This window comes from Symmachiella dynata, assembly GCF_007747995.1.
GTDB lineage: Bacteria > Planctomycetota > Planctomycetia > Planctomycetales > Planctomycetaceae > Symmachiella > Symmachiella dynata.
On record NZ_CP036276.1, the window covers coordinates 2,947,351 to 3,005,021 of the forward strand.

54 protein-coding genes (1 of these 54 running past the window's edge) are annotated in these 57,671 nt (G+C 55.5%); 16 read left to right on the forward strand and 38 right to left on the reverse strand.

Annotated elements, in window-relative coordinates:
• The 10 genes from Mal52_RS11375 to Mal52_RS11420 form a co-directional block, all read right to left on the reverse strand.
• Positions 1-314 carry the start of an aldehyde dehydrogenase family protein gene (locus tag Mal52_RS11375; RefSeq protein WP_145376195.1) on the reverse strand. It extends 1,108 nt beyond the left edge of the window, so only the first 314 of its 1,422 coding nucleotides appear in the window; its start codon is at positions 312-314; the stop codon falls past the left edge of the window.
• A gap of 80 nt (positions 315-394) precedes the next feature.
• On the reverse strand, positions 395-937 hold the full coding sequence (locus Mal52_RS11380) for a hypothetical protein (RefSeq protein ID WP_145376196.1): 543 nt from the start codon (positions 935-937) through the stop codon (positions 395-397).
• Between the two features lie 13 nt (positions 938-950).
• The gene (locus Mal52_RS11385) at positions 951-1,262 is read right to left on the reverse strand and encodes a EutN/CcmL family microcompartment protein (RefSeq protein ID WP_145376197.1); all 312 of its coding nucleotides are present in this window, start codon (positions 1,260-1,262) and stop codon (positions 951-953) included.
• 77 nt (positions 1,263-1,339) lie between these two features.
• Positions 1,340-2,521 (reverse strand): acetate/propionate family kinase, encoded by a 1,182-nt coding sequence (locus Mal52_RS11390; protein ID WP_145376198.1) that lies wholly within the window; start codon positions 2,519-2,521, stop codon positions 1,340-1,342.
• Positions 2,522-2,685: 164 nt separating this feature from the next.
• Positions 2,686-2,955: a BMC domain-containing protein gene (locus Mal52_RS11395; RefSeq protein WP_145376199.1), complete on the reverse strand. Its 270-nt coding sequence runs from the start codon at positions 2,953-2,955 to the stop codon at positions 2,686-2,688.
• Positions 2,956-3,025: 70 nt separating this feature from the next.
• Entirely contained in the window at positions 3,026-3,319 is a 294-nt protein-coding gene (locus Mal52_RS11400) for a BMC domain-containing protein (protein WP_145376200.1), read from the reverse strand.
• Between the two features lie 125 nt (positions 3,320-3,444).
• Positions 3,445-4,149, reverse strand: coding sequence for a phosphate propanoyltransferase (gene pduL, locus Mal52_RS11405; protein ID WP_145376201.1), 705 nt, complete (start codon positions 4,147-4,149; stop codon positions 3,445-3,447).
• A gap of 39 nt (positions 4,150-4,188) precedes the next feature.
• On the reverse strand, positions 4,189-4,944 hold the full coding sequence (locus tag Mal52_RS11410; RefSeq protein ID WP_145380615.1) for a DeoR/GlpR family DNA-binding transcription regulator: 756 nt from the start codon (positions 4,942-4,944) through the stop codon (positions 4,189-4,191).
• A 258-nt stretch (positions 4,945-5,202) separates the two neighbouring features.
• Positions 5,203-5,883, reverse strand: coding sequence for a phosphoribosylglycinamide formyltransferase (gene purN / locus Mal52_RS11415; protein ID WP_145376202.1), 681 nt, complete (start codon positions 5,881-5,883; stop codon positions 5,203-5,205).
• Between the two features lie 7 nt (positions 5,884-5,890).
• Positions 5,891-6,766: a hypothetical protein gene (locus tag Mal52_RS11420; RefSeq protein ID WP_145376203.1), complete on the reverse strand. Its 876-nt coding sequence runs from the start codon at positions 6,764-6,766 to the stop codon at positions 5,891-5,893.
• 402 nt (positions 6,767-7,168) lie between these two features.
• Here Mal52_RS11420 and trxA point away from each other — a divergent pair, with 402 nt between their 5' ends.
• The 3 genes from trxA to Mal52_RS11435 all read left to right on the forward strand — a co-directional run bounded on the left by trxA (position 7,169) and on the right by Mal52_RS11435 (position 10,353).
• Positions 7,169-7,498, forward strand: coding sequence for a thioredoxin (gene trxA, locus Mal52_RS11425; RefSeq protein ID WP_145376204.1), 330 nt, complete (start codon positions 7,169-7,171; stop codon positions 7,496-7,498).
• Between the two features lie 74 nt (positions 7,499-7,572).
• The gene (locus tag Mal52_RS11430) at positions 7,573-9,102 is read left to right on the forward strand and encodes a coiled-coil domain-containing protein (protein WP_145376205.1); all 1,530 of its coding nucleotides are present in this window, start codon (positions 7,573-7,575) and stop codon (positions 9,100-9,102) included.
• Positions 9,103-9,417: 315 nt separating this feature from the next.
• Positions 9,418-10,353: an efflux RND transporter periplasmic adaptor subunit gene (locus Mal52_RS11435; protein WP_145376206.1), complete on the forward strand. Its 936-nt coding sequence runs from the start codon at positions 9,418-9,420 to the stop codon at positions 10,351-10,353.
• A 636-nt stretch (positions 10,354-10,989) separates the two neighbouring features.
• On the opposite strand, the gene Mal52_RS11440 is transcribed toward Mal52_RS11435, so the two are convergent.
• The 3 genes from Mal52_RS11440 to Mal52_RS11450 all read right to left on the reverse strand — a co-directional run bounded on the left by Mal52_RS11440 (position 10,990) and on the right by Mal52_RS11450 (position 15,155).
• Entirely contained in the window at positions 10,990-12,255 is a 1,266-nt protein-coding gene (locus Mal52_RS11440) for a hypothetical protein (protein ID WP_197534836.1), read from the reverse strand.
• A 183-nt stretch (positions 12,256-12,438) separates the two neighbouring features.
• Positions 12,439-12,969 (reverse strand): type 1 glutamine amidotransferase domain-containing protein, encoded by a 531-nt coding sequence (locus Mal52_RS11445; protein WP_145376207.1) that lies wholly within the window; start codon positions 12,967-12,969, stop codon positions 12,439-12,441.
• Positions 12,970-13,079: 110 nt separating this feature from the next.
• The gene (locus Mal52_RS11450; RefSeq protein WP_145376208.1) at positions 13,080-15,155 is read right to left on the reverse strand and encodes an ATP-dependent helicase; all 2,076 of its coding nucleotides are present in this window, start codon (positions 15,153-15,155) and stop codon (positions 13,080-13,082) included.
• Positions 15,156-15,527: 372 nt separating this feature from the next.
• Between Mal52_RS11450 and Mal52_RS11455 the strand changes: the two genes are divergently transcribed.
• The 4 genes from Mal52_RS11455 to Mal52_RS11470 all read left to right on the forward strand — a co-directional run bounded on the left by Mal52_RS11455 (position 15,528) and on the right by Mal52_RS11470 (position 21,003).
• A complete protein-coding gene (locus tag Mal52_RS11455) occupies positions 15,528-16,697 on the forward strand; it encodes an IS4 family transposase (RefSeq protein ID WP_145376209.1) in 1,170 nt (389 codons plus the stop codon).
• 183 nt (positions 16,698-16,880) lie between these two features.
• On the forward strand, positions 16,881-17,564 hold the full coding sequence (locus Mal52_RS11460) for a phosphopantothenoylcysteine decarboxylase domain-containing protein (protein WP_231962618.1): 684 nt from the start codon (positions 16,881-16,883) through the stop codon (positions 17,562-17,564).
• A gap of 257 nt (positions 17,565-17,821) precedes the next feature.
• On the forward strand, positions 17,822-20,170 hold the full coding sequence (locus Mal52_RS11465) for a DNA translocase FtsK (RefSeq protein WP_145376210.1): 2,349 nt from the start codon (positions 17,822-17,824) through the stop codon (positions 20,168-20,170).
• A 554-nt stretch (positions 20,171-20,724) separates the two neighbouring features.
• Positions 20,725-21,003, forward strand: coding sequence for a hypothetical protein (locus Mal52_RS11470; protein WP_145376211.1), 279 nt, complete (start codon positions 20,725-20,727; stop codon positions 21,001-21,003).
• Positions 21,004-21,559: 556 nt separating this feature from the next.
• Here the strand turns inward: Mal52_RS11470 and Mal52_RS11475 are convergent.
• Positions 21,560-21,790: a hypothetical protein gene (locus Mal52_RS11475; protein ID WP_145376212.1), complete on the reverse strand. Its 231-nt coding sequence runs from the start codon at positions 21,788-21,790 to the stop codon at positions 21,560-21,562.
• Positions 21,791-21,942: 152 nt separating this feature from the next.
• On the opposite strand from Mal52_RS11475, the gene Mal52_RS11480 reads away from it, so the two are divergent.
• The 3 genes from Mal52_RS11480 to Mal52_RS11490 are packed head-to-tail and all read left to right on the forward strand — an operon-like array spanning position 21,943 to position 24,665.
• Positions 21,943-22,719 (forward strand): hypothetical protein, encoded by a 777-nt coding sequence (locus Mal52_RS11480; RefSeq protein WP_145376213.1) that lies wholly within the window; start codon positions 21,943-21,945, stop codon positions 22,717-22,719.
• Between the two features lie 31 nt (positions 22,720-22,750).
• Positions 22,751-23,968 (forward strand): ABC transporter permease, encoded by a 1,218-nt coding sequence (locus Mal52_RS11485; protein ID WP_145376214.1) that lies wholly within the window; start codon positions 22,751-22,753, stop codon positions 23,966-23,968.
• Between the two features lie 4 nt (positions 23,969-23,972).
• Positions 23,973-24,665, forward strand: a complete 693-nt coding sequence (locus Mal52_RS11490) for an ABC transporter ATP-binding protein (RefSeq protein ID WP_145376215.1) — start codon at positions 23,973-23,975, stop codon at positions 24,663-24,665.
• Between the two features lie 163 nt (positions 24,666-24,828).
• Here the strand turns inward: Mal52_RS11490 and Mal52_RS11495 are convergent, their stop codons facing one another.
• The 13 genes from Mal52_RS11495 to surE form a co-directional block, all read right to left on the reverse strand.
• A complete protein-coding gene (locus Mal52_RS11495; protein WP_145376216.1) occupies positions 24,829-26,100 on the reverse strand; it encodes a BatD family protein in 1,272 nt (423 codons plus the stop codon).
• Complete coding sequence (locus Mal52_RS11500; protein ID WP_197534837.1) at positions 26,097-26,681, reverse strand: tetratricopeptide repeat protein; 585 nt, start codon at positions 26,679-26,681, stop codon at positions 26,097-26,099. The genes Mal52_RS11495 and Mal52_RS11500 overlap by 4 nt, the downstream gene beginning before the upstream one ends.
• Positions 26,678-27,493 (reverse strand): vWA domain-containing protein, encoded by an 816-nt coding sequence (locus tag Mal52_RS11505; protein WP_197534838.1) that lies wholly within the window; start codon positions 27,491-27,493, stop codon positions 26,678-26,680. The genes Mal52_RS11500 and Mal52_RS11505 overlap by 4 nt, the downstream gene beginning before the upstream one ends.
• A gap of 122 nt (positions 27,494-27,615) precedes the next feature.
• Positions 27,616-28,653 carry a VWA domain-containing protein gene (locus Mal52_RS11510; protein ID WP_145376218.1) on the reverse strand — a complete coding sequence of 346 codons (1,038 nt, stop codon included), beginning with the start codon at positions 28,651-28,653 and terminating at the stop codon, positions 27,616-27,618.
• A gap of 21 nt (positions 28,654-28,674) precedes the next feature.
• Positions 28,675-29,139: a DUF4381 domain-containing protein gene (locus Mal52_RS11515; protein ID WP_145376219.1), complete on the reverse strand. Its 465-nt coding sequence runs from the start codon at positions 29,137-29,139 to the stop codon at positions 28,675-28,677.
• Positions 29,136-30,056 carry a DUF58 domain-containing protein gene (locus Mal52_RS11520; protein WP_145376220.1) on the reverse strand — a complete coding sequence of 307 codons (921 nt, stop codon included), beginning with the start codon at positions 30,054-30,056 and terminating at the stop codon, positions 29,136-29,138. Before Mal52_RS11520 ends, Mal52_RS11515 begins: the two co-directional genes overlap by 4 nt.
• A 10-nt stretch (positions 30,057-30,066) precedes the next feature.
• Positions 30,067-31,026 (reverse strand): AAA family ATPase, encoded by a 960-nt coding sequence (locus Mal52_RS11525; protein WP_145376221.1) that lies wholly within the window; start codon positions 31,024-31,026, stop codon positions 30,067-30,069.
• Positions 31,027-31,259: 233 nt separating this feature from the next.
• Positions 31,260-32,816, reverse strand: coding sequence for an arylsulfatase (locus Mal52_RS11530; RefSeq protein WP_145376222.1), 1,557 nt, complete (start codon positions 32,814-32,816; stop codon positions 31,260-31,262).
• A 628-nt stretch (positions 32,817-33,444) separates the two neighbouring features.
• Entirely contained in the window at positions 33,445-34,065 is a 621-nt protein-coding gene (pgsA, locus tag Mal52_RS11535) for a CDP-diacylglycerol--glycerol-3-phosphate 3-phosphatidyltransferase (protein WP_145376223.1), read from the reverse strand.
• A 15-nt stretch (positions 34,066-34,080) separates the two neighbouring features.
• Complete coding sequence (gene rimO / locus Mal52_RS11540) at positions 34,081-35,502, reverse strand: 30S ribosomal protein S12 methylthiotransferase RimO (protein WP_145376224.1); 1,422 nt, start codon at positions 35,500-35,502, stop codon at positions 34,081-34,083.
• 192 nt (positions 35,503-35,694) lie between these two features.
• Positions 35,695-36,333, reverse strand: a complete 639-nt coding sequence (locus tag Mal52_RS11545) for a hypothetical protein (protein WP_145376225.1) — start codon at positions 36,331-36,333, stop codon at positions 35,695-35,697.
• Positions 36,334-36,337: 4 nt separating this feature from the next.
• Positions 36,338-36,805 carry a hypothetical protein gene (locus Mal52_RS11550; RefSeq protein WP_145376226.1) on the reverse strand — a complete coding sequence of 156 codons (468 nt, stop codon included), beginning with the start codon at positions 36,803-36,805 and terminating at the stop codon, positions 36,338-36,340.
• A 180-nt stretch (positions 36,806-36,985) separates the two neighbouring features.
• Positions 36,986-37,768, reverse strand: coding sequence for a 5'/3'-nucleotidase SurE (surE, locus tag Mal52_RS11555; protein WP_145376227.1), 783 nt, complete (start codon positions 37,766-37,768; stop codon positions 36,986-36,988).
• 805 nt (positions 37,769-38,573) lie between these two features.
• Here surE and Mal52_RS11560 point away from each other — a divergent pair.
• Positions 38,574-39,854, forward strand: a complete 1,281-nt coding sequence (locus Mal52_RS11560; RefSeq protein WP_145376228.1) for a Gfo/Idh/MocA family protein — start codon at positions 38,574-38,576, stop codon at positions 39,852-39,854.
• Between the two features lie 42 nt (positions 39,855-39,896).
• Here Mal52_RS11560 and Mal52_RS11565 read toward each other — a convergent pair whose 3' ends face one another.
• From Mal52_RS11565 to Mal52_RS11610, 10 genes are all read right to left on the reverse strand, one after another.
• Positions 39,897-40,937, reverse strand: coding sequence for a glycosyltransferase (locus tag Mal52_RS11565; RefSeq protein WP_145376229.1), 1,041 nt, complete (start codon positions 40,935-40,937; stop codon positions 39,897-39,899).
• A 7-nt stretch (positions 40,938-40,944) separates the two neighbouring features.
• Positions 40,945-41,979 (reverse strand): class I SAM-dependent methyltransferase, encoded by a 1,035-nt coding sequence (locus Mal52_RS11570; protein ID WP_197534839.1) that lies wholly within the window; start codon positions 41,977-41,979, stop codon positions 40,945-40,947.
• Positions 41,966-43,471: a lipid II flippase MurJ gene (locus Mal52_RS11575; protein ID WP_231962696.1), complete on the reverse strand. Its 1,506-nt coding sequence runs from the start codon at positions 43,469-43,471 to the stop codon at positions 41,966-41,968. The genes Mal52_RS11570 and Mal52_RS11575 overlap by 14 nt, the downstream gene beginning before the upstream one ends.
• A gap of 115 nt (positions 43,472-43,586) precedes the next feature.
• Positions 43,587-43,787 (reverse strand): hypothetical protein, encoded by a 201-nt coding sequence (locus tag Mal52_RS11580; RefSeq protein WP_145376232.1) that lies wholly within the window; start codon positions 43,785-43,787, stop codon positions 43,587-43,589.
• Between the two features lie 151 nt (positions 43,788-43,938).
• A complete protein-coding gene (locus tag Mal52_RS11585) occupies positions 43,939-44,562 on the reverse strand; it encodes a hypothetical protein (protein ID WP_145376233.1) in 624 nt (207 codons plus the stop codon).
• Positions 44,563-44,612: 50 nt separating this feature from the next.
• On the reverse strand, positions 44,613-45,158 hold the full coding sequence (locus Mal52_RS11590; protein ID WP_145376234.1) for a DUF6817 domain-containing protein: 546 nt from the start codon (positions 45,156-45,158) through the stop codon (positions 44,613-44,615).
• Between the two features lie 93 nt (positions 45,159-45,251).
• Positions 45,252-46,445 (reverse strand): prolyl oligopeptidase family serine peptidase, encoded by a 1,194-nt coding sequence (locus tag Mal52_RS11595; protein WP_145376235.1) that lies wholly within the window; start codon positions 46,443-46,445, stop codon positions 45,252-45,254.
• A gap of 188 nt (positions 46,446-46,633) precedes the next feature.
• The gene (locus tag Mal52_RS11600; RefSeq protein ID WP_145376236.1) at positions 46,634-47,644 is read right to left on the reverse strand and encodes a TIGR00341 family protein; all 1,011 of its coding nucleotides are present in this window, start codon (positions 47,642-47,644) and stop codon (positions 46,634-46,636) included.
• Positions 47,645-47,736: 92 nt separating this feature from the next.
• The gene (locus Mal52_RS11605) at positions 47,737-49,086 is read right to left on the reverse strand and encodes a Gfo/Idh/MocA family protein (protein ID WP_197534841.1); all 1,350 of its coding nucleotides are present in this window, start codon (positions 49,084-49,086) and stop codon (positions 47,737-47,739) included.
• A gap of 242 nt (positions 49,087-49,328) precedes the next feature.
• Positions 49,329-50,723, reverse strand: coding sequence for a sodium-dependent transporter (locus Mal52_RS11610; RefSeq protein ID WP_145376238.1), 1,395 nt, complete (start codon positions 50,721-50,723; stop codon positions 49,329-49,331).
• Positions 50,724-51,054: 331 nt separating this feature from the next.
• Here Mal52_RS11610 and Mal52_RS11615 point away from each other — a divergent pair, with 331 nt between their 5' ends.
• Positions 51,055-53,310, forward strand: a complete 2,256-nt coding sequence (locus tag Mal52_RS11615; protein WP_231962622.1) for an ATP-dependent helicase — start codon at positions 51,055-51,057, stop codon at positions 53,308-53,310.
• Between the two features lie 202 nt (positions 53,311-53,512).
• Here Mal52_RS11615 and Mal52_RS11620 read toward each other — a convergent pair whose 3' ends face one another.
• The gene (locus Mal52_RS11620) at positions 53,513-54,004 is read right to left on the reverse strand and encodes a GNAT family N-acetyltransferase (protein ID WP_145376240.1); all 492 of its coding nucleotides are present in this window, start codon (positions 54,002-54,004) and stop codon (positions 53,513-53,515) included.
• Positions 54,005-54,175: 171 nt separating this feature from the next.
• On the opposite strand from Mal52_RS11620, the gene Mal52_RS11625 reads away from it, so the two are divergent.
• The 4 genes from Mal52_RS11625 to dtd are packed head-to-tail and all read left to right on the forward strand — an operon-like array spanning position 54,176 to position 57,660.
• A complete protein-coding gene (locus Mal52_RS11625) occupies positions 54,176-55,459 on the forward strand; it encodes a monooxygenase (RefSeq protein ID WP_145376241.1) in 1,284 nt (427 codons plus the stop codon).
• Positions 55,456-56,373, forward strand: a complete 918-nt coding sequence (locus Mal52_RS11630) for a radical SAM protein (RefSeq protein ID WP_145376242.1) — start codon at positions 55,456-55,458, stop codon at positions 56,371-56,373. Before Mal52_RS11625 ends, Mal52_RS11630 begins: the two co-directional genes overlap by 4 nt.
• Complete coding sequence (locus Mal52_RS11635; RefSeq protein WP_145376243.1) at positions 56,360-57,190, forward strand: metallophosphoesterase family protein; 831 nt, start codon at positions 56,360-56,362, stop codon at positions 57,188-57,190. The genes Mal52_RS11630 and Mal52_RS11635 overlap by 14 nt, the downstream gene beginning before the upstream one ends.
• A 20-nt stretch (positions 57,191-57,210) precedes the next feature.
• Complete coding sequence (gene dtd / locus Mal52_RS11640; RefSeq protein ID WP_145376244.1) at positions 57,211-57,660, forward strand: D-aminoacyl-tRNA deacylase; 450 nt, start codon at positions 57,211-57,213, stop codon at positions 57,658-57,660.
• The last annotated feature ends 11 nt before the right edge of the window (positions 57,661-57,671 follow it).

The window sequence follows — 57,671 nt, forward strand, 5'->3', positions numbered from 1 at the left end:
TCGATAATTTGTAGCTTTTGAATCTTGTGATCCAACCGGCCGATCCCGGTTTCTTCAAGTTCCAATCGCCCCAATTCTTCCGCTTGGGCCGTGCAAAGTTGCTTGATGCACTGCACGATTTTAACACGATCGGACACCGGTCGCTGGCTGAGCGCTTTGAAACCATCGCCCGCAGCGGCGACGGCATCGTCGACGGTTTGGAAGACGCCCCAATCGCCATTGCGATGCGTTCCGTTCGTAGTCCGCCCGCCGTTTCCGAGTTGGGCCAGGACTTCTTGCACGACTTGCCGGATTGCTTGTTCGGTGGCTTGCATGATTGGAATTCTCTTTAGAAGTTAGCTTTATGATTCAGTGACTTATCAGCCAGGCGGCTGCCTAGCCGATCTTTGGGCTCTTAAAATCTCCGCATTTGTTCGATGGCGACGATTTCGCCTTCAACCCAGTTTTGAATGCGTGATGCGGTTGGAATTGATGTCAATAACAGCAGGATAAAGGCGCCACCAATCACCAAATTGACAGGATGGCCTTCTGTGAAGTAGGCAAATAAATTCAGGAATATCGCGCCTTCCAAAATGGCGGCTGCGATAATCGAACTGTATTGGTAAACGCCATACAACTGTTGAAACACGACAGAGTCGGATTCGGATTGGTCGTCAGCGAATGGCTCCAGTGGTCCCTCAGGAAATAAATCGGCGATCCGCGTCCTTTGTTTCGAAGCCAGAAAGTTTGGGGCAAAAATCCAAGCGACAAACATCGCTGCTGCATCCACGACAGCAATTATCGAAAGAACACCCAACTCCTGTTGTTGGTTCACACCGGCCACCAGCAAATACGCCAGAAACCCGCTTGGAACAATCGCGAGATTGACGTAAATGATCTGCAACGTGCGAGCGGCCTGCGCTGCTGACCGAACGAGTTGTGGTGATTGCGATGCCATTCGTTCGCTTCTGCTAGTTTCCTGCCTTGAACACCGACTTGGATTTCACATGCACCTGATCCACGATGCCGATGATTGCCGCGTCGATGGGGAGTGTTTTGGTTTGCGGGGTGAAACGGGCGCTGGAACCTTGTACGCAGAGCACCACTTCGCCTTCGCCGGCTCCCACTGTGTCGACCACGACAAACGTGCGGCCGGTTGGTTTGAGGGAGCTTTGATCCTTTTCGTCGACACGCAACGGCTCGACGATCAGCAGCTTTTGGCCGACCATTTCAGCGACCTTCTGCGTCGAAACCACGCTGCCGGTAATGCGTGCCAAAAACATGGCGTGTCCTTGTTGTGTTTGTTTACCGTTTTGTCAGTTACCCCCCGGCGAAGCCGAGGGCTGAGAGAAAATGTTAATTAGGAAATCGCTTTGGCCGCTTGGCGGGCGACGATGATTTCTTCGTTGGTCTGCAGTACCCAAACCTCCGTCGCACTGCCGGCTGTTGAGATCTTTGTTTCTCCGTCCACCTGTTGATTCAATTCCGTATCCAACTCAATTCCGGCCCAGGCCATGTTGTCGCAGACCTGTTGGCGAATCAGTTGGCTGTTTTCACCGATGCCGCCGGTAAAGACGATCGCATCGGCTCCGCCGAGTACCGCCAAATAGGCACCGACGTATTGGCGAATCGCAGCGACGAAGACGTCGAGCGCCAATTGCGCTCCTGCATGCCCTTCGGCAGCTGCTTCCTCCAAGTCCCGCACATCTCCGCTCAAGCCACTCACGCCCAACAAGCCGCTCTTGTTGGCCAAATCCTCTAACAACTCTGCTAAACTTTTTCCCGTCGCTCGCATCAACACCGGCAAAGCAAAGGGATCGAAATCGCCAACCCGATTGTTGTGTGGCAAGCCCGATTGCGGACTCATGCCCAAACTGTTGGCCAACGAGACGCCGTCCTTGGCTGCACAGAGCGAATTGCTGCCGCCCAAGTGGCAGGAGATGACCCGCAGGTCGTCCCGGCCCAGGATTTCAGCAATCCGCGTGGTGATGTAACGATGGCTGGCACCGTGAAATCCCCATCGTTGAACTTGGTAATCTGTTCGCCAAGCCGCTGGAACCGCATAGCTGCGATTGGCCAGCGGAATCGTATCGTGGAAGCCTGTTTCCAATGCCGCCACGAGCGGAATTTCCGGACATGCCTCGCGCAATTGCCGCATGGCTTTGACATACGGGGGATTGTGCGCGGGTGCGATATCCGACAACTCCTCCATTGCCGCTAACAACTCCTCATTCACAACACGGACACCGCTTAGCCGGCCAGCGAAAACCGTCTTAAACCCAATGACCGCCACTTCACTCACCGCGCCTAAGCAACCATGCTCCGCGTCGGTCAACTGCTCTAAGCAGATTTTGACCGCTGCGGCGTGATCCGGAATGTGCCGCGTGGCGGTGTCGGAGTAATCTCCGATTTCCACTTGGCACGAACTCTCCGCCGAACCGATCCGATCAATCCCGCCCCGCGCAAGTTGCACATCGGACGACAAGTCAAACAACCGGTACTTAAAACTCGTAGAGCCGAGATTGGCGACGAGGACTTTCATGGACTCGAATCCGTTCGTTTTGGTTAGTGGCTAGTGGTCAGAGGTTATGATCGGCAGCGACGGATGGCTTGAACCATCGCGACGCAAGTCACGTCAAATGGTAAACAAGGTATCGCTAGCGAAACTGGCCACTGGCCACCGGCCACTGACCACTCGCGCCAGCCTTAGACGAACATTTTCATGACGGCTGCTTCGGGGCGGGCGATGACGTGGGCGCTGACGAGTTCTCCCGAGCGTCCTGCGACATCGGCACCGGCGTCCACAGCGGCCCGCACGGAACCCACGTCACCTTGGACGACGGTCGTAATGTAGGCACCACCGATTTGAATTTGCTTGACCAACGTCACGTTGGCCGCCTTGAGCATGGCATCCGTTGCCTCAATTTGGGCCACCAGTCCCTTGGTTTCGATCAACCCGATTGCTTCTCCACTCATGGTCTTCACTTGTCCTAACAAAATTTTGTGATTGAATCCGCCGCATCATGCATAGATGCCGAGGCGGAGATTATTTGGTTGCTTTAGCTGAAGGGAGAATTCCCGTCAGTTCTTCGTGCGGTCGCGGAATGACTTGCACGCTGACGACTTCACCGATTTTGCTGGCAGCACTGGCACCGGCATCGACGGCGGCTTTGACCGCGGCCACATCGCCAACGGCGAACACCGTCACCAAACCACTCCCGACTTTTTCCCAGCCCGCCAACTCAACGTTGGCCGCTTTGAGCATCGCATCCGATGCCTCGATCAGGGCGATCAACCCCCGCGTTTCGATCATGCCTAAGGCTTCCATCGCTTTCGCCATCTCTTTCATCTCCTCGTGTTGTGAGACTAAGTGCTGCGGATCCAATGATCCGCGGTTTGAAAAACAATTAAAAACATCCGCTTCAGTGTCTGTATTGGGGAGCGAATTTCATCGCCATGTTCTCATCAATGCTTGCAGGCGCAGTCGCTCGATTTTGCATGCGGGACGATTAATTCGACTTTGGTGGCCCGATCGAGCGAGACGGCGTTGCCTTCGTCGGTGTCGAGGTGGACCTCCAACTTCACATCGTCGCTGGCACGCACCAACAAATCTTCCAAGGTCGTCGTGCAGCCTTCGGACTCGATCCGCAAATGCAACCGGTCGCCATCGGCGACGCCGTAGTAGGCCAAATCGGCTGGACCCATGTGGACGTGCCGTTCTGCACGAATCACACCCGCGGTCAATTCAACAACCCCTTTGGGGCCAACGAGCACGCAGCCGGTCGTATCGTGGTGATCGCCGCTGCAGCGGACGGGCAGGTCGATGCCCAATGAAATGCCATCGGTAAACGCCAATTCGACTTGCGACGCATTGCGGGTCGGTCCCAAGACCCGCACGTCCGGCAGCATCCGTCGGCGAGGGCCGACAACCGCCACGGTTTGTGTCGCGGCGTAATAACCGTCCTGATACAAATCGCGCATCGGTTCCAATTTGGCGCCTGGGCCGAACAACACCTCCACGTGCTCGTCGGTCAAATGCACGTGCCGGGCGGAGATATTCACCACCAGCGGATTGGGCTGCGCGGATTTGTCACCCAGTCGCGCGAGCAGGATATCTCGCACGACGTGTTCGATTTGTGTTCTGCTAAATCCGTTGCTCAGTTGCGTCATAGAAGAATCAACCTGTTGTAATATGATTTCGCCGGTCCATTACGACTCGGCAATCGTGACTTCGACACCGGCGTCGGCAAAAATTGTCCGCCATTGATCCGTAATTCCCGCATCGACCACAACGCGGTCGACTTGCTCCAGAGGAGCCAAGTGGGCCAATGCACGATGGCCCAGTTTTCCGCTATCCGTGACGACCACGACTTCTTCGGCCACTTCCATCATGCGTCGTTCGGTTTCGACCAGCAGGGTGTTGCTGTTGAACAACCCGATTTCAGTCACGCCTCCCACGCTGATAATCAACCGCCGCACATGAATCTGCGCCAACGACGCCATCGCCACCGGCCCGAGCGCCACACCTGTTTTCGGGTACAAATACCCGCCGATTGCCACCAGTTCGATATCTGGCTCGTTGGCCAACAAATTGAGAATAGGCAGTGAGTTTGTGACCACTTGCAGCGATTTGCCAATCAAGTGCCGGGCGACTTCATAGGTCGTCGTCCCGCCGTCGAGCAAAATCGCCTCCCCTTCTTCAATCATGGCCGCCACGGTTTTGGCGACCGCCTGTTTTTCTGAGAGGGCCCGAGTGCCTCTTTCAGCTAAATCCGCTAATGAATCACCGACATATGCCGCTCCGCCACGCGTGCGGCGGATATGACCGGATCGGTCAAGATGCTCCAGATCCCGTCGAATCGTGGATTCACTGACACCGGTCTGCTCGACAAGGTCTTGTAGAGACGCAAATCCAATATTTTCAACAGTTTGCAGTATTCTGTGCCGTCGTTCGTCCAATAACATATTCTCGAAATCCATTCAGAGTAACGCGTTCCCCACACCATTATTGCGTCACGATCTTTCATTATCAACCATAAACTGTCATGAAGGACGCGCAATTGTGAACTATTGTGACAGGTAGTCCTCCAAAACCAGTCATGCCATATGTGCAGAGACGTGGTATTCACGCAACATGGGGCATGACGGTGAATTGCTGGCGCAAGGTGAGCGCAAGCTTGAAGGGGCAGGGGAGGCTCGGAAATTTAGCGTTTCAACCCGCGTCTAGGCGGGTGAATCGAGTGCGTCCGCCGCAGGCAGAATGCGGACGCGGCGGCCGTCGACTTCCAGTCGACCGGCGGCAAAAAGGCGAATCGCTTCGGGATACGCTTCGCTTTCGGCCTCAAAGACCCGGGCAGCTAGGGTCTGCGGAGTGTCATCGTCTAGCACCGGTACGGGGCGCTGCAAGATAATTGGTCCGTTGTCATAGATGTTGTCAGAGAAATGGACCGTGCAGCCACTCACCTTGGCTCCGCGGGCCAATACGGCTTCGTGAACGTTGCCGCCATAAAAGCCGGTGCCGCAAAACGCCGGAATCAGCGCCGGGTGGATATTCATCACCCGTAGCGCAAAGTCCTCGGGGATTTCGAGCAGCGAAAGATAGCCCGCCAAAACCACCAAGTCGACTTCAGCATCGCGACAGGCGTCAAAAACAGCAGTGCTGAATGCTGAGGTCTCCTCGAAATCCTTCCGCGAGATCACACGGCAGTCCAATCCAGCTGCTTGCGCCTTGGTGACCCCGCCGCAATTGGCGCGACTGGCAATCACCAGTGGAACTTCGGCGTCGAGTTGACCGGCAACCTTGTGTTCCAGCAGATTGGTGAGAGTCGTCCCGCCACCGGAGAGTAAGACAGCCAACCGAATAGGGCGGTTCAGTGGCAGTGCAACGGGGCGAACGACAGGCATGATTCCATTAGCTTTCGGGTGGGGAAAACGGGGTGGCATCGTCAGTCATTTTCCGCAGACGTTCCTGCCGGATGCGACGATCCTTTGCGGAGATTCTCCAAAGGAACGCGATCAGAATCAAGAGTGCGACTGTGGCGACGACACTTCCCCAGAAAGGTGAGATGACCGGAGCGGGTTCTTGGCGGGGAAACCATTCGATCCGCTGCGCGATGAGCAACGGCGCAATCCGGACCGCGTCTTGCGCGTCGTAGGCATAGAGTTTGAAGAAATAGCCGGTGACAGCGACTTCCTCCAGCACGTCTCCACCCCGGGGCATTCCGGGGGGCACCTCGCGGCAGACAATGATATAAGGGTGCGTACGCGAGTCCTCGGTGAACAGATAAGCTTGAAACGCGACCCCCAAATCGACGTCACCATCGATGATCGGCATCTCTTCCACTCGGCGAACATGCCCCTGCAGCGGGACGAGTTGGCCGCGATAAGCTTGCGGGTTCTTGAGCATGTCCGCGTACAAAGAAAACCGATAACGCGGACCGTTCGGGTCTTTGTCGAGTGCGAGTTTCTGATTGTCGTAAAACTGCTGTTCAAAATTTGCCAAGTTTTTTTCGGCGACGGCCTGCTGCTGTTTGTAATCCCCGGCAGCGACGTAATCCAAAAGTTGAAAGTAGGCGTCACGTTCATCATCGCCGATTCCGCGCGTCTTGTCCTGCACGCTGCTAAGTTCCGGGAGACCCTCGGGAGCATCTTCAGCTCCGGCCAAATGCACCGAAGTGAGGCCAGGGGCGAGCGAAATCAGCATGGCCAGCAGCGCGACGATCCCTGTGGCAGGGTAGGGCGGCCAATGGCGGGGAATTTCAAGGAGTTTTGAGACAGGGTTCGCCATATTGAAATTTGAGAGGTTTTGCAAAGATTTCGCTGAGATGAGAAGCGATTATTCGTCGAGGCATCCTCGATGCTACAGGGCCAGTTTCGCAGTTTCGGGGACGGATGTCGATGCGAGCCGCTGTTTGCTGGAGCAATTGGTTCTCAGAAACGGCTTGTTTCTCAGGGGGCGTCAGGAGGGGCTATTTGAGAGGCCGTTGACACGTTCTGTGGTTTACCTATAATTCCCGCAACTTTTGAAACAGATTTTCGAACGTCAATGCCCGTGGGCGCGAACCGGGTTGCGACAGACTTACCGATGCCCGTACAGGCAGATGGTTTTGCATGTTGTGGCGGCGTTTGCCGTGTGCGACTGACGGACCACATCTCATTATCGATCAGACGGACTTTGAGGACGCCCCCCATGGCTGAAAATGTTGTTGAGTTTACTGATGGAAATTTCCAATCGGAAGTTCTCGAATCGGACGTGCCGGTACTGGTGGACTTTTGGGCCCCTTGGTGTGGGCCTTGCAAAATGATTGCCCCCACGATCGACGAGTTGGCGAATGACTATGCCGGCCGCGTGAAGATCGGGAAAGTCAACACCGACGAAAACCAAGCGACTCCCACGAATTATCAGATTCAAGGAATCCCCACGATTCTGTTGTTCAAAGGGGGCGAAGTCGTTGACAAGTTTGTCGGCGTGGCCAACAAAGCCAAGTTCTCCGCCGCTTTGGATACGCACCTGAGCTGACCCCCGCGGCGATGGGACCGCTGCAGGTCGTGTCGCCTGGGTTTTTCAATGCTTCCAGGGAAAGGATTCCCGGAATGAGCGAAGACGTCACAAGCAGTTCGCCGCCAGCACAAACACCGAGCGATGGCGATCCGCAACGCCTCGGTGAACATCGTGTGGACGGTCCGCATGCGCTCCGTTCCTCCGCGTCTCCCAGCACCATAGCTGCAATGGCTCCGGCAGCCGCGTCACAGGCTCCGGCAGCCGTGTCAGAGGCCTCGGTTGCTTCTTCAGAGGCACCAGCTGCTGAGTCGCAGTCGGCCACTGTTGATGTTGATCAATACGCCGGCCAGCAGGTTGAGGCGAATTCGGCGGCGGAAGCGGCCAGCGGTGTGGGACTGTTGCGCGAAGAGCGGACGCTGTTGCAGGCCAGCCAAATCGCTGAGCGTCTGAGGACGCAATTCTCCGAAATGGACCGCCGCGAACAACGGCTGAATGGTCAATTGGCCTTGTTGGACCAAGAGCGCCGCAGTGTGCGGTTGTGGGTCAGCCAATTCGAGGAAGAGGCCGAAGAACGTGACGCTCGACTGCATCAACAGGAAGCGGACTGCACCGAACGGCTGCAGCAATGCGCCAAGCTCGAGCACGAATTGGAGCAGCAACGGCAAGAACTGGTTCGATCTCAAGGCGAATTAGCGGCGCAACGCACCGAACAGACAGCTGAACTCGAACGGGAACAAACGCTGCTGCAAAACCGAGTTCGCTTTCAAGAAGAGCATCTCAAGAAGGCGCGGCACGAGCTGGAGAGTCATCAAGAGGAATTTCGTCGCGAACAGCAACAGGCTGTTCAGGACCGGCAGCGGACGGCGGAAAGCCTGCGGATTCAACGGGTCCAAGCCGTCCGGTTTCGCGAATTGTTGGACCAGCGAGAGAAATCACTGGTCCGTGAACGTGAGCTGATCCAAAAACATCGACTGGCCAGTCAAGACAAGAATGACGCGGACCGTGAGCGGTTGCTCAACGAACGTCAAGCTTGGGACCGGGACCAAGAAACGCAGCAATCGGAGCTGCGCCGCCAGCAAAACATGCTCAAGTTGCACGCCGAAAACCTCGAAGCCCGGCGGCTACGACTCGACCGGTTGCGGGCCGAGTTAGAAGACACGCATCGCAAGACGTTGGAAATGCGGCTGTCGGTCGAAGAGGCTTGGGCGCAACTCGCTCAATCCACCGGGCCGGATGTCGCCAAGCAGCGAGTCGACGAAGCGCAAGCCGCATTGGCTGAGCATTACAAACAATCCCGTGAGGACCTCATCCAACACCGCCAAGAGTTGGAGCGGGCGCAAACGCAGTACCAGAAACAACGGGATGAATTCCGTGAAGAGCGACAGGCTCTCGCCGAATGGGTCACCGAACGGACGGCGCAATTGCAGCAGCGCGAGCAACGGGCTGCGGAGGCGGAACAGACGCTCGAAAGCCGTGAGCAATCCTGGCACCTAAAGCAGCAGCAATGGAACCAGGAAAAGGCACAGGCCGAGGCGGTCATACGGGATTTGCTCAAACAAATCTCCGACCAGGAATGCGCGGAAACTGCGCCCACGGTTCGCGCAGCTGACCCCGAAGGTTAAGCGGTTCGGCGGGATCGTGCACAGAACGAATTCCCGGTGCGTTCGCTTTTATCTGCGGATTCGGTGAAACCGGCATGCTCAACCATCGCTACTCAGGGTGGTCCCGTTTGATGGGAAACTGCCCGCGAAGCGGCGGAAAATGTTGCCAGGTGACGAATCCCCCGCTACGCTAGCGTTAGAGTCTGGGGACTTACCGGCTGAGGGGACCCTTCCAACCGGTCCTCCCAACTCCCCACAGCGCACGGATCGTTTCACGATCAGCGTCCCACAATGCGGTCATGAACCGCGATCAGGACTGGACGGAGAACCAAGTTAATGTCACGCGGATGCATTCGATTGACGATTCTGTCGACGTTCCTGCTCAGCTCAGGACTCCTCGCCGTTCTGGCCATTCCCGCTGCAGGCCAAGATGGCGACCAGCCGGCCCAAAAAACGCCGCAGTCCGCGCCTGGTGTGGTCACAATCAAACGCGCGCAGGTCAAACTAATTGACCAAGTGGAGTTAGCCTCAGCCCGCGAAGGGATTCTAAAATTTGTCGAGCCGCGTGAAGGGGACATAGTACACGCGGACCAAGTCGTAGCCGGACTGAAGGACGAAGTGGCGCGGGCGGAGTACGACACGGCCAAGGCACAGGCTGAAAACGATATCGAAGTCCGTTACGCCACCAAAGCGTATGAGTTTGCTAAAAAGGATCTCGAAAAAAGCGAAGAAGCCAATAAACAAACTCGGAGGGCATTCGCAGACATCGATATTCAAGAGAAAAAACTGGCTGCCGACAAAGCCGAATTGCAAATCGAACAGGCGAAATGGCAGTTTGACGTCAACAAGAGAAAAGCGGATGCTGCCAAGGCTGTGCTTGAAGAATTCTCCGTCGTGGCTCCCTTTGACGGCATGGTGACGGATGTTAAAAAGTCCAAAGGCGAAGCGGTCCGCGCGGGTGATGTTATCCTGGAAATCACCAGCACGCGACGCCTGAAAGTTGAAGGCATGCTGCACTACAAGGATGCTTGGCAAATCAAACAGGGCATGCCGGTCACTGTCACGCTTGATGTCGACGAGGATATTCTGCCAGCCAAACAGAATGTGTTTAAGGGACGCATCAAATTCGTAGCCCTAGAAGTCGACAGTGTCGCCAAAGATGTGCTGATCACCGCTGAAGTGGAGAATGCTGATGGCATCATGCGCGCCGGTTTGGAAGCGACCATGACAATCGACATACGTAGCGCCGATAAACGCGAAGCGGCTCGTTGATCTGACGGCCCCATTCGGGGTGGACGACTTCACTTGAACGGCTATCGATTTCTGAATCGCTTTGATGGGGAGAATGGCGCGGAATTTGATCCGCCGTCTACGTCGCTCGGGACATAGAAGAAAGTGTCGAGTGGCCGAGTCCGCAAAAGGGCTTTGCCCATCAGCAGTTATTGCACAAGTGGCAAACAAACTTGTGGGAAATCGAGACTGATTTTGCGCGAACCCGTCTTGACCCTGTGTGTCCCATCTGCAACGATACTTCTATCGGGTCGTGGAAACGCACACGACGGACTATCCACCCGTGACGTGGTCGGGGCTGGCGCACCGGTCGAAGCGGGAAGTTCTGTTGGGGAAAGGAGGTGGTCTAGTGGAATATGTTTGTTGTAATAGCCAGCGAGGTGGTTCCGCCTAGACGACAGCCGGCGGGCTGTCGAAGTTGATGGCAGCCACCGACTCGTAAGGATCAACATTGATCCGTATTTACGAGAAACAACAGAGGCCCGGTTCTCGATGTGAGAGCCGGGCCTTTTTTTTATTAGTAGGCAGTAGGCAGTGGGCAGTGGGCAGTGGGCAGTGGGCAGTGGGCAGTGGGCAGTGGGCAGTAGGCAGTGGGCAGTGGGCAGTGACGGGGCTGTTTTAGTTGAACCAGATGGCGAAGCCGAAGAATTCTCCGCGGAAGACGCGCATGAGTCTTTGCCAGACGCGGGGGTCGGTGAGGGGGCCGTCTTCTAGGTACGGGTCGGCTGCGGTTCCCGATATCCAGAGGACAAGATCGAACTGTCGTGGCTCGGTGAAGACGGGCCGTAGGTTGATTCCGCGGGCTTGCGATGCCTGGTCGCCTCGCCAAAAGGGAATCAACCGCTTGCCTTGGAGGAGCAACTCCATTTCGTCTAAGAACTCGTGCCAGGCGTCGATCATCTCTTGCCGCACACGGACGTTGGGCAACACGCCGGTCTGATTCGGATTGGGCAACCATTCATGATCGTCGTCGTTTTCGGCCAGAATGCGTTTCCACGACTGGCGACTTTGTTCGATCATTGCTTCGAGATGCTCGAGCGCATTCGTCATGCGTTCCGGGGCGACAACCTGAAAATTGATCAGGTGAATAAATGCAACGATGTCGAAAAGACCGTTATTGATCCACCCGGTTTGCGGCTTACTTTCTTCGGTCAAATACACATAGGGCGTTTTGTTGTTGGAGATCAACAGGTGTCCCGCTCGTTCAAAAAGCTCGTGACCATCGTACGCCAATGCGATGTCGCAAAATGCCGACAACAAATGGCAATACCCCCGCAGCCAATGCACATCCCCGCCGTCGAAGGCAATCAGGAATTTTTCGCCAGCGGCTTGGTCTCCGCCGCGAGTGACGGTTGCTAGCAGTTTCCAAAGAGCTTCGTTTTGGTCGGCGTTTCCGTCGGAATTCAAGTCCAAACGAATGCGGCCGAAATGTAGCGGCAGTTTGACATCGGTGGTGTCGACTTTCGCCAGCGTCGCCTCGGCGACTGTTAGCTTGGCCAGAAAGGTCTCCAGGATCTTGCCCCCCGCCTCGTAGGTCATTTCCTCGGGATGGGGATTCTTGGGAATTGGTAAACGCAGCAGCGGGATCTGTCCCGCAACGAACCGCGACGTCCGCAATCCGTAGCGATGGTACGATTGTCCCAGATGTTCGATCGCCTGCAGAAACTGCACGACTCCCAGGCTGAAGCGTGCCTGTTGGTCGTCTGGTTGTTGGGCGATCAATTTTTCCAAGGCCGCCGCTGCTTCGGCCAACTCCCCTTTCTCTAGGTAGCTCTCCACCACCGGTGGCTGCGGGGCCTCGTTCGCGGCCACGGCGTAATTGGCCGCTGGATGTAACAACAAGAACGCGGGCATGATCAATAAACAACAGTGGCGGACTTTCATCGGTCGGTTCCCCATTCATTGCGGCGGCGGAAGTGCGCGCAGCAGCGAGCAGCGTAAATCCTCGGGTGCTTCGGATTCCGCTATTCGGTTGCCGCAGGCGAAGTTTCTCACTCAGACGCGACCGTTTGTCGTATATCACGCCGGTTCACAAGAATTTTCTGAAAAACCTATGGAACTCCGAATTCACGCCATAACCTGCAAAATTCCACGACAGAAATCGGGCAAGTCGTCCGGTTTACGACTGCAGACGAAATGCCGATCGACGACGACGGGTGAGTCTTCCCAAAGGGCACCGGCGTTGATGAGGTCGTCTTTAATACCGGGCGAGCCGGTGACGTGGACTCCCTTGTAGACACCAGCTGAGATGGGAATCCAACCGCCATGACAAACAGCGGCGACCAGTTTGCCAGCGCTATCGAAATCACGGACCAGCTGGAGCACCTTAGGATCGCGGCGAAGCTTATCCGGCATGAAGCCACCCGGGACGACCAACCCATCAAAGTCGGCCGCGTCCATGTCGTCGATTTTCGCATCGGAGACGCACGGGTAGCCGTTCTTTCCCGCATACGTTGCACCAGCCTTCGGCCCGGCGACGGTGACGGTAGCCCCGGCTTCGATGAGTCGCAATTTGGGGTACCACAATTCGAGGTCTTCATAAATATCGCCAACGAAGATGAGAATCCGTTTGTTGGCGAGCGGTTGTGTGTTGGGCATTTAGGGGCTCCTATTGGATTAAATCTGTGTTTTCTCTGTGTTCAATCTGTGGCTAGTTGGAGCCATGATCTACGGGACAGTCGACAATTCGCCATTCCAATTAAAAAAGATCAACTCCACATCGAACGGCTTTGCCGGCGGATCATTTCCGACGTAATGTGCGGCTGCATTTCGACCTGCTCATCCGCTGCCGGGGCGGCGATGCCGGTCCGTTCGTGGAAGCGTTTGCGGATGCCCTTGGGCAAAAATCGCGTGAGCTGCGACATAGAATGTCTGCCGAAGCCGCGTCCGGGCATATAGTCGTTCAGCGGGAAGCAAACATACAACGAGTTTTTAGCCCGGGTGAGTGCGACGTAAAACAACCGCAGTTCCTCTTCGATCTCCGCCTCGTTCTTGGTCGCCATGTCGGAAGGGATTTTTCCGTCAGCCGCATGCAGGACATACACAGCGTCCCATTCCAGGCCTTTGGCGGAATGGATCGTACTGAGCACCAGATAGTCGTCGTCCAGCGTGGGCGGTCCGGCGAGGTCCTGCGTCGAAGCCGGGGGATCGAGCGTGATTTCTGTCAGAAACGTTGCCCGGTCGGGAAATCGATTGGCGAGTTGTTCGAGTTGCTCCAGGTCCCGTAGCCGCGCATCGGCGTGATCGTATTTACGCTGCAACAGGTCTCCATAGAATTCAAAAACACAGTGCACTTGATGCGGCAGGTCCTGCAGCTTCGGCCCGTTGAGGTTGCGCATCAGTTCCACGAACTTAGCCCAGTAATCCTTGGCGGCCGCCGGTGGATCGAACTCTTCCCAGACGCGAAAATCGCCGCCTGCGTCGTTGAGCAGCAACATCAAATCCCGCGTCCGTTTGGGGCCGATGCCGGGTAGCAACAATAAGACGCGAACTCCCGACACAAAATCGCGGGGGTTTTCCGCCAGCCGCATATAAGCCATCAAGTCTTTGACATGCGCCGTTTCCACAAATTTCAAGCCGCCGTATTTATGAAACGGTATATTGCGGCGGGCCAGTTCGAGTTCCAGAGTCATGCTGTGCTGCGATGCGCGGAATAACACCGCTTGTTTGCGCAGGTCGACACCCTTTTCGCGATGCGCCAAGATTTCGGAGATCACAAATTCGGTCTGCTCATCCTCATCCTGGCAATGCACCAAGACCGGGGGTTCGCCTTGCGTTTGTTCCGACCACAGCTTCTTTTCATGCCGCTGTTGGGCTTGGCCGATCACTTCGTTGGTGACATCCAGAATCGGTTGTGTACTGCGGTAGTTTTGCTCCAGCGGAATGACACGGGTGTTGGCGTATGTTTCGGGAAAGTCCAGGATATTGCGGACCGTGGCTGCCCGGAATGAATAGATCGATTGCGCGTCATCACCGACGACCGTCACACCTTGCCCGTCGGGCCGTAGCAATTGCAGGATTTCCGCCTGCAGCAGATTGGTGTCTTGATATTCATCGACGAGCACGCAATCAAAGCGGCTGCGGATCGCCGTGCCGGCTGCCGGGTCGCTGAGTAATCCGTGCCAGAACAACAGCAGATCGTCGTAGTCGAGCACGGCGTTGTGTTCTTTGCGATCAACAAATGCGGCGAATAACCGGCGAAGGTCGTCTGCGTATTGCACACACCAGGGGAACGAGTTCGTCAGCACATCTTGCAAGCTGCGACGTGAATTAACGCAGCGGCTATAAATGTCGATGCAAGTGCTTTTGCGGGGGAACCGGGTCTCGGCCGATGCGAGATCCAATTCCGTACGGAGGACGTTGATCAAATCCTCGGAGTCACTGCGGTCGTGGACGGTGAATTCCGGTTCTAAACCGATCGAGCGACCATGCATCCGTAGCAGTCGTGCTGCGACCGCGTGAAAAGTGCCGCCCCAGAGTTGTTTTCCGCTGTACTTGCCAACCCGCGCGCCGCGTTTTTCGGAGAGATGATTCAATTGCCGCAAAATGCCGTCCACGCGGCGGACCATTTCGCCGGCGGCGCGGCGGGTGAAAGTCAGCAGCAAAATCCGCGCCGGATTCACGCCATCGGCGATCAGATGCGCCACCCGGTGGGCCAGGGTGGTGGTCTTGCCCGTTCCGGCACCGGCGACAATCAACAACGGATCACGGCCATGCACGGCGGCGCTGCGTTGTTGCTCGTTGAGTGTACTTAAGATTTCGTCGATGACCGGCGTCGGTTCCATCGTGCTGCTGTGCTCCCTTCCCTGCGAGACGGTTCATCCGCCGCGGCTTGTAGGGCTATGATGACCGATGCGGTGGATGATGGGAAGCGCAGCACGGTGGAATTCCACCTCGTTCCCAAGCTCCCGCTTGGGAACGCACCTAACAGCTTGTTAAAAAAAGGGTGCCACGGGCGGCTTGTCCGCCAGTGTAGAACGTGTGACCTGTGAAACACTGCTGGACAAGCCCACAACTGTCCGGTTTAATTCTTCGGTTCTTGTCGTAACTCTCTATGAAATTCAACACTTTCGGCAATTTTCAGGCGCGCACGACTTCAACTCACGGGGGTGATGTCGCCATCCTTTTTGTTCTCTCTGGCAAAAAGGAGCCGCGTAATGTTCGAAGGTCAGATGGTGTTTCCACAACTGTTGGCGTTTCTCCCGCGACGGATATTGGACAATTGCGTGCGACGCTATCACGGCAACAAACGTGTTCGTGCGTTGTCGTGTCGCGATCAGTTTTTGGCCATGATGTTTGCGCAATTGACCGCGCGGGAAAGTTTGCGCGATATCGAAATCTGCCTCACCGCCGTACAGTCGAAACTGTTTCATGCCGGGTTTCGCGGGCCCATCAAACGCAGCACGTTGGCCGATGCCAATCGCCTCAGAGATTGGCGGATCTGGCAGGACTTGGGATTGGCTTTGATCGACCGGGCGCGACAACTGTACGCCGCCGACCCGTTGCCCAGCGAGTTGCAAACCGCTGCCTACGCGTTGGACGCCACGGTTCTCAATCTTTCGCTGACGTTGTTTCCTTGGGCTCCTTCGCAGCGCGACAAAGCGGCGATCAAACTGCACACGCTGCTCGACCTGCGAGGCAATATCCCCTGTTTTTTGCGGATTTCGGGCACAAGAACTCGCGACTGCGCGATGCTCGACGAAGTGCCCGTCGAAGCCGGATCGCTGTACGTGATGGATCGCGACTACAACGATTACGGCCGTTTGCACCGGCTTCATCAAGCGGGAGCGTTCTTCCTGGTGCGGGCCAAAAGCAATCTCACCTACCGCCGCCAGAGATCGCAAACCGTGGATCGCACGACGGGATTGCGGAGCGATCAAATCATTCTGCTCAAAGACCGCCGAACGTTTCGGAAGTATCCCGACCGCCTGCGTCGCATCACATTTTTCAATGCCGAGACGCGCCGCCGTTTTGTTTTCATTGGCAATCATTTTTTGCTTTCGGCAGCCGACCTGGTGGAGTTGTATTGGCGGCGTTGGGACATCGAACTGTTTTTCAAATGGGTCAAACAACATCTGCGAATCAAACACTTTGTGGGCAATACTCCCAACGCAGTGCGGACACAAATCTGGATTGCAGTGAGCACTTATGTGCTCGTCGCCATCCTCCGCCGAGAATTGCGGATCGAACGGACGATGTCCGAAATCTTACAGATTCTGAGCGTCACAATTTTCGAGAAAACCCCTATAAAAACAGTGTTAAACGAGATTCAGTTTCAATCCCAGGTACGGCAAAACCATAAACAGTTATCATTGTTCGACTTATAACCGGACAGTTGTGGGACAAGCCAGCAGTGGCACCCAACATCTTGGATGCTATTGGTTTTTCAACGGGCACCTAAGCGAAACTCTGTTTCGCTCGTCCACGTAACAACAGACCATCTCATGGTAGCGTCTCGAAGCGGAGCTTCGAGAAATTGGGTTCCCAAACTGGAGTTTGGGAACCAGGGTATGGAAAGATTACCGCTGTGGGCGTACTATGGCCGTGTCGACTTGAAAACCTCAATTGCTATGAAAATCCTCATCACTGCCGGCCCCACGCGGGAATACCTGGATGACGTCCGCTTTCTGTCGAATGCCAGCAGCGGGCGGATGGGGTATGCCATTGCGCAAGCGGCAATTGACGCCGGACATGAGGTGGTGCTGGTCAGCGGACCAGTGGCCTTGCCGGTTCCGGCGGGGTGTGAGTTAGTTTCGGTCGAAGGAACGCGAGACATGTACGACGCTTGTCTCGCTCGATTTGCCGAATGCGACGGGGTGATCGCTGCCGCGGCGGTTTGTGATTATGGGCCGCGGGAACGGACCTCAGGAAAACGGATCAAAACCGGCCAATCGATTACGATCGAGTTGGTGGAAATGCCCGACATCATTGCCGAACTGGGACGGCAAAAGGGGCCTCGCTGGTCGGTCGGGTTTGCGCTCGAAGCTCAAGATCCTCACCGGCGGGCTGTCGAGAAACTGCACAAGAAAAATTGCGACGCGATCGTGCTCAACCGCACGACGGCCATCGGAGCGGACGACAATTCCATCGAATTGATCGATTCCACTGATACAACCGTCGCAAAATGGACGGGCAGAAAAATCGACATCGCTCACCGCCTGATCGCATGGATCGCCGCCACTCTTGCTGACTGAGCGGACGGCTCAGTGCCGGAGCCTCTTACCCAATCGCTGCTGTCGGTCAGGACGTTGCTCGAATACCACACCGTATGTTGCGTTTTGGCAACATGCGGCAGTTGGTGTGATAGGCTTTCCATGAGTGGACATGCGCCTCCATTTTCAGGGGGACGCGAATTGTCCATGGCTCGTGATGTTGGCGAATTCACAATGTCCCGGCGGAATTGCCGCAGGTGACGTTTACTTTCGATCCTACAGAACAAACGAAGCGTCCGATGAATTTTTCACGATTGAGAACCGACCTGACGGCCCTGGTGATGCTAGCGGCCACTGTCTTTGCGGCACTCAGCCTCGTCAGCTATGACCCGGCCGATGCCCCGGGGCAGAACGTCTATCCGCCCCACGAACATGCCAGCAATATCTGTGGCATCGCGGGAGCCCATTTGGCCCATATGCTCTTTAGCGTCATGGGGCTGTCTGCTTATGTGCTGGTGGTCGGGTTGGTGGTGCTGGATGTGCGTTTGCTTGCGCGACGTCCTTTTTCGGATCCGTACGTCCGTGCGACAGGTTTTGGATTGATCCTGCTGTCTCTGTCGGTCACTTTTCGCACGATCAGCATTGGCTTGGGGAATGTTCCGGCCGTCGGGAGCGGTGGTTATTTGGGGGCATGGGGATACACGTTGTTGGACCGGCGGTTTTCCACGGGCGGGACAATGATCTTTGTGGCCACCGGGATGGCAGCCGGTTTAATCTTGGTCTGTGACGGGTTGATCCTGCGACTGGTGTCGCTGCTGAAATCGGGACCGGGCAAAGTTTGGGGCCGATTGAATCTCGTTTCCCGCTTCTCCAGCAGCAAGAAATTCGCAAATCGAATTGCCGAACCGTTTCGGCGTCGTGGAATGGAGACGGACGAGGATTGGGAAGAGCAGTTGGAAAACCATGCGGCGGCCACCGCCGTAGAGGACGAAGCGAGCGTCGAAGATCCCTTTACGGACGAAGCCGATGAAGATGAGGAAAAGCCGCGTAAACCGATTCGCATCAACCCGCCCGTTTCAGCGGTCGGTGATCGCGATCGGCTGATGGTCAAGCTCGATGCCAATGCGGACTCGGTCGAAGAGGTCGCGTTGCCCGAGACGAGCCTGTTGGAGAACGCGGACGAATTTCCGTTTGAATATCTTTCGGAAAAGGCCCGCAAAGCGGCAGCCGTGTTGGAGCGGACGTTTCAGGAATTCGGACTGAATGTCCGCGTTTCGGAAATCGACACCGGGCCGGTGATTACGCAGTTTGAGTTGGAACTGGAAAAAGGGCTGCGGCTGAACAAGATTACCTCGTTGGCCGATGATCTGGCGGTAGCGCTGCGCGTCCCGGCGGTTCGTGTCGTCGCGCCGATTCCGGGCAAAAACACGGTCGGCGTCGAGGTCCCCAACGACAAACAAGTCATGGTACGGTTGCGAGAACTGATCGAGTCCTCGCCCGAGCAAACGGAAAAACATCGTATTCCGATCTTCCTGGGCAAGGATGTCAGCGGACGTCCGCTGGCAGTCGATTTGACAAAAATGCCTCACTTGTTGATCGCCGGACGGACCGGGACCGGTAAGAGTGTTTGCCTGAATACATTGATCCTGTCGATGCTGATGACCCGCAGCCCGGCGGAGGTCAAGATGTTGATGATCGATCCTAAGATGGTCGAACTCAGCCCGTACAAACGGGTGCCGCACTTGATGCATCCAGTGATCACCGACATGAAAAAGGCCGAAGCGATTTTGGCTTGGGCCGTCGACAAGATGGAAGAACGCTACGACCTGTTGGCTCGTTGCGGCGTGCGGCATTTGGATAGCTACAATAAACTTGGCAAGGAGGAAGTGCTCAACCGGATCGGCGAAGATCCCGAATCGGAAGAAGCGCGGAACATTCCCGACAAAATGCCCTACATCGTGATCATCGCGGACGAAATGGCCGACATGATGATGACCTCTGGTAAAGACGTGGAAGGACACATTATCCGCCTGGCGCAAAAATCGCGGGCAGTCGGTATCCACCTCGTCTTGGCGACGCAAAAACCGACTGTGGATGTCATCACCGGTTTGATTAAGTCGAACTTGCCCGCCCGGATTTCATTCCAAGTGGCCAGCAAGACCGACAGCCGCGTCGTGTTGGATGAAATGGGGGCCGAACGATTGTTGGGCAACGGCGACATGCTGTATCTCGCACCCGGGACGAGCAAAGTCACCCGGGCACAGGGGACGTTTGTGTCCGACGATGAAGTGAATAACGTCATTGAATTCTTCAGTGACCAAGAGCCACAATACAGCCAGGAATTGGCGCAGATCAGCACCTCAGGCGGTGGCGCTGCTGGCGGCATCGAAGCGATGCGCAAGCGTGACGATCTGTACGAATCGGCAATCGACGTCGTCATTCGCGAAGGCCGCGGTAGCGTCTCGTTGTTACAGCGGGCACTGGGCATCGGCTACGGACGGGGTGCGCGGCTGATCGACTACATGGCCGAAGACGGCATCGTTGGCGACTACAACGGCAGCCAAGCCCGCGAGGTGCTCTACACCCCGGAACAATGGCGGGCAATCGTCGAAGGGGTTGAGGAAGACGAATACGCGATGGCGGAGTGAACGGCGCATAAGCGGGCTTACTACACGCCGCCCCCGGGAACAGTGCGAGAGTGGGCCAAGTCCGAACTGAAGGTCGCCATCACGATCGATCTCGCCCGACGGTTGCTCAGGGGGTATTCACTGCGGTTCGTTCTAATGCTACACAGTTCACTGTGAACGGCAGGGGGCTATGCGGGCGGTTATCGCACGTCTGACGTCGATGTGCCTCAAACGGTCTCTATTCGGGCAACCAGCGTCTGTTGCAAGGTGAATCCGGGACCTGGAAGATGATAGGGCACCACGCAGGCTTATTGCCGTTTCTGAAGAAGTGATTCTTGCGGCAATAACTGGAAATTGGATGTTATCTCGAAACGCTGACGCCCCGAAGTTTGGTCATTCGACAGGTTCGTCTTGACTAAATCCCAACTTTCGAGAGAATTCCGCTCCGAATTGTCCTGTCAGTGATTTTGCGTGCGGAGAAAAGGATTTCATCCCGCGCGGTCAAATTGCCGATAGTGTTATTCGCAAATTCCCCACCACCCCGTTCCAGCTGAAATCGACACAAGGAGCAGTCAGTGCCCGAAGACCAAAACCTCGAAATGGATTTCGAAGAAATTGAAGGCGAAGAAGAGTACGAAGAGATCTCCGGCGAAGAAGTCGATCGCGTCGTGGAGTCCTTGGAACAACTGATCGCCTCGGTTGACAGTGAAAACGTCAAGGCTTACCTCGACGATGCTCTGAACAACATCTATTACCTCATCCATGACGAGGATGAAGAAATGGACGATGCGGAAATCGAAGCCGATGCCCAAATCGACGACGAATTGGACGATACGTTCTCCGAAGCCGCCTAAGCATCGAAGCGTCAATTGCGAGTCATGACTCGCATCCCAAAACAGAAACAGCCGCCCCGATTCCTCAGGGCGGCTGTTTTTTTGTAACTGAGTACCAATCCGCATGTTCCGTAGAATCGTTGGAATCCCTTCAGCGTAAGTGGATGAGAGGCCGATAAAATAAACGAATGCATTCGAGTCGATGCGAAAGTCATCCGAACAATTTTGTCGGATTGGAACAGATCGAATAGCCTTCGCGCGTTATTGGAAATAAGGCATTCAGGTAGAGGTCCAACGGATCGTTGGGCCCGAAAGTGCTATGAAGTTTTTCCGCCTATTCATGTTGCTGTTGATACTGCGACCCTGCCCAGCGTGTCTGGCCCATGAGGTTGTCGTAGAGATTGCAACGCCGCAGGCGGTAGAAACGTTGTCTGCCAATGCAATCCAAGTTGATTGCAATTGCCCGTGTCCTCATCGTCAAGGGCACGATCATGCACCGCAGCAATCACCCGCTCAACATACGTGTCCTTGTTGCTTCAATAATTATTGGGCCGCACGGGTCACTTCAACGCTCAGTCTACCGCGCAATGGCGCAGATGAGGGGACCTTGCTGGGTTTTCAGGAAGTCGATATCACTCAATCGACTTTTCGAAAAGCAATTGAAACGACTCGCATCGCGCTCCCTGACCGTAACGAAATTTCGTTGCCACTGCTGATCTAGCGAACCTGAGGTCGATCGCGCGCTGATCCAGCGATCCCTCTGCTGCTGACGCTGGTATTTCAAGACAACCAGTGGGATGCGCTGCATGAGTGCTCTCCTGCTGGCCTGCGTCAAGAAATCGCTCGTCGATAACATCCCGATCCTGGTGCGATGATGTCTGCGGATAGTCACCGTTCAATCAGGAATCGCAATAAAATAGAGAGACTTCCCTAATCCCATTATTGTGGAAAGCCATCCCAATGAATCTTAAACCTTTTGGACCGCTTCGGATCATTTTGACCTGCGGAAGTATCCTCGGCGCAATGGCGCAGTGCGAGGCGGCTGATCCCGTCAAGATTGCAACTCGCAGCAAGACCGAAACCTCCATTGCTGCCAGCTCGCAGCAGGAAAAATATTCGTTCATCATGTTTTGGAAGAAACAGGATGAAGCGACGAACGCCATGTGGAAGAACTTGCAGGCCGGTCTGGCGGATCGGTCGCAGCTAGCCACTCCCGTAGCGGTGAACGTCAATGCCCCTCAAGAAGCGGCAATCGTGAAACGCTTTGGCGTCAGCCGCGCGCCGATGCCATTGATGCTCGCTGTCGCTCCCAATGGAGCCGTGACCGCTTCGTATGCCAAAGTGTTGGACACAACCAAAATCGACAACGCGTTTGTCACGCCGACCATGACCCGCTGTATGTTGGCCATGCAGCACCGCAAGGTCGTTTTGCTCTGCGTCCATGGCGATGATCAAACGGCCCCACCGGCGGGTGTGACCGAGTTCAAATCCATCCCGTGTTACCAGAACACCTCGGAAATCGTGCACATGCATGTCAGCGATCCTGCGGAAACGAAATTCCTCAAGGAATTGGAAATCCCACGAACGTCGCAGACGACGACAACGGTATTCATGGCACCGCCGGGTGTGCTGCTTGGCAAATATCCGACCAACGTGACCAAGGCGCACTTGATTTCCAAACTACAGGCCGCCGGAAAGGGCTGTGGAGACAAAAACTGCAAACATTGCAGGCAGTAACTCTGAAACCAACTCTGGGAAGGATTCCAATATGACACTCACATCCATCATCTGGAAAGAGTTACGAGAACGGCCGACGGCTATGTTCACCAGCGTCCTGGCGATCCTGCTGGGCGTGACCGCACTCGTAGCCATTCGCAATGTTACTGTCTTCTCTGAACAAGAAGTCGCCGGCAAGCTCGATGCCTTGGGCGCCAATGTGTTGGTTTTGCCTAAAGGAGTCACGCTCCAAGATTACTACGCCGCCGACATGCACAAAGAAACGATTCCTGAAGAACATGTCGCCGAATTGGCGATGGCCGGACTGACCGGTGTCGAGGGCTTGTCGCCGAAACTGTGCGTGCCGATTACATTGCAGGAGAAATCCGCCACGCTGACCGGGATTTTACCGCAGGCGGAGCTGCAAACTATGGCTGCTTGGCAAGGCGGTCAGTTGTTTAAAAAACATGTCGGCTGCAAAGCTAAGATCAACGTAGCGAATGCGACAGACGATGCCCCGGAAGCCTTAGCACGTCGACGCACGGTTCAGGATCTGCAGGAAAACGATGCCATTCTCGGCGCGGACCTAGCCGCCCGCACAGGGCTGAAAACGGGTGATTCCATTAATCTATTGGGCGAATCGTTCACCGTGATCGCCGCACTGGAACCAACCGGAACCATCGACGATACACGTGTCTTCGCGCATCTGCACACCGTACAACGGTTGTCGAATGCGGGGGAAGTCGTCAACGTCATTGAGGTCATGGGGTGTTGCGAAGATGTCGCCAATGGACTGGTGACGGAATTGAGCACGATGCTGCCTAATACGAAAATCGTGACCATCGCCAATGTCGTCGAGACACAGGTTTCGATCAATCGCATGATGACGCGGTTGTCGTATTTGTTTCTGGCAATTCTGATTGCCGTCGGCGGCGCGAGCATGGCCAGTGCGATGTATGCCAATGTGATGGAACGCCGCCGCGAAATCGGGACCTTGATGGCGCTGGGAGCGACACCGCATTTCGTCACCCGCTTGTTCCTGTTCAAAGCCGGACTACTGGGCTTGGTGGGCGGGATCGGCGGGTATCTGGTGGGTAGCGTTTTGGCGCTGGTCCTTGGCCCTAACTTTGCGGGCGTCGCCGTGCAACCGATTCCTTCGTTGGCATTGATTGCCGCGGGGACCGCCATGTTGGTCTCCTTCGCCGCCAGTTACTTTCCGGCTCGCCGTGCGGCAGGCCTTGATCCTTGTCTTTGCTTCCAGGAGGTTTGATCGCATGTTACGACTCGAACAGGTCAGCAAACTGTATCGCAAACGGCAAGAAGAAATCGCCGCACTGCAAGCGACCGATTTGGAGATTCCCGATGGAGACTACGTGGCCATTATCGGTCCCAGTGGCAGTGGCAAAACGACGTTGTTGTCATTGCTGGGAGGCATGTTGGCCCCCACGGCCGGCAAGATGTGGATCGACGACGAGTCGGTCTATGATTTGCCAATTGTGGACCGCGCCCGTTTGCGGCAGAAGAAAATCGGGTTTGTGTTTCAAACGTTTAACCTCGTGCCGTATATGACGGCCCGCGAAAACGTGCAAGTCCCGTTGTTTTTAGCAGGCACAAAGCCTGCCGCGCAGCAAGTACGAGCGACGGAATTATTGGAAAGCGTTGGTTTGGCGGATCGAATGGATCACAAACCGTGCGAATTGAGCACCGGCCAGCAACAGCGTGTCGCTTTGGCCCGCACATTGGCCAACGATCCCGATTTGATCCTGGCGGACGAACCGACCGGAAACCTCGACCCAGAGTCGCGGCAGATGGTTTTGTCTTATTTTGAGAAGTTCAATCAAGACGGGAAAACCATCGTGATGGTCACACACGACATCGCCGCTGCCCGTACGGCACAGCGGTTGATGCAACTCTCTGAAGGAGTGCTCGTCGAAGTGCCCTATAAACCCATTTTGAAGTCTGCTTAAAAACTTCACTGTCGCAAGACCTCGCCCGGCCGGTGTTTATTCCCGGACCGGGCGTTTTTTATTACTGATGCTTTATGGCACGGTCGCGTGGTTACGATTTCTATAATGAATGTCTTGATACCCACGCTTGAGCGCGATGCCGAAGGTATCTTTGAAATCGGTTTTAATCGAGAACATTGTTGAGCGTCGGCAAATCTGCTCGTTGTTCTGCAGTTCGCTCAGGATTGTCGGCTAGCTGTCTGCGAAACGCACTCCCCATCGCGTCGCCTTGCCAGGGGACAGAGGCCAGGGGCCCATAAAGGTGACGTTGTAGTTCGATTGCAGCATCACGAAGTGCGGGGACTGGTTGAAAGTCGGTCGGCTGATGGAGTCTCCACGCCAGCCACGCCGCTTCAGCAGCATGCGGGGCGTGTCGGCGGCAAGCCCTTCTCAGTTTCCTGGCTGCGATTTTTTCCGGTGGGTTGAATTGAATCCAGAATGCGCGCGCCCACTTGCTGATTTGGTTTCGCTGCCAAATGAGAATACCGCCTAGCGTCGCTGCTAACAGAATCCCCATCCGCCAGCGGCCATTCTGTCCAGAGGATTGCTTGACGGTCTCTGTGTGCGGCGTGGCGGCCACCTGGAAGGTGACTGCGGGCAAGACCTTCGATCCGTACTGCTGAGATTTCGGATTCCACCAAATGTATTTTATAGCGGGAAGGGTCCAGGTCCCGGGTTGCTGAAGGACATACGTGATTGTGTCCCGGCGCGTTCCAGTGAACTCGCCCCGTTCGGTTTTGTCGGTGACTTCAGGTTTTCCAAGATAGACTCGAATTCCACTCGGCACGTCTGTCGGCGGCGGCGAGAGCGCCATGCCTGTCATTTGGTCAGCCGTTTGCGTGATGGATCGGTGAAACACCGCTCCCTGTTTGGCCGGCCCAGGTTCTGGCTGCCATGTCTCGGTGACGGCAATCTCATTTGTGGTCACCAAGAAACCGATGTCTGAGCTGTCGGGAGGTCGCTGGATTGTGAAACGCATTGCAGGCACTTTTTCGACATGCTCGATACCCGGACCGACGAAGTCGTTGCGGCTGGTAAAGCGGACCTCGAAGCTAGGAAGTTCGATGTCACCCGCAATTTGAGAGAACAGAGCAAATTCGTGCGTTTGGATGAACCACGTCTCTCCTTCGAGGACTTTGGAGGAGACCACCGGATTGCTGACTTTGACAATCACGCATCGTGGAATCTGTGGCAGGGAAAAACCGGCCGCGCCCACAAACGGACCGGGGCTTCTTAATTCGACATAAAACGTCGTTCGCTGGCCGACCCATGTTTTTTTCGCAGGAGCGGAGATGTCCACGAGTTTCACAGCTGCATGGGCCGGCTGGAGGAAGACGAACGCGGTGCACAGACCTGCGAGCCAACACATGGTTTGTTTGAGACGACGCCGGTTCATTTCTCGTCCCCAGCTTCGCCGTCGGCTTGTTGATAGGCAAATTTGGCCTTCAAAAAATCAGCCGGGTTGGTTTGAACCTGGCGAAGCCAAATCGACTGAATCGCTGCATCGGACATCGCCTGTGCCCCGGCAACCTCGGTCTCTTGTCCGCCGGGGAGCTTATCCTGATCGAAGACGACCTTGTCAGCTCCCTCGCGTTGGTCTCCGACATCGCCGCCTGTGCCATGAATCAATTTCGCCCGTGCCACGGCGAGATCGCGGTTTTCTTGAGCTGCTATCCAAGCGGGGCGCGTTTCGAGGGCCTCGTCATAGCTGGCAATTGCTTGGTCGTATTTGCCGAGCATCAGCCAAGCATTTCCCAGGTTGAATTTTGATTCTGGTGAGGCGACGCGCGAAAAAGCTTGTGTCGCCTTTTCAAATTCTCCGGCGCGGTACCAAGCAACCCCTTGCCGCAACGGATCGTCAAACCGTTTGGCCGCTTCGGCAAACTGACCGCGACTCATCAGCCGTTGTCCCTGTTGGTCGGGAGTTAACCACAATCCGAGCCATGAGATTGCCAAGACCATGCAGAATCCTCTCATGATGGTTTCTCCGCTTCGGCTAATTCACGACGGCGAAATGAAAATGCCACAATAAGCGCCAAGAGAGGGGTCAGCCAATAGCCCGCTTCCTGCCAACGGGAGCTCTCTCCTGCGATGCCGGCGGATGCATTGCGTTCGGCAAAGTCTGTGATGGTAGAAACATCTTGGTCGTCGATTGTGAGCTCCTGAACGTTGGCGTTTAGTTGCTCTGCGGCATCGCGCAATGTTGTCGTTTCGGGCGAGTCGGCATCGGCGAGTGCCAAAAACTGGATCGGAACGGGGTTTGCCGTTTGATTTGTTGAAGTGAGGGTTTGTGAATCCGCAGCGACGGTGTCGGCAATCACTAACAGCGATCCTCCATGCGATTCTTCCTGCAACAATGCGGTGGCCTTCTGAATGGCCAAGTCGAGCCGATCCCCCGGGACGGGCATGATGTCGGGGCTGATCTCCGCGGCCATTTCGGCGACGACTGCGGTGTCGGCCGTGGGGGGAAGGACGAGGTGGGCGGATCCGGCGTAGGCTATCAGCCCCAGCGGCTGGCCTTTTCGTGCTTTGGCGAGGTCGGCAATTTTTAGCTGGGCGCGTTCCATGTGCGTTGCGGAAGAGGAATCGGTCTGCAACATGCTCTTATCGGATTTCAAGAGGATCATGAGTGGTTGTGCATCTTCAACAAACGGATTCGGTTCCAACTTCCATGTCGGGCCGGCAATCGCAATGATGCCGAGCAGCCATGCCACGGGCAACAGATACCGCGCCAGGTTTCGCTTGGAGTGTTCGCCAACGAGCAATGCGTTCAGTAAATCAGGATGCATTTGCGCGCGCCATCCGCGCAAGGGATCCCGACTTCGCTGCCAAAGCCACCACAGACCAAGCGATAGTGGTAGCAACAGCAGCCATTCGGGCCGTAGCAAGTGAAAATTCGCCCACATTTGGGTCATTTTTGTAGCTCCAGTTTGCCCGTGTCTGGATTGACCCGAATCACCAGGTTTTTCTGCACCGGTGCGATCGAACTACGGTTTGAAAGCAGCAGATAGGCTGTATGTACCAACGATAATAATAGCCCGGCGGCAAGGGGGAGATAATACAGCTGGCGACGGGGACGATGGCTGAAGGTTTTGACTTTGCTGGTCTCGATCTTGTCGAGCTCCGCATAGATCTCCTGCAAATGTTCCCGGTCCGCTGCGAAAAAATAGGATCCGCCTGTTGCGGAGGCGACGTCGCGCAGTGCCTGTTCGTCCAATTTGTCTTCGCCCACCGTGGTCGCGTCGCCGATGGCGACAGTATAGATACGGATGCCTTGCTGCGCTGCGATGCGTGCCGCTTCAATCGGGGGAACTTGGCTTTTCGTATCGTTGCCGTCGGTGAGCGCAATCATCGTTTTGGCCGGCGCTTGACTCTCTTTGAAAAGGTTGACACCCAGGCCGATGGCATCACCAAACGCGGTGCGTGGTCCGGCCATGCCGACTTGGCATTCGTCGAGCAGCCGTCGCGACAAATCCAAATCGGTGGAGAAAGGCGCCTGGAGATACGGGGCATCACCAAAAACGACTAGTCCGACTCGATCCCCGTCGCGTCGCTCAAGGAATTCGCCCAGGACTTCTTTGACAGCGGCGAGGCGATCCACTTTTTGTCCCGCCTGGTTGGTGAAATCTTTTTGTTTCATCGAGGCCGAGAGATCAACAAGGAGCAGCAGGTCGCGCGTGGGAAATTCCTTCGTGATCGGGGGCTCGATCCATTGGGGACGCGCCAGAGCACTCAACGCAAGCAACCACAGCAAACAGGGGATGATCAAACTTTGTGATGGTCCTGACGAGGAGTCGGAGTTAGCCTTGCGACCTGAGGCTTGAGCGATTCGCTCACCAAAGGGGACGCGTACCGCCCGTTGATGGGTTTTATGAGCGGGCACGAAGGCGCGGAGCAGCCACGGTAGCGGCAAGAGCAGAAACATCCATGGGTAGTCGAATGCAAACATTGTAAGAGACGTCGTCCCGAACTACGTGTCAGTTGGTACCGGTTTCCGGTGGTGGCGGATCCAGTGTGTTGCATAGTGTCGCAGAGCCTCCACATCGTGCGGACCGTCTGCATCACGGTATATTTCGTTGGCCAACTGTTCGCCGACCTGTTGGGGCAGGGGAGTTGGTGAATGCGTGGCCAACCATTCCGTCCATTGTGGGCCTGACAAGCCTGCCAATGTGATTCGCGGTGTCGTGACCAGCGCGGTGCGTCTTAAAATTTCCGATACGGCTGCGGCTGTGTGCGCAGAATCCAGCTCACGAAGCGCCGCGCGGCGATACGCATTGGCCCGCCACTTTTGCCAGGCCCGAATCGTGAAAAAAAACAGCAGCGCAACCAAGAGTGCCAACAGCACATACCATCCGGGCGCCGGCGGCCACCAGGGAACCGGTGGGGGCACGACGATATCGTGCAAGCGATCAAGGCTAGTGGCGGAGCCATTCATGAAAAGCGAGGATGGTTTCCCAAAATTGCTCGGACTTGGGCCGGGACGGAATGTGCGGTTGAGATCGGCATTACGGGGACGCGCAGCACGCGGAAGATCTCCTTCCACTGATCCAGCCGCTGTTGAAACGCGTCTTGAAAACGCTGCGAAAATTCCGTACCCACAGGGACTTCGCGAATTGCCGTCGAGTCGCTCGCGAGCATTCCAGGTGAACCGGAGAGGGAGATGCCCAACGGATCGTAGACGGCGACCACCAGGACATCGTTATGGGCGGAAAGCAATGCCGCCAATTGCCGCGTTTCGTCATCCGCGCCGTCCAGATCGCTGATCAGCACCACAAGGTGATCATGTTTGGCAACTTGCAATGCACGCTGGAGGGCGTGATTGAGCGTGACTTCTCCACCGGTAAATGCCGCTTCGGCGAGGCGATTGTTGGATTGTTCGATGACATGCAACAACTGCAGCACGCGAGTTTGACTGCGGTGCGGACGGACTTCGATGAGTTCCTCGTTATTGAAGACGATACCGCCGACACGGTCGCCCCCGTCGAGCGCTCGCCAAGCCCCTAACGCGGCCAATTCCGCTGCGGCGACTGATTTCATGGACAACCGGCTTCCAAAAAACATGGGGGAACGTTGATCGACAACGAGCAGGACCGGACGTTCTCGTTCTTCATTGTAGACGCGCACGTGCGGCTTGCGGAGCCGCGCCGTTGCTTTCCAGTCGATGGTGCGAACATCGTCACCTTGGTGGTAATGGCGTAATTCCGCAAAGGCTAGGCCTCGTCCCCGCAGGCGAGAAGCGTGTCGCCCGGATAACAAAGAACCAGCCGGTTGACGTGGCAGTAATGAAAACCCGCGCGCATCTGCCTTGAGCAGCATTAATTCTTCTAATGTGACAGTGATGCGTGCTTGCATAGGGTTTGCCTCAAACCGGCACCACGTTTTTCAGTAGCGACTCGATGACTTCGGTGCGGGTGACTCCGGCCGCTTCGGCCTCATAGGTGAGGTGAATCCGGTGAGCCAGGCAGGCCGGAGCGACTGCCCGGATATTGTCGGGAGAAACGAAGTCTTGTCCCTGCAACCAAGCATGTGCACGGGCAGCTGCATCGAGGGCTAATGTCCCTCGGGGGCTGGCGCCTAAGCGAATCCAATTGGACAATTCGCCTTCATATTGCTTTGGATTACGCGTCGCAAGCACCAGATCGACGAGGTACCGCTCGGCCGCTTCGGCCACATGCACGGCATGCACTTGCCGTCGTGCTTCGAAAACGACCTCCTGTGGAATCGGCGAAATCGGCGCCACAGCGGTTCCCGATTTCTCACCGCGGACCAGCCGCAAAATCGCTGCTTCGTTTTTACTGGCGGGATAGTCGACACGAACATAAAGCAAAAAACGATCCATTTGCGCCTCGGGCAATGGATAGGTGCCTTCTTGCTCGATGGGATTCTGTGTGGCCAACACTAGAAATAATTCCGGTAGCTTGTGCGTCTGGCCAGCCACGGTGACTTGCCGTTCTTCCATCGCTTCGAGCAGGGCCGACTGGACTTTGGCGGGCGCCCGGTTGATTTCATCGGCTAAAATCAAGTTGCCGAAAATCGGTCCCGGTTGAAATTCAAACGTCGCCGTCTGCTCGCGATAAATCTCCGAACCGGTCACGTCCGAGGGGAGCAAGTCGGGGGTGAATTGAATGCGGCCGAAATGGCTTTCGACGAGACTGGAAAGCGTTTTGACGCTGCGAGTTTTTGCCGTACCGGGCAACCCCTCCATCAAGACATGCCCATCGGCCAGCAGGGCAATCAGAATCCGCTCGACAACATCCCGCTGGCCAATCACCGAAGCGTTCATGGCATCCGCGATTTTCAATACCGCCTCACGGGGCTCCATTTCACACTCCGTCTATAAATCGATGAGCCGCGCCCAATAAAAAACTATCGGCGAGATTGTTATAAACGATGATCTGTCGCGGTGAGGTGGATTCGTCGCGGCGGCTACACATCCGCGAGACAGCGGAATTGCTCGACTGTTTTTTACCGATGGCGGGAATCGTGTTCACAGTGCTCACAGCATGAAGTAAAAACCGGGCGCCTGGATGAGACGCCCGGTTCCAATCGACAGGGCTAGTGAGTTGCGCCGGAAAGCTTTTCCATGACCTCATCCAGATTGAAGCTCGCCGGCTTTTGCCGCGGCGGGTAATCCTTGAAGGTCGCTAAGAAATTGCCGGCATATTGTTGTGCCGGGACAAGCAGAAAAGCGTGGTCCAACAGCCAATCGTAATAGGTGTTGGAGGTGATGTCGGCTTGCTCGTACGGGTCGGCGCGCAAGTCAAACATTTTGGGGAGTCGCAGCGCGGTAAACGGTTCGGCCCAAACCTTGAGTGTTCCCCGGGCACGCTGTTCAAGGAATACGAGTTTCCAGTTCTCAAACCGCATTCCCACGATCTGACCGTCATCATTAAAGTAAAAGAACGACTCTCGCGGAGACCTCTCCTCTTTGCCGGTGAGGTAGGGAAGCAGGTTGTACCCATCGAGGTGCACTTTGAACGTCTTCCCGTCCGCTTTGTGTCCCTTAAGAAGTTTCTCCTTGACATCGTCCTCACCCACGGCGGCGAGAAACGTGGGCAGCCAATCCAGCCCGCTGACAATCTCGTTGGAAACGGTGGCTGGTTTGATCTTGCCGGGCCAGCGGATCGCGCAGGGGACGCGGAAGGCGCCTTCCCAGTTCGAGTTCTTTTCATTACGAAACGGGCTTAGACCAGCGTCGGGCCAAGTGTTCTTGTGCGGACCGTTGTCGGTTGTGTAGAGCACGATCGTATTGTCGGCGATCTTTAGTTCATCGAGTTTGTCCAGCAGTTTGCCCACATCGGCGTCATGCTCAAGCATCCCGTCCGCATACTCTGTGCGGGAGGTTAAACCGGGTTTGTCGCGGAGTTCATCCCGGACGTGCGTGCGAAAGTGCATCCGTGTGGCATTCCACCAGCAAAAGAAGGGCTTATCCGCCTTCGCTTGCCGTTCAATGAAGTCGATGGCTGCATTGGACGTCTCATCGTCGATGGTTTCCATCCGCTTTTTGGTGAGCGGACCGGTGTCTTCAATCTTGCCATCAGCGCTCGACTTGATGACGCCGCGGGGACCGAATTTTTTTCTGAAATCAGGATTTACAGGGTAGTTCCGGTTTTCCGGTTCCTCTTCTGCGTTGAGGTGGTAAAGGTTCCCCAGAAATTCGTCGAAACCGTGATTCGTAGGCAAGAACTCGTCGCGGTCTCCCAAGTGGTTTTTGCCAAATTGTCCCGTCGCATAACCGTGCGGCTTGAGCAACTCCGCGATCGTGGGGTCTTCGGCCTGCAGGCCCAATTTGGCGCCGGGAAGGCCCACTTTGGAGAGTCCGGTGCGGTAAGTGCACTGTCCGGTCAGAAACGTCGACCTGCCAGCCGTGCAACTTTGCTCGGCGTAGTAGTCAGTGAAGATGACCCCTTCTCGGGCAATGCGGTCAATGTTCGGTGTGCGATAACCGACAAGTCCCATCGTATAAGCGGAGACATTTGTCTGCCCGATATCGTCACCAAAGATGACGAGAATATTGGGCTTTTTCTCTTGGGCACGTGCGTCAGAAACACCGACCGCAAATACGGCCAGGACCAACAGGGAAAGAGACAAGGTTCGAATCGTGGGCCTCATGACGTCGAATCTCCAGCAAGAAGTGAGTGTTGTTGAAACGGCCAGAGGTGTACGGCTTGAGGTGCTGGGAAATGGTACACGTTTGGCCCTCTCTACGGATTGAGATCAGTGTCGTATTTCTAACTTGATTTCCGCTCGGTTGCAAGTTCCCTAGTATGGGGAATTGTCGTACGTTCACTGTTTGAAATTGCTCAGTGAGCGAAGTCTTTACATTGGAGTATGTGCATGTTCTTAAGGATGCGTGAAGAGACTACCTCACTGGGGCTGGAAACAAACTTGATTCAATCCCAATCTTCGGTCCACCCCTCGATACACGGTTGAATTGTATGTTGGACGAAGTTCGTTTTAACCGAACTTGATACGCATAGCTCTATGCCAACACAGTTGCGTTCGCGCGTAAAGTGCCGTATGCAATAGCCAGAGAACTCATGAAGAGATGAATCGAGAACGCATCAACATCCTCGCAATCTTTGCACGGTATCGAACAACTCTAGTGCATTGTCACGATGGATGGTTGGGGTAGAGTCCCGATGGCTGTACCAGTGCCACCACAGACCTATCTGACTACACCAGAATACTGGCAGAGAGCGTGGCGACTGTCTGTTCGGCATCCGCGAAGCGGATGACGTTACCCCTGCCGCAGCAGTTTCGCTCCGCGGACGATATAAATCAGCCCGCTCCAAACAGTGGAGATGATCGCTCCCCACAACAGGATGTCGCGGAGCAGGAAAAACTGATCGGCAGAGGGCGATTCGGTGATCTCGGGTGCCAGCGACATTAAGCTGGCGGCGACAGCAACGCATTGTAGGGCCATTTTGATTTTTCCGCTCCAAGCTGCGGAGAAGTCCTTGCCTTGTTGCTCTAAAAACCCGCGCAGGCCAGTGACGAACATTTCGCGGCCGATCACGATCATCACCATCCACGCGTTGATTCCTGATCCGGTTTTGGCCAACAGGAAGATAAACGCCCCGCAGATGATGAATTTGTCGACGAACGGATCAAGAATCCGCCCCAGCACGGTCACCATGCCGTATCGGCGAGCAATGAATCCATCGAGCGCATCGGTCGCAGCTGCGATCACGAAAACAACGACGCTCGTCTTCCAATACCCCCGATAGTCTATCAGCGCAAAGAGCACGATCGCCAAGATCAATCGGCTCATGGTGATCGCGTTCGGCCAATTCAGCGAATTTCGGCCGAGATGATTGTCAGACGCAGTGGACGTCTTTTCTGGTTTTGTGGTAGCCATAAAATCGTCGATTGCCTATGCCGTTTCCAGTTCCGATGCAATTCCCACAAGATCATAGTCATGCCGTGCGGTGATTTCGACCGGCACCATATCTCCGACGTTGATGTCGGTTCCCGTCACATAGATATTGCCGTCGATTTCCGGAGCATCGGCATACGTACGTCCGAGCCACGTGTTGTCTTCGACATGCGCGTCGATGAGTACATCCAATTCATAGCCGACCAAGGAATCACTGAAATCAAACGCAATTTGTTGTTGCGTCGACATCAACTCATCCATCCGTTGCTGTTTGACTTCTTCGGGCAGATGGTCGGGCAACTTCACTGCGGGAGTGTCCGGTTCTAACGAATAGGTGAAGACGCCCATGCGTTCGAATTTGATGTCGCTCACAAAATCCTTGAGTTCGCGGAATTGCGCATCCGTTTCGCCCGGGAAGCCAACCACAAATGTTGTTCGCATGACAACATTCGGAATCCGTTCTCGTAGTTTTTTTACCAGCGCTACGCTGTCCGTTTTGTTCACGCGTCGTTGCATGCGTTTGAGCATCGTGTCATTGATGTGCTGCAGCGGCATGTCGAGGTAGGGGATGATCTTGTTTGATGCGGCGATCGTGTCGATCAATTGATCCGTGAAGTTGATGGGATACAAATACATCAGCCGGATCCAGTCAATGCCCTCGACCTGCTCCAATTCTTTGAGCAACTCGGTGAGGCGGACTTCGCCATACAAATCCAATCCGTAGTACGTGGTATCCTGGGCCACGATATTCAATTCGCGGACCCCGTCGGCGGCCAATTCCTGGGCCTCAGCGATCACCAATTCAATCGGTTTGGTGGCATGCTTGCCGCGCATTTTGGGGATTGCACAAAAGGTGCAGGTACGATCGCACCCTTCGGATATTTTCAGGTATGCGAAATGCGACGGTGTGATGCGAAGTCGCGAGCGGTCATCGAGTGCGCGGATGGGGGCGGGGCGGAAGACCTCGCGTTGTTCGCGTGCTCCACCGATCAAACGGTCGGCGACTCGGGTGATTTCTTCGCGTCCGAAGACTCCGACCACATGATCAATTTCGGGCATCTCCTCCAGTAGGCTGCCTCCCATGCGTTCCGGCAGGCAGCCGGCCACAATCAATCCCTTGGTGCGGCCGCGGCGTTTGAGATCCAACATCTCATGAATCACACCTTTGGATTCATCCCGCGCGCTTTCGATGAAACCGCAGGTGTTGACGATCACAAAATCGGCCCCGTCCGGTTCCGACACAAGGGAATAACCATCCAATGACAGCGCACCGAGCATGCGTTCGCTGTCAATTAGGTTTTTGGGACATCCTAAACTGACAAATGCGTACGTCCCCTTGGAATAGCGCGTTTCCCCTTCGGGGTCGGCGACCTGGGGCAGGGGAGGGGCTGGCTGGTCAACAATCGGCAAAGATTTCATGGACAAACTCGGCATTCGCTGTTGGCGACTCCCACCAATTGCAATGCCGGTTCATACGCGTTTTGGGCGCGTGGCGACCCCAAAAGTCGAAGTGACTTGCAACGGGCGGGTAATCAGATGATTCGCCAAGAGTTTAGCGGTCCTGGAGCGAACTTGATAGGGAACGCCGCTGCTCTCGCGATTTGGGCAAGCTCAGTCATTGGCCGGGTCGAGACCATGCTTGGCATAGATTTCGGCCTTCAATTTGAGATCCTGTAGGACCGCAAGTTCGCCCGTTGTCTCGTCATAGCCATACATTTCGTACGGCCGTAATTTGGCGAATTCGACGTTATTCTCCTTCATGATTTTCTTGAATTCCTCCAGGCTGGGGAATTTTTCATGCTGGGCTTGATAAAGTTTGACCGCATTTTGCATCCCGAACATGCTCACCCGGCCCGCCATACGAAAATACAACGTTCCAGCACCGGAGATCGGATCGGTGATGTTTAGCTTTTGATCAGCCACCGATTGAATGTTCGGATCATCCCGAATGGCAGCCATGTCGACGACCTCAGCAGTCGTTTTGCCGATGATGCTTTTGGACTTACGCTCGGGGGCTTTGTTTTGATTGGGCTGCTGTTGTGCGTTGGCATCCTTTTTAGGGGCCTCCATTCCCACCATGCCGCCGCCGGCACCAGGAACGGCAATACCGGGTGGGGCGGCCGGTTGGCGTTTTTCTTCGCCCACGTCATTCATTTCATCACAGCCTACGCAGACGGTTAATATCGCCGCTATCATTGCATAGCGCATGTTTGGCCCTTTGTTGTCGAGTTGTGTTTGAATTGTCTTCATCCGTTTAATCCCTTGCCCATTCCCCATCTTCGTTGATGCCCGCTTTTTTATAGCGTTCTGCTTTGTCCTTTTTGTCTTCCAGAACCATCACGCGGCCCGATTCTGCATCGTAGCCGTATTTTTGGTAAGGGGGGAGCATGACGAATTTCATGCCTTCCCCTTTGACGAGCTTCATGAATTCTTCGTAGGTCGGATAGCGATTGTTCTCGACCTCGTACATCGCCACCCGTTGTTGCGCCTGCATGGTGCTGAATTGGCTGGTTATGGCGGTATAGGCTGTCATCGACTGCGAGATGGGGTCGTTGCCCCGCAGCTTATTTTCCACTTCCACAATGTTTTTATTCTGCAGTTCGACCTGGGCGTCAAAAACTTCCTGCGTCATTTTTTTAAAATTGCTCTCACGCTTTGGCTTCTTGGAGTTTTCGCACCCCAGACAAACCAGTAACGATAAACAGGCGAGCAGAAAACGCATGGCAAACTAGTCCTTAGGAATCGATTGTCGCGTTGCACGAATCGGATGGGCGGAGGTGAATTGCTGCGTCCCACGAACGTTTCTTATCTCCGCCCTAGGCCCAAGATTCAAGCCCAATCGACTGATCGACCGCATCGGACTCTGAAATCGGGAGCACAGCCCGTCGCCAACATTCAACAATCAACGGGGCGGCAGCTGCCATTCGATGTCGCTGATGCGCTGCATTTCGTCGGTGCAGGTGAGATTGAAATTCAATGGTGTGATCGTCACGAAGCCTTCGGTCAGGGCGGCGACGTCGGAGTTCAGTTCCGTGGGCGGGGTTTGTTCGGGATGCAAACCGCTCCAATAGTAGGTCCGTCCACGGGGATCGGTCCGTTTTTCGAGCATCTCGCGATAGCGTTCCAACCCCATGGGGACGACTTTCACACCTAACGGCCAGTCTGCTTGGCATTTGGGAAAGTTGATATTCCATAGCGAACCGGGGGAGGGGTTGCCGGCGAGTAATTGTCCGATGAGATCGGTCGCCATCGCAGCGGTCGCTTCGTAGTCGGGGCGGGAATGAGTCGACAGTGAAACCGCGATCGATGTGACGCCGAAAAAGGCTCCTTCAATTGCAGCCGCGACCGTGCCGGAATACAGCACATTGATTCCCGCATTCGATCCGGAATTGATTCCGCTGACCACCAAATCGGGCTTCGGATCGCACAATTCCAACATCGCCGCTTTCACGCAATCCGCCGGACTCCCACCAACGGCGCGGCCGAAAAGTTCCTTCTCGCGATAGACATCATCGATGATCAACGGTTCCAAATAGGTGATCGAGTGGCTGACACCGCTCTGTTCACTCGCCGGCGCCACCACCTGTACGTTTCCGAGTTGATCCAGCGACTGGCGCAGCGCCGCCAATCCCGGAGCAAAAATCCCATCGTCGTTGGTGAGCAAGATATTTCGACTGTTTCCCAATGCATCCCTCCCTGCGGTGTTTTTCCTAACGGCGTAGCCGACCGTCAACGACTACCCCGCATCATTGAATGTAGTGCAGGACAGCTTCGAGCCACGTGTTCAAAGATCTATCCTCAACGCATCTATGTACTTCATCGTAAGGGACAAAAACGCTGGGTGCCACTGAACACCGGCAGTGGCAAAAGGAGTCAGTTTGTTAGTTTTGCGTGGACACTGGCTGAATCTTCGAAGGTTTCTTCCATACGAAATACCTCCGAATTGTCTTTGGGAGGAATAAACGAACGACACCAAACAACATTGCGACAGATGCGGTGACGGTAATTGGGGTACCAATCAAGAATAGCCACGGTGGATTGTCTTCGTGCAATGCGTGGAGTATTGGCAGCCTCGGCGGTAATTGGTTAGCGTAACGTCCGGCTTCGATAGCCGGAAGAACGATTGCGAACAAAGTCGAAAGGATTGCAACCACAGAGAGCCACTCCAAAATTGACACCGTGAAACGTGGCGATTCGAGGGAATCCTTTTGCATGGATTTACCGTATTAATGGTATTTTGCTAGGACAGTCAGGTTTGCACTCAGTATGCGAGGAAATATTCAACGTATCCACTTGGTTTCGCGTAACAAACATAGCAGCGAAGGCGTCCGCACTTCTTGGATATGGTGACTTCTGCCGCGACCTTAGGCAAGTCCCGAGTCAATTGCCGCCGATTTTGCCGCTTGCTATGATATAAGCCGCGTTGAATATGTATGAACATGCAACTTTGCCCTAAATAGACGCGTTCAAACCGCGAGGAGTCCCATTCGATGGCTGCCGATCAACACGACAAAAATGTTTCAAGACGCCGATTTCTGGCTACCAGCGGCGTTGCCGCCACAACAGTGGCCATGACCGCTAAAAGCTATGGCAAAGTGCTGGGCGCCAACGACCGCATCCGGGTCGGTTTTATCGGTGTGGGCGGCATGGGCGGCGGGCATGTGAGGGCCTGTTTGAAATTGAAAGAGTCGGACAATTTGGAGTTTCTAGGCGTTGCCGACTGCTGGAAGACCCGCGCCGATGCAGCCGCCAAGCAATTGGATACCGATAGCTACAGCGATTACCGCAAAGTGCTGGACATCAAGGAGATCGACTACGTCACGATTGCCACTCCCGAACATTGGCACTCGACAATGACCGTCGATGCCATGGACGCCGGCAAAGACGTCTATTGCGAAAAGCCGATGACGCACTCGATTCCTCAAGCGCAAGAAGTCATCAAAAAGCAAAAAGAGACCGGCAAGGCTATCCAGGTCGGTGTGCAGGGCATGTCGGACGATAGTTACAGCTCGGCGGCCAAGGCGATCGAAGAAGGCGTCATCGGACAAGTTGTCCAAGCCCAAATCGAATACGTCCGCCGCTACGATACGCAAGGTCCTTGGCGGAAACGTCCTTCGGTCGAAGGGCAGCCGCAACCGGCCGATTTGGATTGGGATGCCTGGTTGGGGCATGCTCCTAAACTGGACTGGAATCCGCATCACTATTTTGAGTGGCGGAACTATTCGCAGTATTCGGGCGGCATTTGCACCGACTTGTTCATCCACCGCATTACGAGGATTATGAAAGCCTGCAACTTGCTGTATCCTCGCCGTGTTGTCGGCATGGGTGGCATTTGGCAATGGCCCGATGGACGGGATCTGCCGGACAACTTCGAGATGATTTGCGAATATCCCCGCGGCATGACGGTGTACGTATTAGGAACCATGAGCAACCGTGTTGGCATCGACCATTTGGTCCGCGGCTATCGGGGCACGTTGTACTTTACCGGCAGCGGTTGGGTCGCCAAGGACAAAGATGGAAAGATCTTGGCTCAACACAAGAAATCCGGCGGCGAAGATATTGTGTTGCACCACAACAACCTGCACAACCACCTCCGCAACGGTGAAGAATTGAAGTGCCCGACCGAGTTGGGACTTGCCGGCGTTGTGGCTGTGAACATGGCCAATGAATCGTGGCGAACCAACCAAATGATGGGTTGGGATCGCAAGAACGAAAAAATGGTCCCCGCCAACGAGTTGGACCAATCGCACATGCCTGAAGAAGAGGCATAATTCACGCAGCGAGCGGATTCTCTCCAAAGCGGGAGAATCCGCTCACGGCGCTGCGGCGGAATTGAGTACCTCTTCCCACAGCGTCACGTTCTTTTCCACGCTATACGATGCTTCTACGGTCGCGCGTCCCGCGGTTGCGAGTTTCCGACGTAAATCGATATCGTCAGCCAACCGCTCAATCGCTTCGATCCACGCGGCGGTCGAATCCGCTAGCAAGCCGTTTTCGTCGTGCGTGAGAATTTCGCTGTTCACTCCCACCGGAGAAGCAATCGCCGGAATTCCCAGCGCCAAATATTGCAGGACCTTAAGGCCGCATTTGTACCGCGCCCATTCATCATCCGGCAGCGGCATCAGGCCGATGTCGAATGCTCGCAAATCCTCGATTTCACGCTCCGCATTCCACGGCTGAAAACGGACTTTAATGTTGTCGAGCGACGTCAATTCCGTTGGCGGTTCGCGTTCAGCGATGATTCGTAATTCATAGCCCCGCTCCGCCGACAATTTCCGTAGTGCTTCCGTGATCAAACCGAGCTGCGGATAATTCCCCGCAGTGCCGGTCCAACCGAGCACAATGGGTTGATCTACGCGCTGCATCGGCGGTTGGTATTCATAACGCGACAGGTCCAACGATGTGGGAATCAGGACGGTACGCGGATTATGTTTATCGCTATAGGCCGCAATCAACCGATTGCCAGCAACGACGGTGTCGCAGAGCGCTGCCAGTTCTTGAAACTTCTGCGGTGCACTCAGGAAAATACCATCGTCGACATCCAATACGATGGCCGGAGCGACGCGGCGGAATTGCTTTTCAAAGAATGTGATTGAGCTGCTGAACAGTTCCCGTTCAACCACCACCACATCAAACCGCGACCAAGCGGCCCGCAATAAATCGAGCGTGCGCGCACCCGCACGGGGAAACTCACTCAATCGGTTCCCCAGCCACGGCCAACCACGGTACTTGGGCGGTCTGCTCGGTGCGACGACACAATGATGTCCCCGCTGCTCAAAATACGGCACGTATTGCAGAACCCGGAAGCGACTGCTGGGGACTTCGCGGCCGGATGTAAGAAACAATATCCGCATCGTGTTCCTATTCCGCCGAATCGCTGGAGGTGAGAGAATCTGTCTTCGGCCGCGCCACGACGGTCAATCCGCCCCCTTGCCGTAACCACGCCCAAACCTTGGCGGGTATTGCTAAGAGCAGTACCAGTCCGGTTCGCGGTGCATCGCAATGTCGAATCAAAGTCGCCGCCAAACGCGAGTTGGGAAAACGGTCGCGCCACCAATAGCCGAGACTACCCACGAGATTGTTGGCCGTTCGCTGGTAAATGATTCGATCGGTTTCAAAACCCGTTTCGCTCAGCAATCGCTTTACGGTACGGGGAGTGAAATGTTGCAGATGACGCGGCAAGTCGAGTGCATACCAAAACCGACCAAAAAATCGTCGGTCCCAGGCACCGAAATTGGGCACACTGAACATCAACCAACCGTCCGGCTTGAGGATGCGGTGAATCTCTCGCAACGTCGCCTGAGGATCATGAAGATGCTCTAAAACCATCCACAGAAAAACAGCGTCGAAATGGTTCTCGGGGAGATTGGCCGACTCCAACGTGCCGAGTTGTACGTCCAACCCGCGTTGCTGCGCGGTGGCGACCGCATCGGGTGAAAATTCAACGCCGCTGACTTCCCACCCCTGGGTTTTCAGTCGCTCCAGAAACCATCCGTCCGCGCAACCGATTTCCAGCGCCCGCCGCGGGCTTTGCGTGAGCGGCGGAATGAATTCCCCCTGCGGATCCAAAAACCACCGCAGACAACGGCGTAGTGGCCCGACACGTTTGGCCGCCGTGGTTTGCGGTTTCGCAGCAGCATCATCCGGGGCGTGGTAGGGCGCATATTCGGGGGGGTAGTACGCGCCGATTGTTTCCTGTGTTGGTCGCGGATTCAGGTAAGCGTGTCCACAATCGCCGCACTGCACCAAGCGAAACGTACCCGGCAGGCCCAGCAAGCGATCCGGTCCGGTCAGCATCAAGTGGGGTTGGTCCGCGCCGCACAACGGGCAGGAGGTCTGTTCCCAGTCGACGCCTAATTCCACGCCTTTCGACTGGGTTGATTCACTGGTCGGCATTGCTGTGGTCCCCATTTTGCCGAATGCGATCTCTCAAGCCTACCAGATAGGTCACAAACATGACTGCAAATTCGTTGCGGATACCGTACATCACTCCGCCATAGGCAGCGGCTGCGGCGAGAGCGGCTACGATGGAAGATAATCGAAATCCCAGCAGGATAACACAGTATGCCACGGCTATGGCGACAACAGCGCCGAACATCGAATCGCGGACCATGCGTAATACTCCGCCAAACCCAACTCCTTGAATCCGCTTGCGTAATAGCCACAACATGCTGGATGCATTGAATAAATAATAAGCCGACGTTGCCGAAACGATGCCAATGACTCCCCACTGCGGCGCGACCAAGAATTTGGTGATTGCGCCCAGCGTGAAGCCGACGACCGAAATCCGCACCGGTGTCCACGTATCATTGAGCACATAGAAGACGCGGGAAAGCATCTCGCCGAAGCTTCCCGCGATCATGACCAAGGTATAGATTTTGACCAGCCGCGAAACCATTTCGGTATCGGCCGGGGTAAACTCACCGCCTTGGAATAAATCCTTGATGACCGGCGTGCTGAAAAACAACAGACCGACTACCACCGGTGTGAGCACAAACGCCAAAAACCGCATGGCATAGGCCAACTCATCTTTGAGGCCTGCTCGATTTCCGGACGACGAATGTTGGGCAATCACGGGAAAAACCACCACCGACAGGCCGCTGGATGTGAGAATTAGCATCGCGCTGGTGATGGCCCAGGAGTAGTCCAACAGCGGAATGCTGGTCGGCTGCAACAAATACCGGTCGACCAACGGATCGAGTTTATAGTAAGCCGCTCCTGCGACCAGGGGCGCCATCATGTGGAGGATTCGTGATAATCCCGCGTCGGTTCCGAGCCGCATACGGGCATGCCGTAGGAATAACGGCAACTGGATGGCGGCTCCGAGGATGGCGCCGATCAGCACGCCGTAGGCAGTGGCGGCGATCCCTAGTTTTTCGTGTAGCAGCCAGGTCGACAGCACCGCGATGCCGCTACCCAGAATCGGGCTCAGCGCCGGCAACAGAAACCGGTGGTGGCATTGATGCAGCGCCTGCAGCACGCCGATCATTCCGTTGGTGACCGTCAGCCAGACCACAATGCGAAACAGACCGACGGTTAGCTCCAACTGCTCGCCGGAGAAATTCGGATTCAGCCGAGCAATGAGCGGATGGGCGGCTAAGCTAGCAAAGATGGCAAAACTGATCGTGACCAGCAGCATCAATCCCACGACAGATCCGGCGGTTTCCCAAGCGGCGCGGCGTCCGAGTCGTTCGCGGCGTTCGACAAAAATCGGCACGAAGGCAAAATTCAGGGTGCCAATCAATATCGTGCTAATCACCAGCGGGATCGCACGTGCTGCCGAATAGGCTGCCTTTTGTTCGCCCGTGCCGTACAGATCCGCTAGGATTTTGAGCAGCACAAACTGCAAGACCAAATGCCCAAACGAACCGGCGCTCAGCAGAAACACGGATTTCAAAGAACTCTGCCGTCCGGCCATCCGCGGTCACTTTATTGGGGTTTGGTTGCCAGATCGTCCACAAAAATCAGCAGGGCAGGGGGGGATCCCGCCGGGGAGGGCGAAATCAAATCCCGTCACCCTGCGACATGGCACAATTGCATTCCGCCACGCGTTCGTCCTTGAGCAGCGGAGAAATCGTATACGAAGCTTCCACCGCCACATCGGCCCAATCCTTGGCGGCTTGCTCGGAGACAAACGGCCCAAAAAATTGAAAACCTCTGCGAATCGTGCCCAGACAGACGATGAATTCGTGTTCGACACTCATTGGACGGCTCCGCGGCGAAAATTGCATTTTGTGTTCAGATTGTTCCGGGGCTGCTTTCGAAGGGAACAAAGGTTTAGATTAAGCAAACCGCTGGATTTCGCCAACCCCTGAAGCGGCCGCTTCCCGCCTGTCACGGAAAAAAGCAGCGTGATTAGGGGCAAAACCCAAAAGCCTCCACGTAACGATCGAAGACGATCGCCTCGTATTTGAAAGCATAGGCTTCCGCGTACGGCTCCCCGCGAGAGGCGTCCTGACTCCAGTTGGTGATTCGATCATGGTGGTGGCCGAGTTCGTGCAGGAAGACGTGAAGCAGTTGATACGCCCTCACCGTCGATTCATTAAACTGCACATGGTAGAACGGGCCAATATCGTCTTCGTCCTTCGCAAACGGGATGCTCAATCGTTGGTACAACTCCGCATGTTGCTCTACGAATTCAACATCGTGGTACGAAATCAGTTCGCGTTCCCACGCACAAATCGCGACCTGACCGGAGTTTTGCCAGCCACTGCAATCCTGGTTACCGCTATCCAGAATGATCTCGTTGAGCCCCACGGAGAGCTCGTCCCAATCGGGCAACAAATCGACGAACATCAGCACATCGCGTTTGCGTACGAAATGCCGATAGCCTTTACCCGGCTGTTCGCGACGGATGAGCGGAGCCGTCCGCGTCGGCGCACTGCGGTTCTTACGCTGCGCACGTCCGTCGACGACCTTGGGTGTCGACTTGCGTTGTGAATAGCGGCGTGTTGGTTTCTGTGGATTTTGACGAGGCATCGCGGACTCCCAATTGTGCGGACAATCGACCCGCATTCTTGACAGGGATGTCACACAGCAGGTTCGCTAGCAAAGACGCGGTCATAGGACTCTAACGCAATTCCGCCCAACCGCTCGGCCATATTTCGATACGCTTCTCGGCGGTAATCCCAATGATCGGCCCGGGCGACCTGCTCCAGCCAATCGCACAGATGGATTCGGCACAGGTCGTCGAAATCCTCGGTCGACAATTCCGCCTCTTCCCCGGTGACGCGATTCCGAATGATGAACGGCGGCGTGCCGCGTTTGGCGCAGGCGTCCAACGTCGAGCGGTCCATAAAACAATTCCAAAACGCCAACCGCTCCGCCCGCTCGCCGATCAACTCCGCCACTTCGTCCCGTTTTTCCAAGGGGAGCGTGAAGTCTTGAAAAAGCTCGGTTCCGTAGATCGAATGGAACATCGCCGCCCGGCACAATTCATCACTACAGCCCCACGCACGAAGGTCATTGTGCACGCCGATGGCATGGGCGATGTATGATTTCTTCGTATGCGCAACATCATTCGCCCCAGCGGCGATGAAATAGTCGGTGAGTTGTTTGAAGGTGGGGGAGGTCATAGTGTGCGGATCCATTTTTAAAAATATTGAGTCGTGTTTTATACCGATGGATACGTGAGCGACTGGAATCAGTTGACGTGGATTATTGCCGTTTTACTCAAAATTCTCCATCCACTCAATCGCTTGAGGGATACCCTGTTCCAGCATCGGGAAATAATGATCCCCTTCGGGAATCGTTTCAAACGTGACATTTTTTCCTTGTGCTTCCAAGAGACTGACAAACTGCCGCGACTCCGAGATGCGGACGACTTGATCTCCTTCGGCATGGAATAAAAACAAAGGGCATTGAAAATCTGCCACATGCGTCTGCGGGCAACTGCGGGTTAAGAATCTTTTGACGTGAGGGAACACCAGACGCAAAAGCGGATTCTTGTCGAGTTCGACCTGCAGTTCCGTAAAGTCTGATCCAGGCGCATAGGCAGCACAACCGCACAAGCGCGGTTCATGCTCAGCAAACAATAACGCCAACGTTCCGGCCGAGCTGTGCCCAGCGGTGAAAATTCGCCGAGGATCGATCGCGGGGACCTTGGTGAGTGCAAACTCCAAGGCGTTGCGCGCATTCACAAGTCCGGCCCGAGCCAATACAAACTCGTCATAAGCGTCACCGATGTCGGAGCCATCCGCATTTTCGGGATCGTCGATATTTCCATCCAGGGAGTAGGCGACCACTGCAAAGCCGGCGTTCACATAGGGGATGTGCTCCGGCGCCGAGCCTTCACCCAGATTGCTTCCCCTTAGTAAATTTGTGCCCGCAGGCGCTACCAACACGCAGGGCAGTGATTTGTCCGCATGCTCTCCCACCGGCAAATACAGCCACAACTGCATCGCCGTCCCCGGGCCGCCCCAATTGTTTTTGAGTTGGACTTTGGCGATTTGGAATGCGTCTTCCCCAACCGTTTCCAGTTCCGGGTCCGGAAAATCGGGGATCGTTACGGCAGCCAGATTGTAGAGGTCCTCGTTTCCTCCAAAGTCATCACTCTTCCAAGCCAAGAAAGCCAATGCACCAATTACACACATCACGAGTAGCGCAATGGCTCCTGAACCGAGCAGGAGCTTGGTCGATTGTGACATCGGTGCGGCTGCCCGCTGGGGGGATTTCGGCTGAGTCGCCTTCTTCCGCGGACGAACCTTTTTCGTTGGCAAGGGGGCCAGTTCTTCTATGACTTCTTCCTCAACTTCCACATCAATCCCCGCCCCGCATTCCTGGCAACGCACCCGTCTCCCCTCAAGGTCGTCCTTGACGCGATACGTTTGAAAACATTCGGGGCAAGTAATATCGATCGCCATGGTGAGCGCCTATGAACCAGTAAGACTTATCTGGGAATTATAATCAACGTCTGTTGCAGCGATGGTCCGTTGCTTCGTTGACGATCGCAAGCAGTATAGATCGGCCAAGCAGTCGCCCGGCTCTCGCGCTGATTGATCTATAATCTACGCTTTCCTGGCGCTCAACACTACAACATTTCTCGACAGGCTTAACGTCTGAACCAAAATAACAAGACCAGAGCAGACAACAGTACAATCCAGACGGCAATCGACCGTCGCGTCGCTGTTTTGGCACGCTTGGCTTCCCACCAGCTTCGTGGTCGAACCCCCTGGATCAAAAACGTACCGACGCCGGCCAAATTTACCGAGATCACGTTTGCTACGGTTAATAACATCGCTCCGCTTGCGAGATGATACTGGCCGGAACCAATCAGCATGCCGCACGCAACAAGCGGCGGCATCAGCGCTACTGCAACCATCACGCCGATCACTGCTCCCGAAAGTCCGCGGGTAAAAGCCAAAGTCCCGGCAGCGCCGGCGGCCAATGCTAAGAGAATGTCTCCCAGATTTACATCCGTCCGCGCTGCGATGGCTTTATTGTCTGGATCGACTCCGAAAATGAGCCCGACGATCACAGCTACCGCAAACGCCGCCACGACGCCACTGACATTCGCGACGAATGCCCGCCGCATTAACTGCCAATCTCCCAATGTTGTTGCCAGTGACAGTGCAACATTCGGTGTCAACAGCGGTGCAATCACCATCGCCCCAATGATCACCGCCACATCGTCGCGAATCAGTCCCACGGCAGCCACGATGGCTGAGAGAAACGTCATCGCCAGAAAAACAGAGGTGACGCCAAGATCCTCGACCACATTCGTATACAGTTCCTCGCGACTGATCCGCTGTTTTTCACCGAGGGCGGCATCGGATTCGCCGTTGAGGGACTCATCGGTTTCCTCTTCTTTGACCGGTTTGGGGCGTGGCAGGACTGCTTCGACGGGGGAGAGGATCACGTGAAAGCCTTCGAGGTTGGCGTAGCGTTCCTCGAACCGGTCCATGATCGGCTCAGTTTCCTCAGCCGGGACCAGCAGATGCAACACGATCTGTTGCGCATCCTCATCGCGCCACCGCCCAATCACCTCCCGCCCCTCTAGCAATTCGTCGAACTCTTGGTCCGAGTTATCGGGTAAGAAAATCTGCATCAACCGCAGTGCCATGAATTGCTTTCTGTTTAGAGGCTACTGACTAACCTGAAGTTCGCCGATGTGAAATCATCCGCCCCTAAAGCCGAGAGGGGCAGCACGCCCAATCACACCACCGGCAATTCCCACGGTTTGCGATATTCCGGACGTGTCCGCAGTGCATTCGCTTCGTCATCGTCGATGAACGTTTCCGTTTCCGGGTCCAAATGCACTTGCCGACCGACGCGCCAGGCGATGTTACCGGCGTGGCAGAGGACTGAGGACGGGTGGCCGACTGTTTCTAGGTCGGCGTTTGGTTTTTTGCGGCTCTTCACGCAATCCACGAAATTCTGAATGTGCGAAAGGCCATCGTTGTTGCCCGATTGTTCGGCCAACAATTTGTGCTTCGGTCCGTAAGCTCGCCAGCGGCGGTTGCCGATTACGATGTAGCCTTGATCGCCGTAGATCACCGCTCCCTCGCCTTCTCCCTCATGATTGTAGGGCGTCCAGACCCGCATTTCGTAGGTGAGAATTTTTCCCGGTCCGTCCTCCTCACCGGGGTACTCGTAATTGACTTGCAAGGTGTCGGGCCACTCTTGGATGTCATCGAAGTACCACTTGCCTCCCAGTGCGGAGATCTTCGTGGGCATGTGCAGCGGTTTTCCCCCTTGGGCTTCGACAGCGGTGCTGAGTGCCCAACGCGCATAGTCCAAGCGATGCACGCCGTCGTTGCCGAGATCCCCGGCGCCCAGTTCAAAGAACCACCGCCAATTGGCATGAAACCGCATTTTGTTGAATGGTCGTTTCGGGGCAGGGCCGAGCCAACGGTCGTAATCGATACCCGCCGGGGGGCTGCTGTCTTGTGGATGCCCCAACGAACCTTGCCGCGTACTTTCCCAGGCTTTAGCCACCAGAACCTTACCCAGCGCGCCGGTGGCAATGTAATCGATCGCTGCTTGAAAATGCTCACCCGTCCGAGCTTGCGTCCCCATTTGTACGATGCGGCCATGTTTACGCATCGCCTGCACCATGCGTTGTCCTTCGACCATGTTATGGCCGTCCGGTTTCTCAACGTAAACATCCTTGCCCGCTTGGCAGGCCATGATGGTGGGAATTGCGTGCCAATGATCGGGAGTGCCTACGACGATCACGTCCAGTGTCGGATCATCGATCAACTTCAGGAAATCAGTTTCGGCTTTTGGCGCACGGCCTTGAGCAATTTTAACCACCTCGACGCCGCGCGACAGTCGCTCGGGATCAAGATCACAGACGGTGGCAACATCGCATTCGGCCAAGCCCGCAAATGCGGTAATCAAAAACTGCGCCCGCCCACCGGTACCGATGCATCCCACACGCAGACGCTCATTGGCGGGGGCCTTTGCCGCTTGCGCTTCTCCCAACAAGGCCGCGGCTGCGGCAGCGTTAGTGGCCACAGCTGCTGAACTTTTCAAAAAACCGCGCCGATTCGTCGCCGACATATTCGTCTCCTCCTGGTAAGCCATGGATGCACTGGGAGCCGTCTGGGCAGATGCCCATTATAGGAACCTTGTCGGCAAACAGGCAAACGGAGAACGAAAAGCACTTTTAGAATCGCGCGAGGCGTTAATTTGTCCGTTGGCAATGTGCAAAGACGTGCACACCGCGCGCCCGAATGGGGCACGGGTGTGCAATCCATTGCAGATCGACAGAGGCGAGCGTGCCTATCGCAGATGCACGCCGATTACTTGATGAACGAATCCAACGCGCCCGTCTTGGAGAGAATCACGATCACAATCAACACCGGTGACACGAATCGAATCGTGAACAACCAAGCCGCTGCCAACATCTCTCCCACGACGCCAAACGGAGCAAAGCCGCTGTTACGATCTTCATAGCTGACAAACCAGCCGGCGAAAATTGCGATGGCTAATCCGCCCAGCGGAAGCATGTAGCGTGTGGTTAAGTTATCCAGAAAATCCAAGACGCTTCCGTCACATGCCGAAGCAATCCCCAGCCCCCAGACCAACCCCCCGAAAACACAAGTAGCAATGGATCGTTTCATCTTCCATTCGTCGACGAAATACGCAACCACAACTTCCAACAAGGAAACGGCGGAAGACCAAGCCGCGAACACCACCAGCAAGAAAAAGAAGCTGGAGACAGCCGCACCGTATGGCATTTTAATGAATAGGGCCGGCAGCGTCTTGAACAGCAACCCCGGTCCTCCCTCAGCTTCCAGGCCAGCATGAAATACGACGGCAAAAATCACGGTACCGGCCATCAAGGCGATGAGCGTATCGAGAAACGCAATCGCTATGCCGTCACGAATGACATGCCGCTCGCTCTTGAGATACGACCCGTACGTCACGATCGCCCCCATGCCCAATGACAAGGTAAAGAACGCGTGCCCCAAAGCCTCTAGCACGGCCGCGGCGCTCAGCTTGTGAAAGTCGGGTTTGAACAAAAACGTCAACGACTCTTCCAAGCCACCGGTGTAACCGACGTAGATCAACAGAGCGATGAGCATCAAAAAGAGGACTGGCATCAGGATTTTACACAGTTTCTCAATCCCACCATGAATCCCGCCCATCACCACGATCATCGTTAATGCCATAAAGATCGTATGCCAAAGCGAAGAAAGTTTTGCGCTGCCCGCCACTTCAGCAAATGTTCCCTCGGCACCCAATTGAGCATCGGGCATGAGACCCAATGAAACCGCCAGAAAATGCAGCGCCCATCCAGCGACGACGGCGTAAAACGAGAGAATCAAAAACCCCGAGGCCACCGCCATACCACCGGTCAGATAAGCGAGTATCCGTCCCAACACGCTTCCTTCAGCGGCGAGGTTCCGCATCGCTCCTAGAATATCGCTGCCGCCGCGACGACCGATGATTAACTCCGCATACATCAACGGCAATCCGACGACGGCAATGCAGATTAAATAGACCAACACAAACGCGCCGCCACCGTATTCGCCGGTGATGTAAGGGAATTTCCAAATATTCCCCAACCCCACGGCGCTCCCGACCGCCGCCATGATAAAGCCAAAGTTCGTGGCAAACCCGCCACGGTCCGGGTTGCCTTTAACGCTTGCATCGGCGAGTTCTACGCCGTTTTGATTCGGTTGGCCACTCATTGTCGCTCCCCCCCTCCGAATGATTATCGTAGGCCACAGCGCGCAGCTATGGTGTTATAGTTACGGTCACATAATAACTGAAGCGCAAATGAGTGGCGTTTGTTACAGGATAATTTCTATCAAAGCCGTGGAAATTAGAAAATTCTGGGGGCGGGCAGATTGTCCGACAGAATCATTCTGGACAGCGGTGAACGGGGCAGGGGAGTGTTCCTCAGTCGTCGGAATGACAATTGGCTGGTCAAAACGCGAGCGCATTCTTTATGATTGCTGGAACGGGCCGTGGACGGAGCGCGGCCCTTGCCTCGAGTTCCGATTTTACAAGCAGCGACTTTTGAACAATCTCACAGCCAGCCAACAACAGGCGGTCGACCACAAGGAGGGACCGCTGCTCGTGCTTGCCGGTCCCGGTTCGGGCAAGACGCGGGTGATCACGCACCGTATCGCCCAGTTGGTGCAAAGCGGCGTGCATCCCTACAACATTCTGGCGATCACCTTCACCAACAAAGCGGCTCGTGAAATGGGTGAGCGTGTTGAAGCGCTGTTGCCGGATGCCAAAATCTGGGTCAGCACGTTTCACCGGTTCTGCGCACAATTGCTGCGCAAGCACGCACGCGGCGTCGGACTGCAGCCGAACTACACGATTCTCGACACCTCGGACCAACGACGGTTGCTCAAATCGGTGCTTACCGAGTTGGGGCACGATGTCAAACATTTTCCACCCGCCAAAGTGGCGGCGCGGATTAGCTCCAGCAAAAATCGTCTCGTCGGCCCCGAGGAGTTTGCCCTCAACCCTGGGGGAGGAATAGGCGATACAATGTTGCGGGTTGTGACGGAGGCCTACCCCGCCTATCAACGCGCGTTGCAAGACAGCAATGCGGTCGACTTCGACGACCTGTTGCTGCACGTGGCGCGCTTGCTGGAAGAAAACCCCGCCTTGCGGAGCCAACTGGACGAGCGGTTTCAATACGTTCTCGTCGATGAATATCAGGACACCAACCTACCGCAATACCGCATCGTCCGCGCGTTGTCACAGGATTATCCCAATCTATGCGCCACCGGTGATCCCGATCAATCGATCTATGCCTGGCGGGGGGCCGAGATCGGCAACATCTTGCGTTTCGAACAAGATTATCCCGATGCAAAAGTCGTCCGCCTGGAACATAATTTCCGCAGCACTAAGGCCATCTTGCGGCAAGCGGATCTGTTGATCGGTCACAATTTTAACCGCAAAGCCAAGGAATTGCTGACGGAGAATGATGAAGGGCCGCCGGTCGAGTTATTGACGTTCACCGACGGCGCTGCCGAGGCAGAAGGGATCGCGCTGCGGATTCAAGACCTCGTGGATCAAGCAGGCAGAGCGTGGTCGGACTTCGCAATCTTTTATCGGGTCAACGCACTTTCGCGAAGCATCGAACGAGCATTGGCCCGCTTTCACATTCCGTATCAAGTCGCCGCCGGTGTTGGGTTTTACGACCGGGCCGAAGTCAAAGACATCGTCGCCTACCTACGGCTGATCGCCAACCCGGCTGACCGGACCGCGTTTGAACGAGTCGTCAACGTCCCCGCGCGGGGCATCGGCAAAACATCACTGACGCGTTTAACCGCTTGGACAACGGGGCAGGGGGGCGGTTTGTTGGAAGCAGCGGCGCGTGCGGAGGAGGTCCCCAAGCTAACAAAGCGCGCCGTCAAAGCACTGCATGGGTTTTACGAATTGATCTCCCAACTGTCGCAACGCACGGCGCAGGGAGTCGCCGAGTTGATCACGCAGGTCGTTACACAAACCGGCTATGATCATTCTTGGCTGGATGACCCCACGGAACAAAACATGGAGCGGGCTGCCAACGTCGATGAATTGATCTCCGCAGCCCGGCAATACGATGCAGCGCACGGCGACGATGCCACGTTGGAAGGATTCCTGGAAGAAAGTTCGCTGATCAACGATGTGGATAGCCTGGATGAACATGCGGGCAGCGTAACATTGATGACGTTGCACGCCGCTAAGGGGTTGGAATATCCGGTGGTCTTCATCGTCGGTGTTGAACAAAACCTGTTACCGCACGAACGGGCAATCAACAGTGACGACCCGCATGAACTGGAAGAGGAGCGACGTTTGTTGTTCGTGGGCATGACCCGTGCGGAAGAGCAGTTGATGCTCACGCAAACAGCAGTGCGGGATATCCGCGGCCAGCGACTCTCGACGATCCCCAGCCCGTTTTTGTTCGAGATGGATCTCGCCGCCACCGTCGTCGAAACCGACAGCGAATATATCGCGTGGGACGATGACTATGCCCACGACGATTCGCTGGACGACTTCGAACCGATCATCAAACAGCGCCCCGAAGAAGACGCGCCGCGACCACAAATGATGACCGCCGCCGACTTGCTCAATGGCACCAACACCCCGACGGATATTCCGCGCGGTTTCAGCATTGGCATGGACGTCCGCCATCCGCAATACGGTGTCGGCACCGTCCGCAACGTCGACGGCTTCGGTCGCCGCAAAACAGTCACGGTCGAATTCGCAGCAGGGGAGTGCCGCAACTTCGACATCGCCAAAAGCCCGCTGCAACCGGTCGGGCAGCGTTAGTTAGTGGTGTTTATTAGCCACAGATGAAACACGGATTGAACACAGATCAAACAAAAGACGTGCATTCCATGCAGGAAATCTCACGCCAAGGCGCAGAGGCTGCAAGGAGTCGGGCATGGTGAGTTACTTTGCTTTGCGATCTTTGCGCCTTTGCGTGAGGTTTTTTTCGTAGTGCCAAGTACAGCGGCGCTTTTTTAGAACATCAGTCCAACACCTTCTGCAGTATCACCACATCCAACAACCGATCAAACTTACGACCGATTTCCTTGAGCACGCCGACTTCGACAAACCCGAACATTTTGTTCAAATGCAGACTTGCTTCGCTTTCGGCTGTGACGAGGGCGATTAGCGAATGGAAACCGTGGTGGCGGGCTTCTTCGATGATTGCTGCTTTCAGCGCGCGGCCGATGCCTTGTCCGCGATGTTCGACAGCCACATAGAAGGTCGTCTCCGCACTGATGTCGTACGCCGGTTTTTGATTCCAGTGGGACAGGGAAGCCCAGCCCACGACATCGTTGTCGACTTCGGCGACGAGAATGGAATAGCGCGGGCCGTGGTCGTCAAACCACTGTTGTCGTTCGGCGAGTGTTTTTTCATCGGTGTCGAACGTGGCTGTCGAATCGCGAATGGCGGCGTTGTAGATGTCGTTGATCGCGTTCAGGTCGCCCTGCTGGGCCGGTCGAATCACAGGCATGAAATCGCTCCGTATCAGGTGAGCTGTTGGAGGGCAGGGGCCCATTATAACGTGGCTATGTGAATCGTCATTCTCTAAATCGAATTTCAGGTTGTATGGCGATTCACAGTTCCCAGCGGGCGGGTCGCTAGACTACGATCAATCGAACACTTCCTCAGACTGAGCGGTTTCTTGAATCACACACAAAATTCAAATGCGACGAAACGCATTGCCATCATTGGCGGCGGCCCGATTGGGTTGGAGGCAGCTCTTTACGGCCGTTTGGCGGGCTTTGACGTTGAGCTCTATGAAAAAGGTCCGTTGGCCGCTAACGTGCGGGACTGGGGACATGTGCGCCTGTTCAGCCCGTTTCGCATGAACGCCTCCAACTGGGGGCAACGCGCGATCGCCGAGCAACTACCCAATGTGGGGCTGCCCCAAGGCGAACAATATCTTACTGGCCGCGAATACGCCGACCATTACCTGCTCCCGTTGAGCCGACTCCCGAAACTGTCTGAATGCCTGCACGAACAGACGACGGTCGTCGGCATCAGTCGCATGAATTCTTGGAAAGCGGACCTGATCGGAAATCCTGCCCGCGGCAATGATCCGTTCCGACTTCTTTTGCGAGATCGCAGCGGAATAGAACGCGATGTGTCCGCTGATTATGTGCTCGATTGCTCGGGCGTTTATCCGCATCACAACTGGCTCGGAGCAGGGGGGCTGCCGGCAGTGGGGGAGACTTCAGCGGCCGGCGCGATCGAATACGGCATCCCGGACATATTGGGCAACCGCCGCGATTTGTATGCGGGGCAGACGACGTTGGTCATTGGCGGTGGTTATTCGGCAGCGACAGCGATTACAGCATTGGCACGACTAGCCGAATCGGATAAAAATACGCGGGCGATTTGGATCACCCGCTCCGAGCGCACACCGCCGCTGGTGGCCATCGAAGAGGACCCCTTGCCCGAGCGCGGTACATTGACGGCGAAGGCCAACCGGTTGGCGATGTCAGCGGACTCGCCGATTACGTTGATGCCGCAACGCATCATTCAGGGAATTCAATGCTTAGCTGGGCAGGGGGGCTTTCGCGTGATTGTTCGTCACCGCGAGGAGCATGAAATTCTCTCCATCAATCGCATCATTGCCAATGTAGGATATCGGCCCGACCGGTCGTTATACAGCGAACTGCAAATGCACGAATGCTATGCCACTTCAGGACCGATCAAGTTGGCGGCTGCGTTGTTGGGGGAGACGTCAACCGATTGCCTGAATCAGTCCAGCAACGGAGCAGAAACGTTGCGCAATCCCGAGCCTGGTTTTTTTATCTTGGGGGCAAAAAGTTATGGGCGCGACTCGCGGTTTTTGATTCGCACGGGTTTGGAGCAGATCGCCGATGTCTACGGTTTGCTGACCGCGGAACCGGGGGCACCCATGTCGCAAAAAAGCGAGCAGGGGGCGCAGCAACAGCAATGAGCATCGCAGACATCCCGTCCGTTGAACTTCAAGCATTGGATGAGCTTTGGTTTCAGGTCTCTGGCACATTGTGCAATTTGCAGTGCACGCATTGCTTCATCAGTTGTAGTCCGCACAATGACAGCTTCGGGTATCTGTCGCTCGATGAAGTGCAGCGGCGACTTGAGGAATCGGTCGCCTTCGGTGTCAAAGAGTATTACTTCACCGGTGGCGAACCATTTCTGAATAAAGAGTTGATCGCCATGCTAACCGCGACGTTGGCTTATGGCCCCGCCACCGTGCTCACGAATGCGACGGTTCTCAAACCGGAGTGGTTGCGCGAACTTCGCGCTGCGGAAGAGGGGGCGGTCTACAGTTTAGAAATCCGTGTCTCCATCGACGGACCGACTGCTGCGATCAACGATCCGATACGCGGCAAAGGCACATTCGAACGCGCGATGCAGGGCGTAAGACTGCTGGTTGAGCATGGCTTTCTACCCATCATCACGATGACGCGCACCTGGGACGAAGCAGACGATCCCGAAATCATCAGCGCCTTTCGCACAGCGCTGCATGAGTTGGGTTATCGGCGACCGCGATTAAAGATTTTGCCGCGATTACAAATCGGAGCAGAGGCGCAACGGACTCACGGTTACGATGCCAATGATGTTGTCACGCAAGAAATGCTGGCCGATTACGATGTGGGGCAATTGATCTGCGCGCACAGTCGCGTGATCACCGATCAGGGGGTCTGCGTTTGTCCGATCTTGCTCGACTCACCGGCCGCGCATTTGGGGGAGACATTAGCGGAATCGACATCGCCCTTCCCACTTGTCCACGGCGCATGCTACACCTGTTATCAGTATGGCGCGATCTGCACGAATCCTTCGTCACAGGTTGTCGAACAACAGCGCGCCGCGGATGGCGAAAACTGAAACGAATGAGTCGGGGAGTTGCGCGGTGCATTTTGCGGTCTTTGGCGGCATCTACAACAACTATCTCGCGCTGCAAGCGGCGATTGAGGATGCAAAGCGCGCCGGTGCCGAGGCGCTCTATTGCCTGGGCGACATGGGGGCGTTTGGTCCGTATCCCGATCGCGTGTTCGCGCCGCTGCGCAACAACAGTGTGATTTGCATTCAAGGCAATTACGACAACAGTATCGGCAACGACCTGCAGGATTGCCAATGTGGTTACACCGATCCCCGCGACAATTATTTTGCCAAGCTGAGTTACGATTACACATACGCCAATACGTCGGCGGAGAACCGTCGTTGGTTGCGCGACTTGCCGAGCGAGCATCGTATCGAAGTGGATGGCCTGAGAATTCTGATGTGTCACGGCAGTCCGCGCAAGACCAATGAGTTTCTCTGGGAGTCGACAACCAGTACACAATTTCTCGACAAGCTCGCCGATGATTATCAGGCCGATCTGATCCTGGCCACGCATACGGGAATTCATTGGCAGCGCGAATTGACCGGCGGGCGACGGTTCGTCAATGTGGGGGTGCTGGGCCGACCCGAAAACGATGGCCGGACGGTGGTTTGGTATGCACAAATTCGCACCGGCAGTGATGCGGTTGCTGGGGGGATTGACATTCAATTCGTACCTCTGGAATATGACCACCTACGTCTGGCGCAAGAGATGCGCGACGAACGTCTACCACAGGAATTTGTGTCGACGATCCAGACCGGTTGGTGGACGACTTGCTTGGAGGTGTTGCCCAGCAAAGAGCGTCGTCGTGGGCCGTTTTGAAATAGCAAAGGACGGATCAATTGAGAGCAGTTGTGCAAAGGGTTTCCCGGGCTCAGGTTTCGGTCGCGGGTGAAGTCACCGGAGAGATCGGCAGCGGCTATTTGGTGCTGTTGGGCGTCACTGCCGAAGATGGCCAGGATGACGTCATTTATCTGGCCGCCAAGATTGCCGGACTGCGGATTTTTGAAGATGAGGCCGGCAAAATGAATCTCTCGCTGGCCGATGTCGGCGGAGCGATGTTGGTCGTCAGTCAATTCACACTTTTGGGCGATTGTCGGAAAGGGCGTCGCCCCAGTTTCATCGCGGCGGCCCGTCCGGAAATTGCGAATCCGCTTTACGAAAGTTTCGTTGCGGAAGTCCGCGGCCATGGGATCGAAGTGGCGACCGGCCGGTTTCAAGAACAGATGCAAGTCGAGTTGGTCAACGAGGGACCGGTGACCATTCTGGTCGACAGCCGCAAGGAATTCTGATGTGTGAATTC

What these genes read in the sequence shown, in the direction of transcription:
- Mal52_RS11380 (WP_145376196.1), bottom strand. Translation starts at nt 937, where the DNA reads ATGGCATCGCAATCACCACAACTCGTTCGGTCAGCAGCGCAGGCCGCT.
- Mal52_RS11385 (WP_145376197.1), bottom strand. Translation starts at nt 1,262, where the DNA reads ATGTTTTTGGCACGCATTACCGGCAGCGTGGTTTCGACGCAGAAGGTC.
- Mal52_RS11390 (WP_145376198.1), bottom strand. Translation starts at nt 2,521, where the DNA reads ATGAAAGTCCTCGTCGCCAATCTCGGCTCTACGAGTTTTAAGTACCGG.
- Mal52_RS11395 (WP_145376199.1), bottom strand. Translation starts at nt 2,955, where the DNA reads ATGAGTGGAGAAGCAATCGGGTTGATCGAAACCAAGGGACTGGTGGCC.
- Mal52_RS11400 (WP_145376200.1), bottom strand. Translation starts at nt 3,319, where the DNA reads ATGGCGAAAGCGATGGAAGCCTTAGGCATGATCGAAACGCGGGGGTTG.
- pduL (WP_145376201.1), bottom strand. Translation starts at nt 4,149, where the DNA reads ATGACGCAACTGAGCAACGGATTTAGCAGAACACAAATCGAACACGTC.
- Mal52_RS11410 (WP_145380615.1), bottom strand. Translation starts at nt 4,944, where the DNA reads ATGTTATTGGACGAACGACGGCACAGAATACTGCAAACTGTTGAAAAT.
- purN (WP_145376202.1), bottom strand. Translation starts at nt 5,883, where the DNA reads ATGCCTGTCGTTCGCCCCGTTGCACTGCCACTGAACCGCCCTATTCGG.
- Mal52_RS11420 (WP_145376203.1), bottom strand. Translation starts at nt 6,766, where the DNA reads ATGGCGAACCCTGTCTCAAAACTCCTTGAAATTCCCCGCCATTGGCCG.
- trxA (WP_145376204.1), top strand. Translation starts at nt 7,169, where the DNA reads ATGGCTGAAAATGTTGTTGAGTTTACTGATGGAAATTTCCAATCGGAA.
- Mal52_RS11430 (WP_145376205.1), top strand. Translation starts at nt 7,573, where the DNA reads ATGAGCGAAGACGTCACAAGCAGTTCGCCGCCAGCACAAACACCGAGC.
- Mal52_RS11435 (WP_145376206.1), top strand. Translation starts at nt 9,418, where the DNA reads ATGTCACGCGGATGCATTCGATTGACGATTCTGTCGACGTTCCTGCTC.
- Mal52_RS11440 (WP_197534836.1), bottom strand. Translation starts at nt 12,255, where the DNA reads ATGAAAGTCCGCCACTGTTGTTTATTGATCATGCCCGCGTTCTTGTTG.
- Mal52_RS11445 (WP_145376207.1), bottom strand. Translation starts at nt 12,969, where the DNA reads ATGCCCAACACACAACCGCTCGCCAACAAACGGATTCTCATCTTCGTT.
- Mal52_RS11450 (WP_145376208.1), bottom strand. Translation starts at nt 15,155, where the DNA reads ATGGAACCGACGCCGGTCATCGACGAAATCTTAAGTACACTCAACGAG.
- Mal52_RS11455 (WP_145376209.1), top strand. Translation starts at nt 15,528, where the DNA reads ATGTTCGAAGGTCAGATGGTGTTTCCACAACTGTTGGCGTTTCTCCCG.
- Mal52_RS11460 (WP_231962618.1), top strand. Translation starts at nt 16,881, where the DNA reads ATGGAAAGATTACCGCTGTGGGCGTACTATGGCCGTGTCGACTTGAAA.
- Mal52_RS11465 (WP_145376210.1), top strand. Translation starts at nt 17,822, where the DNA reads ATGAATTTTTCACGATTGAGAACCGACCTGACGGCCCTGGTGATGCTA.
- Mal52_RS11475 (WP_145376212.1), bottom strand. Translation starts at nt 21,790, where the DNA reads ATGCAGCGCATCCCACTGGTTGTCTTGAAATACCAGCGTCAGCAGCAG.
- Mal52_RS11480 (WP_145376213.1), top strand. Translation starts at nt 21,943, where the DNA reads ATGAATCTTAAACCTTTTGGACCGCTTCGGATCATTTTGACCTGCGGA.
- Mal52_RS11485 (WP_145376214.1), top strand. Translation starts at nt 22,751, where the DNA reads ATGACACTCACATCCATCATCTGGAAAGAGTTACGAGAACGGCCGACG.
- Mal52_RS11490 (WP_145376215.1), top strand. Translation starts at nt 23,973, where the DNA reads ATGTTACGACTCGAACAGGTCAGCAAACTGTATCGCAAACGGCAAGAA.
- Mal52_RS11495 (WP_145376216.1), bottom strand. Translation starts at nt 26,100, where the DNA reads ATGAACCGGCGTCGTCTCAAACAAACCATGTGTTGGCTCGCAGGTCTG.
- Mal52_RS11500 (WP_197534837.1), bottom strand. Translation starts at nt 26,681, where the DNA reads ATGAGAGGATTCTGCATGGTCTTGGCAATCTCATGGCTCGGATTGTGG.
- Mal52_RS11505 (WP_197534838.1), bottom strand. Translation starts at nt 27,493, where the DNA reads ATGCATCCTGATTTACTGAACGCATTGCTCGTTGGCGAACACTCCAAG.
- Mal52_RS11510 (WP_145376218.1), bottom strand. Translation starts at nt 28,653, where the DNA reads ATGTTTGCATTCGACTACCCATGGATGTTTCTGCTCTTGCCGCTACCG.
- Mal52_RS11515 (WP_145376219.1), bottom strand. Translation starts at nt 29,139, where the DNA reads ATGAATGGCTCCGCCACTAGCCTTGATCGCTTGCACGATATCGTCGTG.
- Mal52_RS11520 (WP_145376220.1), bottom strand. Translation starts at nt 30,056, where the DNA reads ATGCAAGCACGCATCACTGTCACATTAGAAGAATTAATGCTGCTCAAG.
- Mal52_RS11525 (WP_145376221.1), bottom strand. Translation starts at nt 31,026, where the DNA reads ATGGAGCCCCGTGAGGCGGTATTGAAAATCGCGGATGCCATGAACGCT.
- Mal52_RS11530 (WP_145376222.1), bottom strand. Translation starts at nt 32,816, where the DNA reads ATGAGGCCCACGATTCGAACCTTGTCTCTTTCCCTGTTGGTCCTGGCC.
- pgsA (WP_145376223.1), bottom strand. Translation starts at nt 34,065, where the DNA reads ATGGCTACCACAAAACCAGAAAAGACGTCCACTGCGTCTGACAATCAT.
- rimO (WP_145376224.1), bottom strand. Translation starts at nt 35,502, where the DNA reads ATGAAATCTTTGCCGATTGTTGACCAGCCAGCCCCTCCCCTGCCCCAG.
- Mal52_RS11545 (WP_145376225.1), bottom strand. Translation starts at nt 36,333, where the DNA reads ATGAAGACAATTCAAACACAACTCGACAACAAAGGGCCAAACATGCGC.
- Mal52_RS11550 (WP_145376226.1), bottom strand. Translation starts at nt 36,805, where the DNA reads ATGCGTTTTCTGCTCGCCTGTTTATCGTTACTGGTTTGTCTGGGGTGC.
- Mal52_RS11560 (WP_145376228.1), top strand. Translation starts at nt 38,574, where the DNA reads ATGGCTGCCGATCAACACGACAAAAATGTTTCAAGACGCCGATTTCTG.
- Mal52_RS11565 (WP_145376229.1), bottom strand. Translation starts at nt 40,937, where the DNA reads ATGCGGATATTGTTTCTTACATCCGGCCGCGAAGTCCCCAGCAGTCGC.
- Mal52_RS11570 (WP_197534839.1), bottom strand. Translation starts at nt 41,979, where the DNA reads ATGCCGACCAGTGAATCAACCCAGTCGAAAGGCGTGGAATTAGGCGTC.
- Mal52_RS11580 (WP_145376232.1), bottom strand. Translation starts at nt 43,787, where the DNA reads ATGAGTGTCGAACACGAATTCATCGTCTGTCTGGGCACGATTCGCAGA.
- Mal52_RS11585 (WP_145376233.1), bottom strand. Translation starts at nt 44,562, where the DNA reads ATGCCTCGTCAAAATCCACAGAAACCAACACGCCGCTATTCACAACGC.
- Mal52_RS11590 (WP_145376234.1), bottom strand. Translation starts at nt 45,158, where the DNA reads ATGACCTCCCCCACCTTCAAACAACTCACCGACTATTTCATCGCCGCT.
- Mal52_RS11595 (WP_145376235.1), bottom strand. Translation starts at nt 46,445, where the DNA reads ATGGCGATCGATATTACTTGCCCCGAATGTTTTCAAACGTATCGCGTC.
- Mal52_RS11600 (WP_145376236.1), bottom strand. Translation starts at nt 47,644, where the DNA reads ATGGCACTGCGGTTGATGCAGATTTTCTTACCCGATAACTCGGACCAA.
- Mal52_RS11605 (WP_197534841.1), bottom strand. Translation starts at nt 49,086, where the DNA reads ATGTCGGCGACGAATCGGCGCGGTTTTTTGAAAAGTTCAGCAGCTGTG.
- Mal52_RS11610 (WP_145376238.1), bottom strand. Translation starts at nt 50,723, where the DNA reads ATGAGTGGCCAACCGAATCAAAACGGCGTAGAACTCGCCGATGCAAGC.
- Mal52_RS11620 (WP_145376240.1), bottom strand. Translation starts at nt 54,004, where the DNA reads ATGCCTGTGATTCGACCGGCCCAGCAGGGCGACCTGAACGCGATCAAC.
- Mal52_RS11630 (WP_145376242.1), top strand. Translation starts at nt 55,456, where the DNA reads ATGAGCATCGCAGACATCCCGTCCGTTGAACTTCAAGCATTGGATGAG.
- Mal52_RS11635 (WP_145376243.1), top strand. Translation starts at nt 56,360, where the DNA reads ATGGCGAAAACTGAAACGAATGAGTCGGGGAGTTGCGCGGTGCATTTT.